Annotated in this window: 34 protein-coding genes, 2 tRNA genes and 1 riboswitch; of the genes, 3 read left to right on the top strand and 33 right to left on the bottom strand. The window is 30.2% G+C overall.

Annotated features, from left to right (window positions below; translation table 11 throughout):
* The 5 genes from L1S46_RS23790 to L1S46_RS23770 all read right to left on the bottom strand — a co-directional run bounded on the left by L1S46_RS23790 (position 1) and on the right by L1S46_RS23770 (position 2,657).
* Positions 1-71 (bottom strand) — tRNA-Gly (locus L1S46_RS23790).
* Between the two features lie 17 nt (positions 72-88).
* A tRNA-Pro gene (locus L1S46_RS23785) sits at positions 89-164 on the bottom strand.
* Between the two features lie 125 nt (positions 165-289).
* Complete coding sequence (locus L1S46_RS23780; RefSeq protein WP_077855961.1) at positions 290-769, bottom strand: metallophosphoesterase; 480 nt, start codon at positions 767-769, stop codon at positions 290-292.
* 85 nt (positions 770-854) lie between these two features.
* Positions 855-1,466: an XTP/dITP diphosphatase gene (locus tag L1S46_RS23775; RefSeq protein ID WP_238901163.1), complete on the bottom strand. Its 612-nt coding sequence runs from the start codon at positions 1,464-1,466 to the stop codon at positions 855-857.
* Between the two features lie 213 nt (positions 1,467-1,679).
* Complete coding sequence (locus L1S46_RS23770) at positions 1,680-2,657, bottom strand: AIR synthase family protein (RefSeq protein WP_238901162.1); 978 nt, start codon at positions 2,655-2,657, stop codon at positions 1,680-1,682.
* A gap of 96 nt (positions 2,658-2,753) precedes the next feature.
* Here L1S46_RS23770 and L1S46_RS23765 point away from each other — a divergent pair, with 96 nt between their 5' ends.
* Entirely contained in the window at positions 2,754-4,493 is a 1,740-nt protein-coding gene (locus L1S46_RS23765; RefSeq protein ID WP_238901161.1) for a hypothetical protein, read from the top strand.
* Positions 4,494-4,633: 140 nt separating this feature from the next.
* On the opposite strand, the gene L1S46_RS23760 is transcribed toward L1S46_RS23765, so the two are convergent.
* The 8 genes from L1S46_RS23760 to L1S46_RS23725 all read right to left on the bottom strand — a co-directional run bounded on the left by L1S46_RS23760 (position 4,634) and on the right by L1S46_RS23725 (position 14,134).
* Positions 4,634-6,130, bottom strand: a complete 1,497-nt coding sequence (locus tag L1S46_RS23760) for an ABC transporter substrate-binding protein (protein WP_077855957.1) — start codon at positions 6,128-6,130, stop codon at positions 4,634-4,636.
* 165 nt (positions 6,131-6,295) lie between these two features.
* Positions 6,296-6,568 carry a hypothetical protein gene (locus tag L1S46_RS23755; RefSeq protein WP_017209848.1) on the bottom strand — a complete coding sequence of 91 codons (273 nt, stop codon included), beginning with the start codon at positions 6,566-6,568 and terminating at the stop codon, positions 6,296-6,298.
* 3 nt (positions 6,569-6,571) lie between these two features.
* Positions 6,572-8,563 (bottom strand): NAD-dependent DNA ligase LigA, encoded by a 1,992-nt coding sequence (ligA, locus tag L1S46_RS23750; protein WP_238901160.1) that lies wholly within the window; start codon positions 8,561-8,563, stop codon positions 6,572-6,574.
* A 19-nt stretch (positions 8,564-8,582) separates the two neighbouring features.
* The gene (gene pcrA / locus L1S46_RS23745; protein WP_041893711.1) at positions 8,583-10,850 is read right to left on the bottom strand and encodes a DNA helicase PcrA; all 2,268 of its coding nucleotides are present in this window, start codon (positions 10,848-10,850) and stop codon (positions 8,583-8,585) included.
* Positions 10,851-11,110: 260 nt separating this feature from the next.
* Entirely contained in the window at positions 11,111-12,748 is a 1,638-nt protein-coding gene (locus tag L1S46_RS23740; protein ID WP_238901159.1) for a methyl-accepting chemotaxis protein, read from the bottom strand.
* A gap of 178 nt (positions 12,749-12,926) precedes the next feature.
* Positions 12,927-13,148 (bottom strand): NifU family protein, encoded by a 222-nt coding sequence (locus tag L1S46_RS23735; protein WP_011967698.1) that lies wholly within the window; start codon positions 13,146-13,148, stop codon positions 12,927-12,929.
* 64 nt (positions 13,149-13,212) lie between these two features.
* Positions 13,213-13,647, bottom strand: a complete 435-nt coding sequence (locus tag L1S46_RS23730; protein WP_238901158.1) for a MarR family transcriptional regulator — start codon at positions 13,645-13,647, stop codon at positions 13,213-13,215.
* Between the two features lie 142 nt (positions 13,648-13,789).
* On the bottom strand, positions 13,790-14,134 hold the full coding sequence (locus tag L1S46_RS23725) for a helix-turn-helix domain-containing protein (protein WP_011967696.1): 345 nt from the start codon (positions 14,132-14,134) through the stop codon (positions 13,790-13,792).
* 134 nt (positions 14,135-14,268) lie between these two features.
* Here L1S46_RS23725 and L1S46_RS23720 point away from each other — a divergent pair, with 134 nt between their 5' ends.
* Positions 14,269-14,934 (top strand): NAD(P)H-dependent oxidoreductase, encoded by a 666-nt coding sequence (locus L1S46_RS23720; RefSeq protein ID WP_238901157.1) that lies wholly within the window; start codon positions 14,269-14,271, stop codon positions 14,932-14,934.
* Between the two features lie 216 nt (positions 14,935-15,150).
* The gene (locus L1S46_RS23715) at positions 15,151-15,867 is read left to right on the top strand and encodes a pseudouridine synthase (protein ID WP_171787317.1); all 717 of its coding nucleotides are present in this window, start codon (positions 15,151-15,153) and stop codon (positions 15,865-15,867) included.
* 411 nt (positions 15,868-16,278) lie between these two features.
* Here the strand turns inward: L1S46_RS23715 and L1S46_RS23710 are convergent, their stop codons facing one another.
* The 20 genes from L1S46_RS23710 to L1S46_RS23615 all read right to left on the bottom strand — a co-directional run bounded on the left by L1S46_RS23710 (position 16,279) and on the right by L1S46_RS23615 (position 40,203).
* Positions 16,279-17,091, bottom strand: a complete 813-nt coding sequence (locus tag L1S46_RS23710) for a lytic transglycosylase domain-containing protein (RefSeq protein ID WP_238901156.1) — start codon at positions 17,089-17,091, stop codon at positions 16,279-16,281.
* 46 nt (positions 17,092-17,137) lie between these two features.
* The gene (locus L1S46_RS23705; protein ID WP_238901155.1) at positions 17,138-19,543 is read right to left on the bottom strand and encodes a triple tyrosine motif-containing protein; all 2,406 of its coding nucleotides are present in this window, start codon (positions 19,541-19,543) and stop codon (positions 17,138-17,140) included.
* A gap of 251 nt (positions 19,544-19,794) precedes the next feature.
* Positions 19,795-20,226, bottom strand: coding sequence for a YaiI/YqxD family protein (locus L1S46_RS23700; protein ID WP_238901154.1), 432 nt, complete (start codon positions 20,224-20,226; stop codon positions 19,795-19,797).
* A gap of 7 nt (positions 20,227-20,233) precedes the next feature.
* Positions 20,234-21,583: a glucose-6-phosphate isomerase gene (locus tag L1S46_RS23695; protein ID WP_238901153.1), complete on the bottom strand. Its 1,350-nt coding sequence runs from the start codon at positions 21,581-21,583 to the stop codon at positions 20,234-20,236.
* 413 nt (positions 21,584-21,996) lie between these two features.
* A complete protein-coding gene (locus L1S46_RS23690) occupies positions 21,997-22,812 on the bottom strand; it encodes an SDR family oxidoreductase (protein ID WP_238901152.1) in 816 nt (271 codons plus the stop codon).
* A gap of 82 nt (positions 22,813-22,894) precedes the next feature.
* A complete protein-coding gene (locus L1S46_RS23685; protein ID WP_077830909.1) occupies positions 22,895-23,263 on the bottom strand; it encodes a glucitol/sorbitol-specific PTS transporter subunit IIA in 369 nt (122 codons plus the stop codon).
* Positions 23,264-23,327: 64 nt separating this feature from the next.
* Positions 23,328-24,008: a fructose-6-phosphate aldolase gene (locus L1S46_RS23680; protein WP_238901151.1), complete on the bottom strand. Its 681-nt coding sequence runs from the start codon at positions 24,006-24,008 to the stop codon at positions 23,328-23,330.
* Between the two features lie 116 nt (positions 24,009-24,124).
* The gene (locus L1S46_RS23675) at positions 24,125-25,135 is read right to left on the bottom strand and encodes a PTS glucitol/sorbitol transporter subunit IIB (protein WP_238901150.1); all 1,011 of its coding nucleotides are present in this window, start codon (positions 25,133-25,135) and stop codon (positions 24,125-24,127) included.
* A 17-nt stretch (positions 25,136-25,152) separates the two neighbouring features.
* On the bottom strand, positions 25,153-25,701 hold the full coding sequence (srlA, locus tag L1S46_RS23670; RefSeq protein ID WP_011967685.1) for a glucitol/sorbitol-specific PTS transporter subunit IIC: 549 nt from the start codon (positions 25,699-25,701) through the stop codon (positions 25,153-25,155).
* 15 nt (positions 25,702-25,716) lie between these two features.
* On the bottom strand, positions 25,717-26,169 hold the full coding sequence (locus L1S46_RS23665) for a transcriptional regulator GutM (protein ID WP_077868522.1): 453 nt from the start codon (positions 26,167-26,169) through the stop codon (positions 25,717-25,719).
* A gap of 14 nt (positions 26,170-26,183) precedes the next feature.
* The gene (locus tag L1S46_RS23660) at positions 26,184-28,109 is read right to left on the bottom strand and encodes a PRD domain-containing protein (RefSeq protein ID WP_011967683.1); all 1,926 of its coding nucleotides are present in this window, start codon (positions 28,107-28,109) and stop codon (positions 26,184-26,186) included.
* 442 nt (positions 28,110-28,551) lie between these two features.
* Positions 28,552-28,875, bottom strand: a complete 324-nt coding sequence (locus L1S46_RS23655) for a hypothetical protein (protein WP_238901149.1) — start codon at positions 28,873-28,875, stop codon at positions 28,552-28,554.
* Between the two features lie 418 nt (positions 28,876-29,293).
* On the bottom strand, positions 29,294-30,826 hold the full coding sequence (guaA, locus tag L1S46_RS23650) for a glutamine-hydrolyzing GMP synthase (protein WP_238901148.1): 1,533 nt from the start codon (positions 30,824-30,826) through the stop codon (positions 29,294-29,296).
* Between the two features lie 187 nt (positions 30,827-31,013).
* Complete coding sequence (gene guaB, locus L1S46_RS23645) at positions 31,014-32,471, bottom strand: IMP dehydrogenase (RefSeq protein WP_011967680.1); 1,458 nt, start codon at positions 32,469-32,471, stop codon at positions 31,014-31,016.
* A gap of 146 nt (positions 32,472-32,617) precedes the next feature.
* Positions 32,618-32,715: riboswitch (purine riboswitch) on the bottom strand.
* A gap of 112 nt (positions 32,716-32,827) precedes the next feature.
* Complete coding sequence (locus L1S46_RS23640) at positions 32,828-33,304, bottom strand: type II secretion system protein (RefSeq protein ID WP_238901147.1); 477 nt, start codon at positions 33,302-33,304, stop codon at positions 32,828-32,830.
* Positions 33,305-33,627: 323 nt separating this feature from the next.
* Complete coding sequence (gene groL, locus L1S46_RS23635) at positions 33,628-35,253, bottom strand: chaperonin GroEL (RefSeq protein WP_238901146.1); 1,626 nt, start codon at positions 35,251-35,253, stop codon at positions 33,628-33,630.
* 91 nt (positions 35,254-35,344) lie between these two features.
* The gene (gene groES / locus L1S46_RS23630) at positions 35,345-35,629 is read right to left on the bottom strand and encodes a co-chaperone GroES (protein ID WP_008427174.1); all 285 of its coding nucleotides are present in this window, start codon (positions 35,627-35,629) and stop codon (positions 35,345-35,347) included.
* Between the two features lie 408 nt (positions 35,630-36,037).
* Positions 36,038-37,528, bottom strand: a complete 1,491-nt coding sequence (locus tag L1S46_RS23625; RefSeq protein ID WP_238901145.1) for a 4Fe-4S dicluster domain-containing protein — start codon at positions 37,526-37,528, stop codon at positions 36,038-36,040.
* A gap of 374 nt (positions 37,529-37,902) precedes the next feature.
* Positions 37,903-38,832 carry a DNA glycosylase gene (locus tag L1S46_RS23620; RefSeq protein ID WP_238901144.1) on the bottom strand — a complete coding sequence of 310 codons (930 nt, stop codon included), beginning with the start codon at positions 38,830-38,832 and terminating at the stop codon, positions 37,903-37,905.
* A gap of 522 nt (positions 38,833-39,354) precedes the next feature.
* Positions 39,355-40,203 carry a 3-hydroxybutyryl-CoA dehydrogenase gene (locus tag L1S46_RS23615; protein WP_011967675.1) on the bottom strand — a complete coding sequence of 283 codons (849 nt, stop codon included), beginning with the start codon at positions 40,201-40,203 and terminating at the stop codon, positions 39,355-39,357.
* Between the last annotated feature and the right edge of the window lie 263 nt (positions 40,204-40,466).

Here is a 40,466-nt window from a genome sequence, read left to right as displayed (position 1 = left end):
AGCGGGTAGTGGGAATCGAACCCACCTTTCCAGCTTGGAAGGCTGGAGTATTACCGATATACGATACCCGCAAATATTAATCTTTTAATGGTCGGGGTGACAGGGATTGAACCTGCGACCTCATGGTCCCAAACCACGCGCGCTCCCAGCTGCGCCACACCCCGAGAATCTCAACCAGTTTTTTAACTTGTCACTCATCTCTCAGCGACAATGATTATTCTACAATATCAAATCTGTTTCGTCAATACCTTTTCTATAATTTTTCATAATAAATTTAAATATTTAATCATTATGCCCTAATTTCTTTTAAATATGCGTCTACTTCCCCATTATTATCGATGTTTATAAACCCTATACATCTCCCTTTAAATTTAGGTAATGATATACTTCCTGGATTCATTAATATCATATCATCTTCTTTCTCTACTAATTGTTGATGTGTATGACCGAATAACACAATGTCAGCATTTAATTCTCTTCCCCTATAATAGATATTATTCATAGAACTCTTTACCCCATACAGATCACCATGTGTAAAAAATATCTTTTTTCCATTCACTTCTATAACAGATTCCTTTGGATACTTAGTTGAATAATCGCAATTACCTGCAACAGCATATACTTTTCCTTTAAAAGTATTTTCTAATAATTCCGCATCATCAATGTTATCTCCTAGATGTATCAAAATATCGGCATCCTTTATTAGTCCCTTAGCCAAATTAATATATTTAGTCATCCTATGTGTATCACTTACAACTGCAATTAACATAATTTAATTTCTCCTCCTGCATTATTATTCATTTAACTCTTATATAGTAAAGAACCTATCTATCTAGAATGACTTTCTAAATAAATTAAATTAGTTTAATAATTACCTTTTTTAATTCCTTTAATGCCTTTCCTCTATGACTTATTTCATTTTTCTCCTCTGAAGTTAACTCAGCAAAAGTTTTATCTAATGGTTCGTAGAAAAATAATGGATCATATCCAAATCCGCCATCTCCATGTAGTTCTTCTATAATATATCCTTCCACTTCACCTGTAACTTTAAAATACTCCCCCTTATCTGTAAACATAGCTAATTGGCAAATAAACTTAGCTCCTCTATTGCTTTTTAAAACTCCTTTTAACTTGTTTAAAAGCTTTTCATTGTTTTTCGAATCATTTCCATGTTCCCCTGCATATCTAGCAGAATAAATTCCAGGCTCCCCATTTAAGTAATTTACCTCTAACCCTGAATCATCTGCTAATACAATAAAATTATTATCTTTTCTTTCTAACAAATATTCATATATTTCCTTTGCTTTCTTTTTTGCATTCTCTTCAAATGTTTTTCCATCTTCAACTACATCTATGTTTATACACTCATCTTCCAATGATCTAACTTCTATATCTATATCTTTTAATATTTCTTTCATTTCTTTAATCTTTTTCTTATTATTACTAGCTAATATTAATTTTTTCATTATATATCTCCTTTTGCTCATTTACAATAAAAATTTCAAATTCCATAATTACCCTATAAGGTGCTTTAAAATCACTAGTTCTTTTGCCTTTCTATCACTAATAATAGTATCACTTTTTCATTTTTAAGTAACCTAACTAACGCTATATATTCCTAAATAACTTTTATATAACTACAACTAAATTACTTAAAACACATTAATCTTTTAGAATTCTTACTGTATGTTAAATAATTCATCTCTTTTAGGTGGTTCAACCTCTATTTCATTATCATTATCTATTAATAATGCTCCACTCTCACATATCTTTCCTATTATACTAGCCTCAATTCCACTTTCATTTAGAAGTTTTATAAACCCTCCACCATTTTTAGTAGTAATAAGCATACTCCCAGACGATATTAACCTAAGTGGATCTATTTTAAATTCCATGCAAACCTTTTTAGTTATATCCAACATTGGTATTTTCTCTTTAAATATTTTAAAGCCTTTATTTGATGCCATAGCAACCTCAAAAAGTCCTCCAAGTAGTCCTCCTTCTGTTATATCATGCATTGAATTAACGCCAAATTCTCCGCCTATTTTTCCTTCTCTAAGAACACTTAGCTTATTGATTAAATTACTTCCAAATTCTATCTCTTCTTTTGATAAAATTTTCTCAATTCTTGCTTTATGGTCATTTATTAAGATATATGTGCCCTCTAACCCTAATGTTTTAGTTACTATTATGTCATCTCCTAATTGCGCTCCTGCAGTTTTTACAGATTTACCTTTTAAATTTTTTCCTATCACTGTTACGGATATAACCATCTTATTTACTGCACTTGTTACTTCTGTATGTCCTCCTATAATCTCTACATTAATCTTAGCTGCTTCTTCATTAATTTCCTTCATGATTTCGTTTATCTCTTGTAATGTTGATGATGTTGGCGCTAATATTGTAACTAAAATACCTATAGGCTCTCCACCTGCTGATGCTATATCATTACAATTAATATGTACTGCTAGTTTCCCAACATTCTCACTTGCTCCTGTTATCGGATCTGTAGAAAATATTCCTTCATATTCTCCAAAATCAATAATAGAGCAATCTTCTCCAACATCATTTCTAATCTTTACCTCCTTTCTCTTAATTGTTTTATTATTTAATATGATATTTCTCAAATCCTCGAAATCTAATTTTCCTTCCTTCATTATAAAAAATCTCCTTTTATTTTTATTTTATGTACTTTTTGTTTACAAATTTCATATTAATGAATAAGATGAGAATTTTATGAGAGGTGTTATACATTGAGATATATAGGACCATTTTTTAGGATGAACAGTCTTTCCCAAAAAGAAATTAGTGGTCAACTTTTTTACTTATCCAAAGAATCAATAAAGACTTTGGTTCTAAACTCTAAATGCGGAATTTTAGCTCAAACTAGAGCTTCAAAAAAATCTCCTATAGAAGATATTAGCATATTAAATAATTTTTCTCCACTATTATGCTTATACAGAAAAGCTTCACCGTTATTTATTCATAGTAAAAGCAGCCCTAGTTTTGATGAGGCAAGTTTTAAAAAGGAAATAAGCCCTTCTACTAGTGCTCTTATGACTTTATGTTTACTTGAATTAAGCGAATATTATTCACATTATAGTGATGGAAAAAGAAATATAGTATCTCTTGAGAAACCATTTAAATTCCTTGCTAGAGAGCAGTTACAATTCTATTCTGAAAACTTACGAAATAATGAAGGCTTATTTGTAGATAAAAAAAATATATCTGATGGAAATTCTAAGGGATTTTCTTTAATAGATAAAGATGATAAATTTAAATTTTCAGATCAAGCTTTTATGATGGCTGCTTACTTACTATACTCACATTATAATGATAGCGATGAACTTAGCAAAGATTATGCTGCATTTTCAAACGAAATTCTAGATATGTTTAAAACTTATAATTCTGTATTATATGATTTATCGTTTAGTGAATGTATACAAATTTTTCTCGCTCTAAATATTCATTATAAATATTCGTGTTCACAAAATGCGAAAGAATTAATTTTAGACTTGGGTGACTTTTTGATTTCTAAATTTCAAGAAAAAGATTACTATATGGATTCTATAGATGATTGTGCATTATTTTCTATCTGTCTAATGGAAGCTTATAAACATACAGAAATAATTTCTTTTAAAGAATTTTCTAAAGAAATTACTGAAAAACTGATTGGTTTATATGATACAGATAAAAATATATTTATAAAATTGTCTGATAAGAAAGATAGTAAATACTCTTGCATTGAAATTAATCTATACCTTTTATGTTTACTTATGTATTCATTTCAAGAAGATAGGATTTCAGAACTACGACCTATTATTTCTGGTCTTTATAGAAAATTCTTCGTAAACGGCGGTCTTTTAACAAGTTGGCCTGAAGCACCAACCTTAGACGAGGTAGAACGATATAAGAGATTAAGCCTACGTTCTGATGATATGTTAGATGAGATATATTTTAGAATGCCAGTATTACCTACTCCTAAAAGCACAGGTTTAGCTCCTGTATTTGTTAAAAGCTTAAGTTATTCAAAGAAAAAAGATTCATTAACTACTAAAAGAACTTCTTTTGATAGTAGCAAAAATATATTCAACTTCTTTATGATTATCTACCTTCTTAAAGATATGGTTGAAGATTTTATGGAATTTATCCCACCATTAGGATTAGAAAGACTCTCTGATTTAGATAGCTCTATTGACTCAAATACTGGTTTTGCAACAACTGACGCAAATGAAAATAACTCTAATAATCCATTAGCTACATCTAGTCCAGAGAGTAATGTAAGTAACTTAAAGACACAATTAAACTTATCAAAATCAGAAGATCCTGTTGACTTTAAACAACCTGTACTCAATAGCTTTAATACTTTCAAAAAAAATACTAATATAGCTTCATTAAATAATGATAGTACGACTAAAATTAATCATTCTGTTAAAAATAAAAAACTAAAGAAAAATAAAGCACAACATCCACACAGTAAGAAAAAGTTTTAAGATTCATAGATATGGATATGACAAAAAACTATCCTTATATGTAAATCAAAATATAAGATTTACATATAAGGATAGTTATAATACGTTGTATTGAAAACATATGCTCTAGACAATCATTAATCTTAACCTTAAGACTATTGCTATTGTATTGTAGCAAAATTTATATTACCATTTCCATCTAATTTTAGATCAGATATCTTATCAGAAATTGCTATATTTTCATTATAAAACACCAACGGAAGAATATCGTAGTTATCAAATAGATTTTCTTCTAAGCTTGAATAATCTCCATTATTCTTAGTGATTAATAACTTTTCCAACAATTTATTCTGGTCTTCAGTTAGATATTTTTTAAAGTTATTATAAAAATCTGTTTTGTCAGATGAATTGGCATTATTATTAACCAAAATCATATCGTATCTTTTTTTCAATTCTTCATCTTCGAATTCTTCTTTTACTAAACTATATTTTATTGTTATATTTGTATTATTTTTAAACCAGTCTTCGATTGTTCTACATAAAATTCTATTCTCATCAGTATCTTCACATAGTAATGTTAATATCTTAGGTTTGTTCCATTCACCTTCTTTATTGCTAATAACTTTCCTTGCTTGCAATTTTGTTAGGTCCTGTTTATCCTCCCTAAAAAAACTTCCCTCTGCAAGTTCAAATTCTTTATTATTTGAATTTTGATACGATTCTGTAGCTTTACATACATCATTATAAATATCTCTTCTTCCTTGAAGAGGAATAGAGTTACTTTTACTGTTAATGACTAAATATGTTCCTTTTGTCTCTGGAAGTGTTATTAATTTTTTCTGCTCTGATAATTTATTAAGTTCACTTTCTGGTGGATTTATTACAATATCCCTTTCTTTGACTTCATATGATGCCATAGATGTTTCTACACTATCATCATTTAATATTTTAATAGTATCTATACCACTTTTATTATTATTCTCATTTCTTTTTAAGACAACCTGATCTTTGTTAAATGAATCAATCTTATAATCACCAGAGTAAATTAGTGTATTGTAACTATTTTTCATATTACGCCACATTATTAAATATTTTCTTAGTGTATACTGTGGTTTGGTCAATTCGCTTAAGAAATTATCATCCGCTTTATTCAATCTAATGATAACAGAATTCTCATTTCCTTTTATTGCAACTCCAGTTTCATATACAACTTTCCCATCTCTGAATTCTTTTGCTCCATAAACATTAAGCAATGCTTGTATATTTTCTTCATCTTCTTCTTTAAGTAGCTCTTTAAAAAAAGTAGCTATATCATTGGGAGTTATTTTACTTCCGTCACTCCAAAAAATATCATCTCTAATTTTAAACTCATATTGAATGCCATCCTTGCTTTTTGTAATTTCACTTGCCAAAGATGGTACTATTTTATTATCCACATCTTTAGAAACCAGCCCTTTGCTTACTGCACATATAATGTCCTCATGGCGTTTAGATAAATTAGTAACCTTTTCTAAATCTTCTGGGATCTCATTTATACCATAACTTATTGCTTCTTGCGAATCATCAGTAGATAAATTGTTACTTTCTTTGTTCACAAATCCTAAACAAAATAATATTATAAAACTTAACATAATTGCATAGAAAAAAATTCTTTTCATAATTACACCCTTTGCCTTAATTTATATTAAGAATTATTTCCACAATTTACTTTGTCTAATCAAAAAACTGACTCAAATGTTTTTAAATAACTTTGAGTCAGTTCCTTAATCAAAAACTTCTGTTGCAAATCAACAGCTGCTAAGTTGGTTTTAATCAATATTTTATTACTTAATTAAATTTATCATAAAGAAAATTAAAGAAATTGATATTAAAAAGCTTAAGATACAATATACTATTCTCTTTTTTCCTGTCTCGTTAATAAGAAACCTAATTGCTAAAATTGCCATAGTGATACAGACTCCAAGTTGTATCGGTAAGTATGAATTAAAAATCTGACCAACATAATAAAATTGATATGTTGTCAAAAAAGTACAAATTATTAAGATGCTTGTTATAAAAGCTGATATAAATTCAAGCAAATTTATTAATTTTTTCATACTCTACCTCCTTAGCATTTCTTCAAACTCATCTTCCGAAAGGATCTTGATTCCTAGTTCCTCTGCTTTAGTTAATTTTGATCCTGCAGCTTCTCCTGCTATTACATAATCCGTTTTTTTACTAACACTTCCTGCAACCTTTGCTCCTAAGCTTTCAAGTTTATCTTTTATCTCAGTTCTAGAATAATTTTTAAGTGAACCAGTTGCAACAACAGTCTTTCCTTCAAAAGCACTTGCTATCACTTCTTTTTCTTCATATTTAGGACTGACACCTAGAGATAATAATTCTTCAATTGTTTGTAAAACCTTTTCCTCTTTAAAGAATGCCAAAACCCCTTGAGCAACTATATCTCCGACATCCTGAACTCCAACGAGTTCTTCAAAGGTTGCATTTTTCAAGCCTTCTATAGATTCAAATCTGCTAACTAAATCTTTTGCAGTCTTTACTCCTACATTTGGAATTCCTAAGGCATATATAAATGCGTATAACTCACAATCTTTACTTTTTTCGATAGCTTCCAGAAGATTTTGCGCTTTCTTAGCTGCAAACTTTTCTAATCCTATTAAATCCTCTTCTTTCAGTTTATACAAATCAGAAATAGATTTAATATTAAGTTTTTCAAATAGTTGTTCCGCTGTTCTTTCTGAAAAACCAGCTATATTCATTGCTTCTCTTGAAGCATAATGAACTATAGTTTTAACTAATTGAGGCTTACAAGATAAAGTATTTTCACAAAAATAATGAGCTCCATTTAACACTAAATGACTGCCACAAGCAGGACAAACTTCTGGAACTGATATTTCCTCTGAACCTTCTAAAGATTCTGGTACTATCCCCATTATCTCTGGTATAACATCGTTACTTCTTCTTACAAATACTTCTGCACCAATTCTAACACCTTTTCTCGCAATATCATCCATATTATTTAAAGTCGCTCTTTTAACAGTAACGCCTGCAAGTTCCACTGGTTCTAATATTGCTGTTGGACCAACTCTACCACTTCTTCCAACATTCCATTCAACATCTAAAAGTTTAGTTGTTGCTTCTTGGGCTTCAAATTTAAATGCAATCGCCCATTTAGGGAACTTTACTGTATATCCTATCAATTCTCTTGTTCTAATATCATCTATTGCAATTACTAATCCATCTATATCATAATTTAAATCAAATCTAATATCTCTTACATAATCTATCTCTTTCTCAATTTCTTCTATAGACGTACATACCCTTATATAATCATCAACAGGGAGCCCTTGCCGTTTTATAAACTCCATCATTTCCATATAAGTCTTAAATGGAGTTCCTTCTTTATAGCCTACATCATAAAAGAAAGCCGAAAGATTCCTTCGTGCAGTTTCTTTTACATTTAAGTTTCTTAAAGCGCCTGCAGCCCCATTTCTTAAGTTCTTTAGTGGTGTATCAGAAGTCTCATTATATTTATTAAACGCTTCTTGCGTCATAATAGCTTCTCCATGAACTTCTAAAATATCATTGCTATTAATTTTAAGTGGAATTGATTTTATTGTTTTGACCTGTGCTGTAACTTCTTCACCAATACTTCCTGTTCCTCTTGTTGCAGCTATTTCAAGTATACCTTCAGTATTATATGTTAAGTTAATTGTTAATCCATCAAATTTCTTTGTAACAACATACTTTAGATCAGGCAGATTTTCTCCTCTGCCCCTAGCCTCTTCTACAAACTTAACATTTCTATTATGCCAATCTATAATTTCTTGCAAACTTTGCGCTTTATCTAGGCTCCAAAGCCTTGCTTTATGTGTATACTTCCTAAATCCTTCTAGCACTACATCCCCAACTCTTAATGTAGGCGAATAAGGAAGTACATATTCCATTTCTCTTTCTAGCTCTTGAAGTTCGTAGTATTTTTCATCATAGTCCTTGTCGCTTACAGATGGACTATCTAAAGAATAATATTCATATGAATATCTATTTAACTTTTCAACAAGTTCTTTTATTCTTTCAATCTTATCCATATTAGCCTCCAAATCTCCACTAAATCATTTTAAGTTTTGCAAAAGATAATAATAATGACTTAACACCTTGTTTATCGAACGCAACCGTTAATTTCTTATCGTTACCTGAATCCTGGACAGCCACAATTGTTCCTTTTCCAAACTTTTCATGAATTACCTTTCTTCCAAGGGTTGCTTCACTAACAGATATATATTCTTTAGCCATTTCATTCATAGTACTTCTATCAATTACATTATTAATCCCGCCATTATTAAGAGTATATGCTCTATTACCTGTAACACTATTTCTTAAACTGTGTGGGTTAGTGTAGGAATTGCTTTGCATAATCTTCTCCCTGCTTTTAGCACTTTCCTTTTTAACTCCAACATATTCTTTTAAGTCTGGCTTTATTTCATTAATAAAATCAGATTGAGGATATGCTACTGTTTTACCAAATACTCTTCTAACCTCTGCCGAAGTCATAAACAATGTCTGTTTTGCTCTAGTTATACCAACATAACATAATCTTCTTGACTCTTCCATCTCTGATTCTTTTTCAAATGACGCATTCCCTGGAAAAATACCATTTTCCATACCAACCATAAATACAACGGGGAACTCCAACCCCTTTGCACTATGGATTGTCATTAATACTACTGCATCATCTTCCTCTTCAATCTTATCTGTATCCTGAACTAGAGAAACTCTCTCTAAATAAGCAGATAACGATTTGTCTTCATTGTTCTTTTCAAAATCAGCTGCATCTGAAACAAGCTCTTTTAAATTTTCAATTCTACTCTTGTCTTCAATTTCATTTGATTCCTGTAATTGTTTTAGATATCCAGTATCTTTTAATATTGATTCAATAAGTACTGAAACAGGGACTGTCTCACTGAGTTCCATGAAATTTTCCATGAGCGCAACAAAGGGTTCAATTGTTGAAACATTTCTTGACGTTAATGTTGGAATGCTCCTTACTTCAGCTAATGCGTCCCATAAATCAAACTCAAAGCTGCTTGCAAATTCTTGAACCTTTGCAACAGTTGCATCACCAATGCTCCTCTTAGGTACATTTATTATTCTTCTAATGCTAATATCATCTTGAGGATTAACAATAACTTTTAAATATGCTAATACATCTTTTATCTCTTTTCTGTCATAGAATCTTGTGCCTCCTACTATTTTATAAGGGACTCCCTTCCTTCTAAAACTTTCTTCAAAAATTCTCGACTGAGCATTTGTTCTGTATAGTATAGCAAAGTCATTGTAATTTTTATCTTCTTTATTCTTTATATCTAAGATTTGTTTACTAACAAAGTCCCCTTCATCACTATCAGCATAGGCCCTATATATTTTGATTTTATTTCCTGGTTCTTGTTCAGTCCTTAATACTTTGCTTTTTCTATTTGCATTATTAACAATTACCACATTAGCTGCGCTTAGTATATTTCCTTTTGATCTATAATTTTGTTCTAGCTTAATTACTTTAGCTCCCGGATAATCTTTTTCAAAATCTAGTATATTTTGAATATCCGCACCTCTCCACTGGTAAATACACTGATCGTCATCTCCAACAACACATATGTTCTTATATTTTGAAGCAAGTAATTTAACCAACTCATATTGAGCGCCATTAGTATCCTGATACTCATCAACCATTATATATTTGAATTTATTTTGGTAAAACTCCAATACTTCAGGATTATTTTTGAAAAGCTCAACTGTTTTGAAAATTAAATCATCAAAATCCAACGCGTTGTTTTCTTTTAACCTCTTTTGGTACATTTCATAAACATCTGCAATTTTCTTTTCCCTAAAGTTAGCTTCATTTTCTAACATAAAGCTTCTAACACTTTGCATTCTATCTTTAGCTTTTCCTATCTTTCCCATTATCTCTTGTTCTGTTATATCTTTATCATTAATATTAAGTGTTTTCATACACTCTTTAACTAATGTCTTTTGATCTGAGCTATCGTATATAGTAAAACTACTTTTGTAGCCTATCTTATCTATCTCTCTTCTTAGTATCCTAACACAAGTTGAATGGAAAGTGGATATCCACATATTTTCTGCTCTTTCACCAATAAGTGCCTTAACTCTATCCTTCATTTCCTTTGCTGCCTTATTTGTAAAAGTAATAGCTAATATACTATAAGGTGCAATATCTAAATCTTCAATCATGTGTGCCATTCTATGTGTCAAAACTCTTGTTTTACCTGAACCAGCTCCAGCTAAAATAAGTACCTGCCCATCAATTGTAGTTGCCCCTTCATATTGTTCTTTATTAAGTAATGATTTTAAATCCATTTACTTATTCCTCCTTTCCCAATCCTTAAATATTATACCATATGTGCTTATGTTTAAATCATTAACCTAACTAAAATATTATTTTAATTACATATATTCTAGGTTAGTCTATATCTAATTAACGAAATTATAAATTTTTAGGAATAAAAAAACACTTGATATTTTTAATCAAGTGTTACTCACGCATTACTTAGTAATTTAATACTTTTACCCATCATATATTAATCACTCTAACTTTTATACTTCAACAATATAAGGAACTATATTCTAAAGTTTAAGATGTCTTTTTCTAATACCGATGAAATATTAACTAGTTTTTTTGCTGTTATAGAAAATTCATTTGTTATAGCTGCTTGCTCTTCTGTAGCTGCTGTAACCTCTTCTGAAAGGGCTGATATTTCTTGTGATTTTGAAGCTATATTTTCAACTGTATTCAAGATCTTATTTCTTCCTTTCATAGTTTCTTGAAGTACCACATGAACCATATTAATATCACTAGGAATATTATTAACCTTGCTAATAACTCCTTTAAATGAGGTTGTTACAGTATTAATATCATTTTTACTTTCTTCTACTATTTTAGTTACGACCTCTGTAGTATTAGAAACATCATGAGTCTCCTTCATGACTGTATTTATTAATTGAGTTATACTTTTTGATGAATTTAATACCTCTTCTGCAAGCTTTCGTATCTCTTCTGCCACTACTGAAAATCCTTTTCCAGCATCCCCTGCTCTTGCTGCCTCAATAGATGCATTTAATGCTAAAAGATTTGTTTGTTTGGCAACTCCATTTATAACATCAACTATAGAATTAATCTGCGATATAGTTTTATCTAAATTTTCAACCTTCGCTCTTGATACCGAAAATGAATTTAACATATCATCAATAGTGTTCGCTAGCTTATTTATAGTTTCTGCCCCCTTATTTGTATCCTCTTTTATGACTTTTCCACCATCAGATAATAATGTCAATTTATTATCCACATTATCTAAATCTACTGAAAAACTTTCTAATAAGCTAACAGCCTCTTCTAACGCTTCTGCTTGCTTTATACCTTCTTGAGATACATTAGTTACTGAAGTTGCGATTTCTTCACTAGAGGATGCTACAGTGCTGCCACCAATTTCAATATCCTTTGATAGTTTAGCCAAACTTTCTGATATTACTTTTGTTTTTCTAACAAGCTCCCTCATGCTCTTTCTAGTTTTACTACTTGCAGCTGCTAATTTTCCTATTTCGTCTTTACCTGTAATTTTATATTCTGCTGTAAAATCTCCATTCCCTGCTTTTTCAATAACATCCTTAATAATTTCTATAGGTTTCGCAATTCGCCTTCCTATATATACTCCTACAACAGCTGCTAATATCAATACTACTATGGCATAAATTATGCTTTTTATAATAGTGCTTCTAATAGACTTTTGCATGTTATCAACAGAAATTCCGATTGAAAGAGCATATCCTATATCATCTCCGTCTTTGACAGGAACTGTTACATTATATGCAGGAGTCCCCTTCCATTCGTACATATATGCTCCTGTATCACCTTTAAATACTGCATCTAATCCTGTTGAATCAATCTTCTCTCCAATTGATTCCTTCGATGTTCCTGCAACAAGAGTCTTATCACTTGATATTACACCTATGTAGCATAATTCTCCATCTGAATATTTATATGTTTGATCTATTATTCCCTGTATTTTATCTGTATTTGTAACTCCTACACTTTCTATATTTGCTTTTATATTATTAACTAAAATAATTCCATCTGCTTTCATTTGGTTTTGTATTCCATTTACCATTTGGTATGAAAAGAAAGTTATACAAATTAAAGTTATTATTGCTGCTATTAAAACAAAATTAAAGATTAATCTTTTTCTTATTGAATTAAACATATTACCCCTCCCTAATATTTTAGTATCTACCTTAATATCTTAATTATAATTTCTATATGTTTTTTATATTTCATTTAGTACCCGAACGAATCTTTTCAGCATATACTTCGTTCGCGTACGAAGTATATGCCAACTTTAAAAACATTTTATTTACATTAACTTATTAAACTCTTTAGTTTTACACTCCTATGACTTCTGTAACTCCAGGAACCTCTTCCTTTAATTTTTGCTCAATAATCATTTTTATTGTCATCATTGCTCCTGGACAATTTCCACAAGCCCCTTGCATTTTTACACTTACAACTCCATCGTTGCTCACATCCACTAATTCAACGTCCCCTCCGTCTCTTTGCAGCATTGGTCTAATTTTATCTAGTGATTTCATTATTAATTCTTTCATAATCTACACTCCTTCTCTTATATTCTTCGTACGCGTACGAATTATCTATTTAAAAAAAATGCCTTTAGAGCATTTTTATTATATTTTTAAGAGCTTTATCTATATTATCTTCAAAGACCTTTTTTTCATCTTCACCAAAATCTTTTAATATTATATCTAGAAATTCTCTTTCCATAACTTGAAGTTCTTGCTTTATAACTACAGCTTCAGGAGTCAAACTTATATATACACTTCTCTTATCTTCGCTACACATGCACTTGTTTATTAACCCCTGACTCTCATACTTATTTATGATGTCAGATAAAGATGATTTTGATATTTTCCATGTGCTTGCTATTTCATTAAAAAGCAACTTCGAACCATCTTCAGGTAATATATCAAATAGTGCTGCGTGATTTTGCAATATAGGTAGTCGCTCATCCTTTATTTTTTTTGTCAAAAATTTGTTGGACGCTTCAACAATTATACTCATTCTTCCAACGATACATTTGTTTTTCATTTTTACCACCTCGTTCGTTCGGGTACGAATTAATTATAGAATTTTAATATTTTTTTGTCAATGCTTTTTTTATTTTATTATTTTAATATAGTCTTAAATTTTTATTCTCATTAAAACGCTAATTAAATATTTTATTTCTTTTCTAAGACTTTAATTCTGATTGATAATTCAGCCCCCAATCATACATAGATTTAATTATCGGTGACATAGACTGGCCAAGAACCGTCAACTCATATTCAACTCTTGGAGGAACTTCCGCATAAACTGTACGTTTTAATATTTTATCTCTTTCAAGTTCACGCAATTGAAGTGTTAATGTTCTGTGTGTAACATTTGGAATCAATTTCTTTAATTCATTAAATCGTTTCTTGCCGCCTAATAAACGATATAAAATAATGCCCTTCCACTTACCACTAATTATATTTAGTGTTGTCTCTACTGGGCATGGATGATTGGGGCAATCTGGATATATAACTTGTTCATGCATACTTTTAGCTCCTTTAGTATAAAATAGATACTTAGGTAAGTTCATTTATATTATATATCAAATTTGTGCGTACTTCAATGAAGTATCCAAGTGTGTTAGACTCAACTTATACTTAGATAAGAGGTGGTTTTTAAATGAATAACAAAAACAAAGAAATTATAGATGCATTTCAATTTCGTCATGCTTGTAAGCAATTTGACCCTACAAAAACAGTATCTGAAGAAGATTTTAATACTATATTAGAAGCTGGGCGCCTTTCTCCAAGCTCATTCGGTTTTGAACCTTGGAAATTCCTTGTAGTTCAAAATAAATCTCTTAAAGAAAAATTATTTCCTGTATCTTGGGGAGCTCAGAATAGCTTTAATGGGGCTAGTCACTTTGTAATTCTTCTTGCTCGTAAAAAAGTTGATACAATTTATAATTCTGAATATATAACTAAAATTATGTCTGAAGTTCAAAATCTTCCTGAAGATGTAGCCAATCAAAGAAAATCAGCTTTCGAAAGCTTTGAGAAGAATGATTTCAATTTACTTGAAAGTGATCGTGCAATTTTTGACTGGGCAAGTAAACAAACTTACATTGCTCTAGCAAACATGCTAACTGCTTCAGCTTTCTTGCAAATTGATTCATGCCCAATTGAAGGATTTAATATTGAAAAAGTAGAAGAAATTCTTAAAAATGAAGGTATTTTAGATACTGAACACTTTGGTGTCTCAGTTATGGCTAGCTTTGGATACCGTGCCAAAGAACCACATGAAAAAACAAGACAGCCATTAAATTCTATTGTACAGTGGATATAAATCTATTGAAAGAAAACCATGCATATGAAATAATTTCATTTATGCATGGTTTTCTTTTATAAATATTATAATTTGTATAAATCCTACTAGTTTTATTAAAAATAAAAATGAAGTAGATAAATTACAAGTTATATATGCATGTGTTAAGATATTTATTATTATGGTACAATAAATCAATGTATAAATTAAAGTAAACAAACGATTGGAGTGAATAATTTGGAAAGATTAGATAAAGTAATTTCTAATTTAGGATACGGAAGCAGAAAAGATGTTAAATCTTTTGCCAAAAAGGGAATTATAGAAGTTGATGGTCTAATAGTAAAAGATAGCGCCATGCTTGTTGACCCTGAAAAATCTGTTATAAAAATTAATGGTGAAGAAGTACTATATCGTAAATACATATATCTAATGATGAATAAGCCAGATGGAGTTATATCAGCTACCCATGATAATAGAGATGAAACAGTTATTGATTTATTAAACCTAGAACATCAGGTTTTTGACCCATTTCCTATTGGTAGATTAGATAAAGATACTGTTGGATTATTGTTATTAACTAATGATGGTGAATTAAACCATAGATTGATTTCACCTAAATGGCATGTTGATAAAGTATATTATGCTGAAATAGATAAAAGCGTTGATGAAAAAGATATAAAAGCCTTTAAGGATGGAATTACTTTAGATGATGGGTATAAATGTTTAGAAGCTAATCTTGAGATATTATCGAGCAGTAACGATGGATCTGAAATAAGGCTTACAATTCAAGAAGGTAAATTCCACCAAGTAAAAAGAATGTTTGAAGCGGTTGGAAAAAAGGTAATTTATCTTAAACGAGAAGAGTTCGGTGGGTTATTATTAGATCCAGATTTAGAAGAAGGCGAATATAGAGAATTAACAGATGAAGAATTAAGCCTTTTAAAGAGCTATTAACGAATATTAAATAATTTTGCAATAAAATAATTCATTTCTTTCAAAAATATTCACATTTTTTATTAAATCACTTGCATTATTAATAATAATACCCTATAATATTCTTGCAAGGATAAATAAAAGGAATATATAGCCCCCTTTTTATTTATTGCTTATTGCTTATTGCTAAAGCGCAACCTAGCCCCAAGGGTTGCGTTTTTTATTATGGTCTTTTGAAAACATTTACCTAACATTTGAATACGATAACAAAATAAATTTAACTTGAAAATGTACATATTGTTAACAATATTAACAAACAGCAAAGAAACTGCATGAAAAAAGTCATCTAAATATTACTGATGGTTTTTTTGATGCAGTTTTTATATGATTATAATTATTTTATTCCTTAAAAAATCTAGAATGTAAAACATTCTAGATTCCATCTCTATAGTACCCCATTACCTTCGGAACATAGTTCTGAGTTTCTTGTGGCATTTTATATAAGTCAGAAGCTGATGATACACCTCTTCTTTGCATAGTTCCAGGTCCTCCATTGTATGCCATAAGAGCCAACTCTGAACTTCCATTGTATTTATCTAAATATTCTTTAAGCAACTTAGTTCCACCGTTAACATTTTGCTCAACATCATATCCATCAGTTATACCTAAATGTGAAAAATTTTCTGGCATTATCTGCATTAATCCAGCAGCTCCGACACCAGATGTTGAATTAGGATCAAAATCAGACTCCTGCTTAATTACAGCTAATATTAGATTAGGATCTACTCCATATTTTTTAGCCGCATCATCTACAGCCGAATATATTTTCTTAATATCAGCTCCACTTTTATTAGATAATGCAGATTCAGAATTTCTTGTAAAACCTATATAATTATTAGTTAAAACCATTGGTATTTCCTCTAAGTTTTGTCCTGTCACATATGTTTGTCCTACTCTAGCTGCATTATTTAAATTTATATTCTCCTTTGAATCTAATTTCTCACTGCTGGTTGTTTCACCTTTTACTTCCTTTGTATTCCCATTTGATTCAGCATTACCATTTTCTTTAGATTTTTTTGATGATTCCAAGAGATTTTTCATAACTAGTTGAAATGCTAAATCTTTTTCACCACTCGTGCTATTAGTAGAATCCGAATCAGAATCATTTGTTACTTGTCCATTGCTTAGCATATTCATTGCTAATAATTGATCATTTGACATTTTATCTAAACCATCTATCGCCATACTTAAACAACCTTTCTCCAAAATTTATCCTATGTTTATTTTCGAGTTATCCTTTTAAACCTTTAACATAAAATGTTACTTCAGCATAATCCTCATAACTAACTTTTTTATAATAACTTTTGGCTAAAGCTAAAATTTTATATTTCCCTTGAGTAAATGGCATAAAACTATAATAATGCTTTCTACTATATGCTTGCACCTTTCTCCACTCATTATTCTCCATTAAATAAAATTCATAGCAAACATTTTTCCCGCCTCTGCTTATAGCTTCAAATGTAAGTTCCTCATTTACATGGCCTTCTAGTGTATTTGCTATTATATTAGTTTCTATTACAGGGGACGCCTCACTTACATACAAGTTTATCTGCTTCTTAGAATCATACTCACTAGTACATTTAACATTCTTAGCATAAACTTCTATAGTGTATTTACCAGCAGTTTTAGGTATAAATCTCAACTTTTTATTTTTTGAGAACTCTGTTTTCTCAATAGAATGTCCATTAATTTTAGTTTCATATTTCAATAGAGTATTCTGTGTATTTTGAACAATGCATTCAAATTCCACGGGTTCTCCAATTAAATGTGTTTCCTTATAAGGTAATATTATATAATCTATTTCACCCGGTAGATATTCTAGCGCCTTCAAATATATAACTGTTTGGGCATCATAAGATTTATCTGAGTACTTATCCTTAAGTCTTATTTCTACTTCATACTCTCCTGCCTGGTTAGGAATAAAATTAATCCAGTTAGATTTATTATAATCTACTCCTTCTAACCTTCTTCCATCTTTTCTAATTGTGAATGCATATTGGAGCTTTATTCCACCTTCAGCGTTTACCGTTATATTAACGGGTTCTCCCGCAATAATCTTCTTTTCTTTATCAACTACAATATCTAAAATCTTTACTGGCTTTTCGCTCTTTTTCTCAATATTAAATGTAATTCTTTTTAAATCCTCATAGTCACCTTTGTAATTAATATCCTTAACATAAAGTATAATGTCATATTCTCCAGCTTCAGATGGTTTCCATACAAATTCACTCTTTTCTATAAAGCCCGTGTCCTCTTTAATGGGTCCATTAACCTGGTATCTATATATAACTTTGTTTCCACCTTCTATTTCTGAAGCAAACTTTATACTACTTCCACTTATCTTAGGAGAATTCGAATCAGCTACAAAATTATTAATCTTAATCGTTTTATATAGTTTAACACTATATACTAAAATAGCTCTATCATCATATTCTTTATTTGAAAATATGCTTTTTACTAGACATAAAATTCTGTAGCTACCCGCTTCTGTTTCCTTATAATACACATTATTTTTGGTTGAATAGTCTTGTATACAAATTGATTTTCCATCTTTATATATTTTATAAAATTTATACAGTAATACTATATCTTCATTACTAACAGATTCTTCAATATTTGTTTCTACTATAAAACCAAGCTTTTCTCCCGCTATTAATGAGTTATTTAAACATTTAAAATTGGTTATTTCTACTTTATCAATTTCTCTCACTTTTAGTGTGATAATTCTATGGTCTTCAAAAGTTTCAGTAGAATCCATTCTTTTGCACTGAATTAAAAATTCTTTATTTCCCGACTCGTTTGCTGTATATTTTAAAATATTACTTTTATCATAATCCTTAATTATATCCCATTCATTATTCTTTTTTATATAATATCTATATAAATATACATTCTCATCATCTGTCTTTACTTCAATACAACATTTTTCTCCAACTTTTATTTCCTCTTTATCTATACGGATATCTTTTATAAAACTCTGTTCTATTTGAGCATTGTTTTCAATTAATATTTTATTTAGAACTTCTTCATTATATTGAGTATTATCTACTATATCTTCAACTTCTTTGGTATCATTAGAAGATGATATTTCTTCATCAGCATAGCTATTTGATATTAATACTTCTTTTTCTGCTCTAGAAATTTCTTTAACTTCAAGAAACACCACATTGTCTTCTATACTATTCATTGCCTCTTTAAATTCAATATTGCATAAAATAGGATCTTCTTTTTCAGACGCTAGCAAATTACTTTCTTTATCATTGCAAGCGTTTTTAATTTCTTCATCATTAGTAACATCTTGAATACTAGTCTCTTTATCCACAGTATTACTCACTTCCTCTGTCACTATGGAATAGTCCTCTTTGGCTAAATAGTCTAAAGGTTTTTTTCCATCCCTCTCTCTGGCTTGTACCATAACCATATACTCCCCTTCTCTTCTAGGTTTCCATATGCAATAATTTTTTTCTGAAAATTCTTGTATAGTATTCCAAACCCCACCTTTGCCAACAATAAATTTATATTCTAAATTTTCTATTTCCCCATCTATTTTACCAGATATATTTATCTCCGTGCCAACTTTTTGCGGTGTTTGCTTATCAAAAGCTATCTCAACATACTTTAACTGAAGTTCCTCCATAAATTCATACTCCTCTCATACCAATTCTCAAAATGATCCTTATTATTATATTATACATTTATACCATTTTTTGTAAATAACTTCAGTTTATTTTTTATTTGATTATATCATAAATGCCTATATAAACTCATATGTTAGTAAGGTTGTTTTTTTATAAAACCTTCCAGTCATAATTAAAATAATATCCAAAATATAAATTTATAATTTTTATAGCATAAAAATAGAAGCTCTTATCTAAGCTTCTAAAATTATCAACTAGTTATAAGTTTTAATAAGTTTTTTTCCAGTCTAATATTATCTTCGTCAGTTCTTTTTTTGGGGTTAGAGGTCTTTCCTCCACTCCTTCTTATTTTCTGTGATATATGTCTTTCTTCCAATAATCTATCTATGTTTTTCTCATCATATATATATCCCTTAGGGTTTATTACTTTCGCTTTCTTAGATAGACATATTGCAGCCACACCATAGTCTTGAGACACAATTATGTCACCTTCTTTAGTTCCATTCATTACATACATATCCACACTTTGAAATCCACTATCAACAACTTTAACTACAGAATAATTGCTCTGTATAAAATGATGAATATCGCAATAAATTATCACTGAAATATTGTGTTCTTTTGCCGCTTTTTCAATAATGGAGATGCCTGGACAGGCATCTCCATCAATAATAATCTTCATAATTAAACTAAAGTCTCTTTTCTAGTTCAGCCTTCATATCTTCATATCCTGGCTTTCCTAGTAAAGCAAACATATTCTTTTTATAAGCTTCAACACCTGGTTGATTAAATGGATTTATTGCTAAAAGATATCCACTTATTCCACAAGCCTTTTCAAAGAAATAAACCATGTATCCGAAATAATATGCTGAAATTTCTGGTACACTTAATACCATATTAGGAACTCCACCGTCATTGTGAGCTAATAGTGTTCCTTCAAATGCTTTCTTATTAACGAAATCCATAGTCTTTCCAGCTAAGAAATTTAATCCATCTAAGTCATTATCAGCTTCTTCTATATTTATTTCATATTTTGGTTTTTCAATATTTACAACTGTTTCAAACATTATTCTTCTTCCGTCTTGGATATATTGGCCCATTGAGTGAAGATCTGTTGAAAAATCTACTGCCGCTGGGAATAATCCTTTATGGTCTTTACCTTCTGATTCTCCGTATAATTGTTTCCACCATTCGTTAAAATAATGAAGTGATGGTTCGTAATTTACTAATACTTCAATTGATGCTCCTTTATTATACAAAGCGTTTCTAGCTGCTGCATATTTATAAGCATCATTTTCTTTAATTGATGGTACTGAATAAGCTGTTCTTGCATCTGCAGCACCTTTCATCATTTCATCAATATCGATTCCAGCCGCAGCTATTGGCAATAATCCAACCGCTGTTAATACTGTAAATCTTCCTCCAACATCATCTGGAACTACAAAAGTTTCATATCCTTCTGAATCAGCTAATGTCTTTAAAGCACCTCTATCTTTGTCAGTTGTTGCATATATTCTCTTTCTTGCTTCCTCTACACCATATTTCTTTTCTAAATATGATTTTAAAATTCTAAATGCAATTGCTGGTTCTGTAGTTGTACCTGATTTTGAAATTACATTTAAACTTACATCTTTTCCTTCAATTACTTGTAGAAGTTCTGCCATATATGTTGAACTTATATTATTTCCAGCAAAAAATATTTGTGGAACTTTTCTCTTATCACTTCCTAATACGTTATGGAAATTATTTGTCAACATTTCAATAGCTGCTCTAGCTCCAAGATATGATCCACCTATTCCAATAACTATTAAAACATCAGAGTCTGATTTAATCTTTTCTGCTGCCTTTTTAATTCTTGCAAATTCTTCTTTATCATAATTTACAGGAAGGTCTACCCAACCTAAAAAATCATTACCTGCGCCTGTTTTATTGTGTAGATCTTCATGAACAGCTTTAACCATGCTTTCCATATTTTCAAGTTCTGCTTCTTCTAAATAAGGAGAAACTTTTGATAAGTCTAGTGATATACCTTTATTCATTCTTCTATCCTACCTCCATATATAACTAAAAATAATTTTATTATTCAATTATATCATAAATTCTCAATATCTCATCTTTGCTTTTAACTTTTTTACAAATAATATATCAAATAATAACCTTAAATTAATCTTATTTAATCTTTACTCGATTCTATTTTTTCTAATTGCATGAATTAATATTCATCTTATCCTTATTGATATTAACTTATTTTTAATACTAACCATAATATATTGTTTATTAAATATCAATCAATTCTAAAATTTTAAAAGAGAAAACTAAGTTTTCTCTTTATAAAATGTAAATTATATATTTTTCAATTATTAAAATCTAGATAACTTTGTTAATTTTTTAACTTTATTCTGTGCTAATTGGCCAGATAATTAAACTTATTCTGTACTAATATCGTTTTTATTTAGCCTCTTGTTTTCCCCCCAGCAATATTGTAAGTAACTCCATGAATATAACTTGCTCTATCACTAGCTAAATAGCAAACTAAATCTGCAACTTCTGAAAGCTTTCCTGATCTTCCTAATGGAGTTGTTGAAGTTTTACTATATCCTGCTCTTAATTCTTCTACAGTAATTCCTCTAGTATAAGCTAACGCTGTCTCATATTCTAAAGTTCTGAGTCCTGTAGCTTCTAAAATCCCTGGCGCAACTCCGATAACTCTTATACCTAATTTTCCTAGTTCCTTTGCCCATGAGCGAGTTAAAGAATTTACTGCATTCTTACTTGCTGCATAAACACTTTGCCCCTCAGATCCTTCCAATCCGCTTTCAGAAGACATATTTATAATAACCCCTTTTCCTTGACTTGCCATCTCTCTGGCAGCTACTTGAGCACATAGAAATACGCCTTTTACATTTACATTCATAACTTTATCCCAAACATTTTCATCTAGCTCAAATTTTCCTTTTGGTTCCCTTTTATCAACTAGTAATCTAGGAATATTAATACCTGCATTATTTATAATTATATCAATAGTTCCAGTAATCTCTTTAGCCTTCTCAATCATTTTTTCTACGCTATCTCTATCTGCAACATTAGTAACTATATATTCCATATGTCCATTATGATCATCAAATTCAGGTTTGTTTGGATTCATATCACAAACAACTACATTTGCGCCATTATTTAAAAACTCTTGTGCAACTGCCTTACCAATGCCAGATGCTCCCCCTGTTACAATTGCTGTTTTTCCTTCTAAATTAAGCCATGTATTTTTCATAAAAATTCCTCCTGATTATTTAACTTCATTATTTAATGTCATTTTATTATTCATTTTGATTTCATATAAATTTTAGATATAACTATGCTAATATAGATATTTCACTTCCTATTTTAAGTTTAGGAATTTCTTTTTTCTCCACACAAATTGTTCCTGATAAAGTAGGTACTTTAGAACCATTAAACGCAACAGTTATATGTCCTAAACTCACTAGATTCTTCTCAGCCACATCTCCAACAGCTGTTATTTCAAAAGCTATTCCATCAATCATAAATACTTGTCCAGATTTAATTGTTTCTTTAACTTCCTTTATATTAATAGAGTAACAGTAATCTGCTAGTGTATCTGGTGCATTATCTCCAAAAAATATTATCATTCCCTCTTCTAAGAATGTTTCTGCTAAATCTCCTAAGGCTTTTACTTTATTTTCATAGATTATCTTACTACTCATAGATACTTTCGTCCCTTCAAATATATTTCTTTCTAAAATTATTATTTATTCTAAGCTACTTAGATTATCGGCAATTTAACATGGTATTGCCTTGACCACACAATATCTCAAAATCTTTTCTAAAGTTCTCTACAGCTACATTCACGCAATCGTTTTTAATTAAACCTTCAATTACATCAGGTGAAATTGTAGCCGCTCCAATTCCATACTTGCATAACTCTAATACTTGTTGTGAATTCTTAAAACTAGCTGCTAATACTTCCGTTTTAAAATTGTTTTTCTCAAAAATATCGTGAATGTCTTTTGCCACTTGAACACCATTTGCTCCCAAATTATCAATTCGGTTTACATATGGAGCAGCATATTGAGCACCTGCTTTTCCAGCTAGATATGCTTGCATTTGAGTATATATAGCAGTAGCAGTAACATTAATTTCTTCTTTTCTAAGAATTTTTATAACCTTTAAACCCTCTCTAGTTACAGGTATCTTTACATAAGTATTTTTACCTAGTTCTTTAATAATTTTATATGCTTCTTTAATCATACCTTCTGAACTTTCAGAAATCACCTGTACATGTAATTCCGAGTTTTCCCCAATAAATTCACGTATTTTTATTAATATTTCATACGGCTGTTTTCCATACTTATACAAAATACTCGGATTACTAGTTACCCCATCAATTGGGAATATGCTGAAAACATCTTTTATTTTTTCAATATTTACATCATCAATAATTAGTTTCACTATGGATAAACCTCCTTTTATTCCACTCCTTGCATCTAAATCAACAATATATTTTCCTTGGTGCAATTGAGCGATTCATAAGAACCACTCAATCGCAATTAAATAAATTTTATAGTTTATTGATACAATCCTATACTTGCAACCCATGCAACTGCTACTCTAGGTACACCAATCATGAAACGTGAATACAATACAGATGGAACACCAACCTCTACTGTTTCTGGTTCTGCTTCAGCTAGACCTAAACCTACTGGAATAAAGTCACATGCACATTGTGTATTAATAGCGAATAATGCCGGTAATGCTAAGCTTGGAGGAATAGTCCCTTTGCCTATTTCAACACCAATTAAAGTACCTACGATTTGTGCTATAACAGCACCTGGTCCAAGTAATGCTGATAATAGAGGAATAGAGCATATGAATCCAAGAATCATAAGTCCAATTCCGTTTCCTGCTAATGGTACTAATATTTTAGCGAACCAATTACCAAATCCCGAACCTTGTATAATTCCTATTAACATCGCAACAAATGCCATGAATGGTAATATTGTTGTAATCATTGATTGAACTGCATCACGGCCTGCTTGGTATAGTGTATTTACAACTTTACCTGCTCCCATACCAATTTTTTGAACAATGCTTGATTTACTGTTTTCAGCCAAACTTTGTGATACTTTCTTATCCGCACTATATTTAAATTCTCTTTTTCCTTCTTCAGGCGCTTTTGTGCTCTTTATAGGTTCTGCACTTGAATCAGCTAAAGAAATTTGATTTAAACCAACTGCAGATACATAGATGTCTTCTGTAATGAATTTTGCTAAAGGCCCACTTTTACCTACTGGCATAACATTTATTGTCGGAATTCTCTTTTGTGGGTATATTCCACAGCGAAGTGTTCCACCACAATCAATAATAACTAAGAAAATTTGTTCCTCTGGTACAGATGTTTTAAATCCATTTACCGCTTTACATCCTGTTAAGTTAACAATCTTTTCTACAATTTCAGGTTCAGCTCCACCACCTGTAATATATAATAATGTATCTTTTCCTTCTTCAGGTTTTACTGTAAGTGGACCGCCAAAGCCTCCACTACCTTTTACAATTTTAATTGTATTATATTTTTCCATATGAATACCCTCCTAAACTAATTTGCCTTAAGTTGATTACTTAATTCAATACCTTGTTGTCTCATAACAATCTTTGTAGTAAAATCAGTTACCCATCCTGCAAAGAAATTCATTACTAAACCTACTAATAAATAACGAAGTCCTAAAGCTGTTGGATCAAGGCCAAGAGTTGTAATACCATTTGCAATACCTAGGTAAATGAATATTTCACCTACATTAATGTGAGGAAAAATACCGCTGTTTGTATGACAATGATACGATGCTGATGCATAGTAGCTTGGTTTCATTCTTTCAGGAAGAAATTTTCCCATTGATAATGCCATTGGATTACCTAACATAAAGGCTGATAGGAATGGTAAAACTCCATAAGCTAATATAACATTTCTAGATGCAAACTTTGCAAATCTATCAACTTTATCTTGTCCAATAAAAGCAATTATTGAATTCATAAAAACTAAAAGTAATAATACCTTTGGGATAATTCCTGTTACCCAACTAACAAATGTATTTCCACCAACTTCAAATAAATACATAAATCCTTTTGCAAAATAAACAATTGCGTCCATATTAATATCTCCTTTCTAATTGTGAGCTTTTAATTTTTTAGCTGTAAAAATATTACCTAATCTTTGTAATGGACTTTGAGGTTCTACAACTTCGCCACCACCCATAATAACGTTATAATTGGAAGAGGCTTCTAGTACTGCTTTGGTTAATGGTTTAGCTAAGTTCTTACAATCTGCTTGAGTTAATCTACCAACATCTTTTCCTTCAAATCCGTTTAGTTTCTTAACCCTTGCAAGTACTGTTATTCCTTGCATATAACCGCCTTCAAGTATAATTCCATTTTGATCGATAGCAAACATTGCAATACATCCAGCACGGAAACCACCTTTTACTTTACCAATGGCAACTCTTCCTCTTCTTCGCAATTTACTATAGTAAGCCGTGAAACTTTTCATTTGAGCAAATGTTAGTATATATTGGAGTATAAATGCAATTCCAAAGCATATAATCAAAAACCAAAAATTCATCATAAACCTCCTACTTATAAATCAAATATATCGTTTTCTTTTGTAAAATGTAGAATTAATTCTTTATAACTTTTCACCTTTGAAAGAGCTTCAATGGTATTCTTATCATTGGCAATAGCTATAATTTCGTCATAAATTTTAACTAAGAGTGTATCATCTTTAGTTTGTTCTGGAAGTCCTACCAAGAATACTAGTTTTCTTTGATTGTTTTCTCCAGCCTTTTCTGGAATTATTCCTAGACTGACTACTATTTCATCATTTTCATAATTGATAGTATGAGGAAATGCTATAGATTCATTAAAAACCATCGTAGATTTTTCTTCTCTTTTTCTTATTCTTTCCTTAAATCCATCGTCTACATAACCTTTTGAGTATAGATTATCAATCATATGATCAACATTTTCTAAATAACTCAATTGATTATCCAAAATAAAGAAGGTATCTTCATCTAAAATACTTAGTAATATAGAATCCATTCCCTGCATGGATGGCATGTCTAATTTATCTATATACTTAATACTTTTTATTCTTTTCTTTAGCGCTTCTTCATCAAATATTTTCTCTAAATATATTACAGTGGCTGTTGTCTTAAAGTTAGCTTGGACAGTAGATAGAACCAAATTGTACTTATCTAGTATTTCGCTAGTAACTGTGCTATCTGAATACAAATCTATAACTGTGTTCGCATCAAAAATACCTTTTAATTGACTAGCAACCAACCTAGCTGTAACTCTTCCAGTTCCGCATATAACTGCAACTTTGTATATTTTACTTTTTTCTATTTGCTGTTCTGAAATAAAAACTCCAAAGTATGCTGCTATAAATCCAACTTCATCTTGCGTCATTTTTACATCAAGACTTTTTTCAATAACATCTCGCGCTAACTCTGCCATTTTATAAGCTACTTTATATTTTTTCCTGATCTCATCTACTATAGGATTATGAATATGGACCCCATACTTTAAACGATTTACCAAGAAGGCCATATGGTATACAAAATCTTTCAAGATATCATCTAGCGTAATATTTAAACCCATGTCATATTTAATGCGCTCTAATATATGATTTACTAAATTTGATACTTCTTCTGTAATTTCAACATGCGGTGAAATCCCTTCTATGTTAGTCGGAGTATTCATTCCTATAATAGGCAATGCTAGGAAAATTCTTTCTTTAATTGGAATACTTATAGTAAGCCTTTTTTCAACTGCATCTGATATAGTATTTACCAATGTAAATTCCCAACTTCTTAATAATTCACCATATTTCTCGCTTAATGTATTGATTGTATGTCCATTTAAAAGGCGATCTAAAGTTACAACTAGGGAATGTATGAAAGATTCAAATGTCGTTGTATCGAACTGATATTGATCTGTTATCTCTTTTACTAAATCAATAACATCTTCATCTAATTCGTATTCTCCATAAATCATTTCATAAAGGTTCTCAAGTACAAGAAACCTTATATTTAATTCTGTGCCTTTTAAGGCTAGTCCATTATTTGTTTTGCCTATAATCTTTAAATCGTAGTTATTAAGTATCTCCCTCATTTTCTTTAAATCACTTATTACTGTCGTTCTTCCGACATTCATCTCACACGCCAGATCATCAGTTAAATATGGCTCTTCACTATTCATAAGCTTATACAAAATAAATGCCATTCTTCTTTGAGGTGAATTAAGAAATTCTTTTTGGTTATATATATTAGTCTTAATTTCCTCAAATTTGCTATTATCAATAATATAAATTTTATATATTCCTTGCTTATTATCAATTAGCGCAGATCCTTTTAATAAACTATTCAACTCTTTCACATCATTTTTAACGGTTTTTGAACTAACCTCAAATTTTTCAGCAATGGCGTCAACAGAAATGGAATGTCTTCGTTCAATTAATTTTAGAATTCTTGTCGAACGGTTTTCAGTATAAAAATACTTCATTTTTGCCTCCTTGAAAAGAATCAATACTTATTAATTCATTTAAATTAAAATAAAATTATTGCTATTAATCTTACTTTAACTTGTTATTCTCTGATTTTAGAAGTCTTTAAAAATTATACTCATAGTATAATCTTATGACTATCTTATATTCAAAGGTTGATTTTTTCAAGCGTTTTCGATGCCCCCTTTCTTTAATGTAATTATACTTTATAAAATGATAACGATTAATGCCGTCTTTTTCCTCTACAGAGAAAATGTTTGCACAATTATATTCAATTAGTATTAAAAGTAACTTTTTAATTAACTCTTATCTAATATGAACTATTTAAATTATCACTATAACCATATTTATATTAAATAAAAAGGGTGTTTAACAATGATTTTTCAATCACTTATAAACACCTTTTTTTATATAACTACTTATTATATAATTTAGTTCTGCTTAACAGCATCTACAACATCTATTTCTTCTAATATAATCTAAGACCTCTTGTTTTGCTTTTTCATACCCAGCGCAATATCCTTGCTTGTATCCAGCTGTCTCTCCCGCTGTTTCTCCTGCAGTATTTCCATCCTCATACCCATCACGATATCCATCTTTATAGCCATCATTATATGCATCTTCCAACGCATCAGCTAAACAGTCATTATTTGCGTTAGCTCCAAGAGTTCCATTGCCACAAGGATTACAATCTCTACTATCCATCTCTCCACGTTCTTCTTCACAATTACAACGTCTGCAATTTCTATTATTTCTGTTTTCCATTATTTCCTCTCCTTCGTAATCAGCATTAATTTTCGTTTAATCATTGCTAAAGCGCTTAGTTAAAGTATTACTAACATCAAATCATTATTGATTTGCCTATAAAACTTAATAACTATCTAATAATATATTATGCTGTTGTACTTTATTTGCTATTAGTTAGAGAAAATATGTATTTACTGCTTTAAAAAGATTACTCAGACAATCTAACATTAATAATATATTTATAAGGATTTATTCTATGAAATAATAACTATTATTAATCATCTCTATTCATATTAATAAATAATTAATACTTTATATTATCAAATTTTCCACTTAACATACGAAAAAGGCTTAGATACTAAAAATTCAGTAGTATCTAAGCTTTATCATCAAATTTAATCTAAATTCTTATCGATGTTTTGTTTAACTTATCGGTTTATTCCCATTCTATAGTAGCTGGTGGTTTTGAAGTTATGTCATAAACAATTCTGTTTACTCCCTTAACTTCATTTACAATTCTTCTGCTTACTAAATCTAAAATTTCGTATGGAATTCTTGCCCATTCAGAAGTCATTGCATCACTTGATGTAACTGCTCTTAAAGCTATTGTATGAGAATATGTTCTTTCATCTCCCATAACTCCAACAGAACGGATATTAGGTAAACATGCAAAGTATTGCCAAATAGATTCATCAAGATTTGCATTTGCAATTTCTTCTCTGAAAATAGCATCTGCTTCTCTAACTATTTCAAGTTTTTCTTCTGTAATCTCACCTAAAACTCTAATGGCAAGACCTGGACCTGGGAAAGGCTGTCTCCAAACCAATTTATGAGGAATGCCAAGTTCCTCTCCAACTGCCCTAACTTCATCTTTAAATAATTCTCTTAATGGTTCTATAAGTTCAAATTGCATATCTTCTGGAAGTCCACCAACATTATGATGGGATTTTATAGTTGCCGATGTCTTAGTTCCACTTTCTACGATATCTGGATAAATTGTTCCTTGAACAAGATAATCAATTTGACCAACCTTTTTAGCTTCTTCTTCAAAAACTCTTATAAATTCTTCACCGATTATTTTCCTCTTAGTTTCAGGATCAGATACTCCTGCAAGTTTTCCAAGGAATCTATCTGCAACATTAACTCTCTTAATGTTCATATCAAATTCTTCCTTAAACACTCTTTCAACAGTATCGCCTTCATCTTTTCTTAGTAAACCATGGTCAACAAATATACAAGTTAAGTTGTGACCAATAGCCTTATGTACAATCATTGCTGCTACTGAAGAGTCAACTCCACCAGATAAAGCACATAACACTTTCTTATCTCCAACTAATTCTTTTATTTCTTTTATTTTTTCTTCTGCAAAAGATCCCATAGACCAGCTGTTTTCTAACCCACAAATATTGTGTATAAAGTTTTCTAGCATTTTTTGCCCAAATTGAGTGTGTTCAACTTCTGCATGGAATTGAACTCCATAAAGCCTTTTTTCTTCATTTTCCATAGCTGCAACAGGACAAACTTCTGTAGTTGCTATTACCTTAAATCCTTTTGGAGCTTCTTCAATATAATCAGTATGACTCATCCAAGCTATACCATCAGTTTCAATTCCTTCAAATAATTTAGATGATTTATCTACTTTTACATTTGTTTTTCCATATTCTCTTACTGGTGCTGTCGCAACTTTTCCACCTAGCAAATGTGCCATTAGTTGATCACCATAGCATATTCCAAGTACTGGCACGCCTAATTCAAATACTTCTTTTTCTACAGTTGGAGTATCTTCCCCATAAACACTGTTAGGACCGCCTGTAAATATTATACCTTTCGGATTTTTAGCTTTTATCTTTTCTATAGTATAGTCATATGGAATAATCTCGCAATAAACGCCACATTCTCTTACTCTTCTTGCTATTAGTTGGTTATATTGTCCACCAAAATCAACAACTAAAACTAAATCTCTTTTCATGTTCTCCTCCTAAACTCTTCTTATAAATTCTATTATCAACTAAATAAATCTTTTTATCAATAAATTGAGACAATTTTCACCGAAAATTATAAATACTAATTTAAATAATCTCTATAATTATAAATTAATCAAATAATGCACAGTTCACATAAGTGGTATATTTTATGATTGTGAACTGTGCATTTTACTATTGTCCTACACTATAATTAGGTGCTTCCTTAGTAATGTTAATATCATGTGGATGGCTTTCTCTTTGACCTGAAGCTGTCTGAACCACAAAATTAGCTGTTTCATATAAAATTTCAAAATTCTTTGCTCCTAAATATCCCATTCCTGATTTAATTCCACCCAATAATTGGAATATAGTATCTGAGACAAAGCCTTTATAAGCTACTCTACCTTCAACACCTTCTGGTACTAATTTCTTATTTCCTTCTTGGAAATATCTATCTTTAGATCCACATTCCATAGCAGCTAAAGATCCCATTCCTCTATAAACTTTATAACTTCTTCCTTGATATATTTCCATTTCCCCTGGTGCTTCTTCACATCCTGCAAATAATGATCCCATCATTGCTGCAGAAGCTCCTGCCGCTAGTGCTTTCACTATATCCCCTGAATACTTAAGTCCACCATCAGCAATTATAGGAACTCCATACTTCTTACCTACTTCTGCACAATCCATAACTGCAGTTAATTGAGGGACTCCAACCCCAGCTACTACTCTCGTAGTACAGATTGATCCCGGTCCAATACCAACCTTAACACAATCTGCTCCAGCCTTTATTAGATCTTCTGTTGCTTCCGCTGTAGCAACATTCCCAGCTATAACTTGAAGATCAGGATATACTTTCTTTATTTGTGAAACAGCATCTAAAACTCCTTTTGAATGTCCATGTGCTGTATCAAGAGTTATAACATCAACTTGTGCTTTAACTAATGCATCAACTCTTTCCATCATGTTTCCAGTTACACCTACTGCTGCTCCACATAATAATCTACCCTTCTTATCCTTTGCAGCATTTGGAAACTTTCTAACTTTTTCAATATCTTTCATTGTAATTAATCCCTTTAGACGGCCTTCACTATCAACTAAAGGTAACTTTTCTACTTTATGCTTTTTTAATATTTCTTTTGCTTCCTCTACAGTAGTATTTTCTGAAGCAGTTATTAAATTATCTTTTGTCATCACTTCTGAAATTTTTCTTTGGTAATTTGTTTCAAATATTATGTCTCTGTTTGTAATTATTCCAATTAATTTTCCATCTTGAGTTGTTATTGGAACTCCTGATATTCTGTATTGTGCCATTAAGTTCTCTGCATCCTGAATAAGATGATCTTGAGATAAAAATATAGGATCTGTAATTACTCCATTTTCTTGTCTCTTAACTCTATCTACTTCTTTTGCTTGCTCTTCAATAGTCATATTTTTATGTATTATTCCGATTCCGCCTTCTCTTGCAACAGCAATTGCCATCTTCGACTCAGTTACAGTATCCATTCCTGCACTCATTAAAGGAATATTTAATTCTATAGTCTTTGTTATTTTTGTTTTTGTGCTCACTTCTCTTGGTAATATATCCGATTTATTAGGTACCAATAATACATCATCAAAAGTATATGCAGTCTTAATTATTTTTCCCATTATAGTTCCTCCTATTTTTTGAATTATTTATTTCATTTTCAGTATTTTATGATTTTTTGCTTGCATTGCTTGTACTATTTTTTTGTACAAAAAAAGCACATTAACCTCAAAAGTGATGTTAATATGCTAATAAATCTATAGATTTAGCCTATACTAATATCACTTATAGTCGGAAATTTACGGCTCCCGGTAGATACTCCTTGCCATATTCAAGGTATATATAAGTTTTCAAATGTGCTATATTTTAAATTAAAATTATTATAATGTATGTACAATCTAAAGTCAATAAATTTGAAGCTAAAATTGCAAATTTACTTCAATAATGTAAGTTAAATTTTTTGTTATCGATATCTTTTCTATTTTTTTACATCATCTTTGGTAGATCCATTATCAATCGTCGTCGGATTTAAAATATCTGTATTTTCTGTGAAATCAAATTCTGCACCATTTACTACATCATAACAATTTTTTAAACTTGTGCTACTAGTATTTAAATTACCAAATTCAACTCCATCTAAATACTTACTAATCCCTTTGTTGCTTATAGCCGAACTTACACTAGTGCTTTCACTTAGAGGCGAATCATTTTTCAAATTATATGATTCAACGGCCATTATTACTTTTCTGCACTGATCTACAACTTTAACTTTTTTTGCTTCATTTATATAGCCATTTACTTTAGGTAAAATAGCAACAGCTAAAATACCAATAATTGCAATTACTGCAATCATTTCAATTAAAGTAAAAGCTTCTCTCTTTCTCTTCTTACAGAATCTTTTCTTTGGCATACTATCTTTGAATCTAAATCTACATTTAATGTATAAAGAAATCATTATTCATTATCCATCTCCTATTAATGTTTTTATTTAAATTATGTCTAATAGGAAATCTTTTATACAATAAATGGAAAATATTCTCTAATAATTTATAATATTGACTTCTAGTATATAAATTTTGTATAAAGTTGCATTGCTATGATTTTCATAAGCTTAAACGTTAAACATATAATATAAAATACTTTTTAAAATTGCATAGATATGTTAATGGCTATTAAGCACTTTATTTTTTAATACTAAAAAGCAAAATAGAGAAAGTACTTATAAGCACTTTCTCTATTTATTAAATTAAATATTTATAACTCTTTAATTTATATATTTTAATACATTCCGTCCATTCCCATTCCTGGAGCACCTGGCATTGGTGTTTCCTTTGCTGGAATATCAGCAACTGCTGCTTCTGTTGTTAAGAATGTTGAAGCAACTGAAGCTGCATTTTGAAGTGCTGATCTAGTAACCTTAGTTGGGTCCACTATTCCACCTTTTATCATGTTGATATATTCTCCATGTAATGCATCATATCCTATTCCTGGTTCACTATTCTTAACTTTTTCAATTATTACTGAACCTTCTACACCTGCATTAGTAGCTATTTGTCTTACTGGCTCTTCTAATGATTTAACTATTATATTAATACCAATTTGTGTATCGGCAACATCTGAAGTTAATTTTGCAACTTCGTTTATTACATTAACATAAGCAGTTCCACCACCAGCTACTATTCCTTCTTCAACAGCAGCCTTTGTTGCAGCTAATGCATCTTCTATTCTAAGTTTCTTTTCTTTTAATTCTGTTTCAGTTGCTGCACCAACTTTAATTACTGCAACACCTCCAGCTAATTTAGCTAATCTTTCTTGTAGTTTTTCTTTATCAAATTCTGAAGAAGTTTCTTCTATTTGAGCTTTAATTTGGTTAATTCTTTCTTTTATTGCATTAGAATCGCCTTTACCATTAACTATAACAGTGTTTTCTTTACTTACTTTAACACTATCAGCTGTACCTAGCATATCAATAGTAACATCTTTTAATTCTCTGCCTAATTCTTCAGCGATTACTGTTCCACCAGTTAATGTTGCAATATCTTGTAACATTTCTTTTCTTCTATCTCCAAATCCTGGTGCCTTAACAGCTACACAAGTAAATGTTCCTCTTAATTTATTAACTACTAATGTAGCCATTGCTTCTCCTTCAATATCTTCAGCAATGATTAATAACTTTTTACCTGATTGAACTATTTGTTCAAGTACTGGTAATATTTCTTGTATGTTAGAAATTTTCTTATCAGTTATTAATATATATGGATTTTCCAAAACAGCTTCCATTTTTTCAGTATCTGTAGCCATATAAGGTGATACGTATCCTCTATCGAATTGCATACCTTCTACAACATCTAACTCTGTTCCCATTGATTTAGATTCTTCTATAGTAATAACTCCTTCATTACCAACCTTCTCCATAGCATCTGCTATTAACTTACCAACTTCTTCATCAGAAGCTGAGATTGCAGCAACTCTAGCTATATCTTCTTTTCCATCTACCTGCTTAGAAATCTTTTGGATTTCTTCAACAGCTTTATCTACAGCCATTTTAATACCTGTTCTAATTAGTATTGGGTTAGCCCCAGCTGTAACATTCTTTAGACCTTCTCTAATTATTGCTTGAGCAAGTAATGTTGCAGTTGTAGTTCCATCTCCTGCTACATCATTAGTCTTTGTTGCAACTTCTTTAACTAATTGAGCACCCATGTTTTCATATGGATCTTCTAATTCTATTTCTCTTGCAATTGAAACACCGTCATTTGTAATTAATGGTGCACCAAATTTTTTATCTAAAACAACATTTCTTCCCTTAGGTCCTAAAGTCACTTTAACTGTATCTGCTAATTTATCTACACCTATTTGCATAGATCTTCTTGCATCTTCCCCGAATTTTAACATCTTAGCCATTTATATCACACGCTCCTTATATATGTTATTTATTATCGTTTCTAATTGAATTTCTTTTTTATATTTAAATATCTAGTTATGAACACTTTAACTATTCAACTATTGCTAGAATATCATCTTGCTTTAATATAGTATATTCTTCGCCATCAACCTTTACTTCTGTTCCAGCATATTTTGAATATAATACTTTATCTCCAACTTTTACTTCCATAGCTACTCTATTTCCATCTACAACAGCTCCAGGTCCTACTGCAACCACTTCTGCTTCTTGTGGTCTTTCCTTTGCAGTACCAGTTAAGACTATTCCACTCTTAGTCTTTTCTTCTGCCTCTAATTTTTTAATTACTACTCTTTCACCAAGTGGTTTAATGTTCATGAAAAAACCCTCCTTAAAATATATATTATCATATCAGTTTAATTTCTGTTAGCACTCATCATTGTCGAGTGCTAACATAATTATAATATCCTTTATATCCATATAATTCAAACATTACTTCTAATATTATATCCCATTTTTCAGCGAATATTACTCCTTATCTCAAAATATATCGCATTTACTTAAATTTTCTCCATATTATTATTAATATTATGAATTTTTAAAATAATAAAAAAACTCTAACCAAATAAACATATTACTGATTAGAGTTTTTATGACATTATATTAAAGAATAAAGCTCTTAAATTTCATAAATAATTTTAAATCCTAAATACCTCATTGCCTAGAGCACCTATATAATAATAGAATTTTTAATTACTTAATTATATTTCAAAATCAAGATTTATATTATCTTTCTAAGTTTATTTCAGTGTATTCGCCTAATGTCGTATTAGCTAATACACTCTTAGTACTTGTTTGCTGATTTAATTTTGTAAATGGCGCTTTAGCTTTCATTGCTGATACAATTTTAGCTGCCCCATTTATACAGCCACCTTCGCACATCATTCCTTCAATAAAGTTTCCTTGTAACTTTCCAACCTTAGCCATTGTCATAGTCTTTTTAATTTCTGCTCCGCCTGAGATCTTTACTGGCTTAAAGTCAATATTAACACCTTTTTCTTGTACATAGTTCTCTATAGCAGCAGTCAATCCACCACCTACAGCAAAATTTCTACCAAATATTGAAGCTCCATCAACTACTATATCTTCACAAGTTGTAGGATCAACTCCAAATGCATCAAATAAGGCTACTAATTCTTCAAAAGTTAATGCATAATCTATAGCATCTTTTATTGATTCTATTAGAACCTCGCTTTTTTTAGCTGTGCAAGGACCTATAAATATCACTTTTGCATCTTTATCTTTAGATTTTATATATCTACCCGTTGCTACCATCGGTGAAACTGTCCCTGAAATCTTATTAGCTTGATCTGGCATCATTTTTTCAATATAGCTTAGGAATCCTGGACAACATGAATTTGTCATGTAGCTATCCCCATTTTCCATTCTCTCTACAAACTCATTACTTTCATGCACAGTAACTGCATCTGCTCCACATGCAGCTTCTACCATATCTTTAAAGCCTAATGCCTTAATTGCATTCTTAACTTGTCCATAAGTTGTTTTAGGCCCAAATTGCCCTGTTATTGCTGGTGCAACTACAGCATAAATTTTTTCTTCTTTATCCATCAATCTATTAATAACTTTAACTAATGAGCTTTTGTCTTCTATAGCTCCAAATGGACATGCTGACATACATGCACCACAGTTTACACATTTACTTTCTGTAATTTCAGCACTCAAATCTTCTGCATTATAGCTTAATGCACCTGTTGGACATGATTTTTTACATGGTCTCATATCTTCTGCAACAGCATCATACGGACATGCTTTTTTACACATTCCACATTCCTTACATTTATCTGGATCTATATAAGCTCTTCCATCAACATATGTAATTGCTCCAAAATTACACGCACTTTGACACTTATGAGCTATACAATTTCTACATGCATCAGTAACTTGAAACTTCTTTGTTGGGCATCTATCACATGCTTCTTTTATAACATATAATATTTGTTTTTCTTCTTCTATATTAACTAAATCTTGTCCATGTTTGCCTGTTGGTTTAAATCCTGCTGCAAGTTTTGCTCTCTCTAATACTACATTTCTTTCTCGTTCAACTGAATCTCTATACTTAGGTTCTTCTCCTACAATCATAGCATAAGGAATTTTTTCTATTTCCTCTTTACTAATATTATTTTCTTTTGCTAATACAGCAACTCTAGTAAGAACCTCGTGTTTTAAAGCTAGAAGTTGATTCTCAAACTGAAACATTACACACACTCTCCCATGAATAATTTTTATCTTACATTTATAATACAAAATAATTATAGCACACTCTTGTTAAAATTATAACAAATATTATATAATTTAAATTTTCTAAATTTTCTTAATATACGTTCTATTTTCATATGTATATAGCGATATTTCTCAACTACTTTAGTTAAAGTTTTTTCTTGCATTTCCACTTCTTTTCGGATCTGTTCATTTACCTTATATTAGTTATATCAAGGGATTTATATGATATTTATATTATTACATCAATGATAAATTATTAACATTATTGAACATATTATTCTGATATTTCTTGACGAAATAAAAAGTCTAGGAAATAAAATCCTAGACTTTTTATTTTACGCCAACCTTTTTTAATCGACATTTATTTTATTTTCTCTTGCATAATAAAATAAATATTGCTGTGCAAAGCCTGCTAATTTACCAAACTTGTTCCTTCCAAAAATTCTAATCTTACTTAGAGATGCATCCTCTGCCCCATAAAAATGAATCATCGCACGTTTAACCCATACATCTACTGGAAATGCTGAAGTCTTTTCCATTGAAAATAACATTATGCAATCAGCTACCTTTGAACCAACACCTTTAAATTCTTGAAGTGCATTATGACATTCATCATCATCTAAATTTTTAATGTAATCCAGATCATACTTTATATATTCATTTGTATCATTTGTTTTTAAGTTACCTTTTCCACTCTTAGAATTAAATACATTTTTTATTGTATCAAATATGTATTTACTTCTGAAAGATGCTCCTGTCTCCTGTATTTCTTCTAATGTAGCACCTTTTATTTCTTCTATATTAGGAAACGCATAGTAAGTTTTATCCTTATAAATAATTTCTTTTCCCCATTTATTAGATATTTTATTTACAGTCTTCTTTATTGATGGTATATTATTTCTCGCTGAAATAATAAAGCTAAGCAACATTTCAAATGGATCTTGATTCAAGACTCTAACACCATATCCAAATTCAATACTTTGTTTAAGTAAAACATCTTTTGAAAGTTCATCTTTTATAACTGAGTAATCTCTATCTAAATCAAAATACTTAAGCCAAATATTTTGAAAATCTTCCTTTGTAGAATTATAAATTATTACGTCATTTCCATCTTCTTTAACTTCAATTAATCTTCCAAACGCAATTACAATAAAATCATTTTCTGCTACCTCTTCAAACCTAAAAATTTGTCCGCACTCAAATATATGTTTTAATTTAAAATTTCTTAATTCTTTTATTATTAAATAATTATCATAAAATTCTACAGATTTATAATCCATTTTATTATCCGTCTCCCTTACAGTATAAAATTATTTAGTTTGCATCATCTCATAATCTAATATGCATATTGATGAACCCTACCCTTTGATTATGAATATTCAAAATATATTTTTATCTTTTTAGTAAAATCATTGATAAACATAATATCATATCAACCTTAGTTTTAACTTATTTCATTCATATATTCTTCTTTAAATAATATATTCTACACTAAAGTTTTTTTCTAAAGATTATATCACAGTTTATATTGCCCATTTTCTGATGTGTACCACCTATATCATATTTTTTAACTATTTATTTTTTTAATATCCAATATTCAATTAAATTATACAATTAATCTTAAGAAAATAGTTATTATTTAATATATTATATCACTTACTTAACAGTAATAAAATGTTTTGTTGAATTTTACAATATTCTTTAGTTTAAACTTATCTATGTAATCTAGTAGTTATTTATATATTTCCCTAAAAATAAAAAAACCCAAGCATAAACTTGAGTTTTTCCATATATTCATGATATTATTTAGAATAATCATAGAATCCTTTTCCTGATTTTCTTCCAAGCCATCCAGCTCTAACATATTTTCTTAATATGCTACTAGCTCTGTACTTGTTATCACCTGTTTCAGTGAATAAAACATCCATGATAGCTAAGCAAACGTCTAATCCAATAAGATCTCCTAAAGCTAAAGGTCCCATTGGATGGTTAGCACCATATTTCATAGCTGTATCAATATCTTCAACTGAAGCTATTCCTTCTTGTAGGATAAATGAAGCTTCGTTAATCATTGGGATTAATATTCTGTTTACAACGAATCCTGGAGCTTCTGCAACTTCTACTGGTTCTTTTCCAATAGCAACTGATAATTCCTTAACAGCATCAAAAGTTTCTTGAGAAGTAGCTATTCCTTTAATAATTTCAACAAGCTTCATTACTGGAGCTGGATTAAAGAAATGCATTCCGATAACTTTATCAGGTCTCTTTGTAGCCGAAGCAACTTCAGTAATTGATAAAGATGAAGTGTTTGAAGCTAAAATCGCTTCTGGCTTACAAATTCCATCTAATTCAGCGAAGATTTCCTTCTTAATTTTCATGTTTTCGATTGCAGCTTCAACTACTAAATCACAGTCAGCAGCTAATTTCATATCAGTTGTTCCTGAAATTCTTGAAAGTATAGCTTCTTTATCTTCTTCAGACATTTTTCCTTTAGCAACTTGCTTTTCTAATCCTTTAGTGATTCCAGCTATTCCTCTGTCAACAAATTCTTCCTTTATGTCTCTTACAATTACTTCACAACCTTTTTGAGCGAATGCTTGAACGATACCAGCACCCATTGTTCCTGCTCCAAGTACAAAAATCTTTTTCATAAATTATTCCTCCTCTAAATCTTTTCATTATAGATATCCTTAGCTAAAATATATATTTTAACTAAGGATTAACTTCATAATTATCTAATTGTCACTTATTGAATAATATTGTTAATTAATTATCTTTAATGTTACATTATTAACTTTCAATAGTACAATCTAACAAAAACATATCTAAATTAACCGAATAATTATTCAGCGCTCTTTATTTCTTTAACTTGAGCTATTAATTCTGGTACTACCTTAGTAAGATCACCAACTAT

Source organism: Clostridium sp. YIM B02500 (assembly GCF_022324665.1).
In the GTDB taxonomy this organism is placed as follows: domain Bacteria; phylum Bacillota; class Clostridia; order Clostridiales; family Clostridiaceae; genus Clostridium; species Clostridium beijerinckii.
The sequence above is the reverse complement of the archived record's forward strand: the minus strand, read 5'-3'. Positions and strand labels throughout refer to the sequence as shown.

Bases quoted from the DNA above. Each gene is read 5' to 3' on its own strand.
- L1S46_RS23720 (WP_238901157.1), top strand. From the start codon at position 14,269: ATGAATAACAAAAACAAAGAAATTATAGATGCATTTCAATTTCGTCAT.
- L1S46_RS23655 (WP_238901149.1), bottom strand. From the start codon at position 28,875: ATGGAAAACAGAAATAATAGAAATTGCAGACGTTGTAATTGTGAAGAA.
- guaB (WP_011967680.1), bottom strand. From the start codon at position 32,471: ATGGGAAAAATAATTAAGACTGCATATACTTTTGATGATGTATTATTG.
- L1S46_RS23685 (WP_077830909.1), bottom strand. From the start codon at position 23,263: ATGAGTAGTAAGATAATCTATGAAAATAAAGTAAAAGCCTTAGGAGAT.
- L1S46_RS23725 (WP_011967696.1), bottom strand. From the start codon at position 14,134: ATGCATGAACAAGTTATATATCCAGATTGCCCCAATCATCCATGCCCA.
- L1S46_RS23705 (WP_238901155.1), bottom strand. From the start codon at position 19,543: ATGGAGGAACTTCAGTTAAAGTATGTTGAGATAGCTTTTGATAAGCAA.
- L1S46_RS23625 (WP_238901145.1), bottom strand. From the start codon at position 37,528: ATGTTTCAGTTTGAGAATCAACTTCTAGCTTTAAAACACGAGGTTCTT.
- groL (WP_238901146.1), bottom strand. From the start codon at position 35,253: ATGGCTAAGATGTTAAAATTCGGGGAAGATGCAAGAAGATCTATGCAA.
- guaA (WP_238901148.1), bottom strand. From the start codon at position 30,826: ATGAAAAGAGATTTAGTTTTAGTTGTTGATTTTGGTGGACAATATAAC.
- L1S46_RS23675 (WP_238901150.1), bottom strand. From the start codon at position 25,135: ATGGAAAAATATAATACAATTAAAATTGTAAAAGGTAGTGGAGGCTTT.
- L1S46_RS23775 (WP_238901163.1), bottom strand. From the start codon at position 1,466: ATGAAAAAATTAATATTAGCTAGTAATAATAAGAAAAAGATTAAAGAA.
- L1S46_RS23665 (WP_077868522.1), bottom strand. From the start codon at position 26,169: ATGAATTTTTGGTTTTTGATTATATGCTTTGGAATTGCATTTATACTC.
- ligA (WP_238901160.1), bottom strand. From the start codon at position 8,563: ATGGATAAGATTGAAAGAATAAAAGAACTTGTTGAAAAGTTAAATAGA.
- L1S46_RS23700 (WP_238901154.1), bottom strand. From the start codon at position 20,226: ATGAAGATTATTATTGATGGAGATGCCTGTCCAGGCATCTCCATTATT.
- L1S46_RS23710 (WP_238901156.1), bottom strand. From the start codon at position 17,091: ATGGCGATAGATGGTTTAGATAAAATGTCAAATGATCAATTATTAGCA.
- L1S46_RS23730 (WP_238901158.1), bottom strand. From the start codon at position 13,647: ATGAAAAACAAATGTATCGTTGGAAGAATGAGTATAATTGTTGAAGCG.
- groES (WP_008427174.1), bottom strand. From the start codon at position 35,629: ATGAACATTAAACCACTTGGTGAAAGAGTAGTAATTAAAAAATTAGAG.
- pcrA (WP_041893711.1), bottom strand. From the start codon at position 10,850: ATGGATTTAAAATCATTACTTAATAAAGAACAATATGAAGGGGCAACT.
- L1S46_RS23690 (WP_238901152.1), bottom strand. From the start codon at position 22,812: ATGAAAAATACATGGCTTAATTTAGAAGGAAAAACAGCAATTGTAACA.
- L1S46_RS23740 (WP_238901159.1), bottom strand. From the start codon at position 12,748: ATGTTTAATTCAATAAGAAAAAGATTAATCTTTAATTTTGTTTTAATA.
- L1S46_RS23660 (WP_011967683.1), bottom strand. From the start codon at position 28,109: ATGAAGTATTTTTATACTGAAAACCGTTCGACAAGAATTCTAAAATTA.
- L1S46_RS23755 (WP_017209848.1), bottom strand. From the start codon at position 6,568: ATGAAAAAATTAATAAATTTGCTTGAATTTATATCAGCTTTTATAACA.
- L1S46_RS23780 (WP_077855961.1), bottom strand. From the start codon at position 769: ATGTTAATTGCAGTTGTAAGTGATACACATAGGATGACTAAATATATT.
- srlA (WP_011967685.1), bottom strand. From the start codon at position 25,701: ATGGACGCAATTGTTTATTTTGCAAAAGGATTTATGTATTTATTTGAA.
- L1S46_RS23735 (WP_011967698.1), bottom strand. From the start codon at position 13,148: ATGAAAGAATTAATAATGAAATCACTAGATAAAATTAGACCAATGCTG.
- L1S46_RS23695 (WP_238901153.1), bottom strand. From the start codon at position 21,583: ATGAATAAAGGTATATCACTAGACTTATCAAAAGTTTCTCCTTATTTA.
- L1S46_RS23760 (WP_077855957.1), bottom strand. From the start codon at position 6,130: ATGAAAAGAATTTTTTTCTATGCAATTATGTTAAGTTTTATAATATTA.
- L1S46_RS23615 (WP_011967675.1), bottom strand. From the start codon at position 40,203: ATGAAAAAGATTTTTGTACTTGGAGCAGGAACAATGGGTGCTGGTATC.
- L1S46_RS23770 (WP_238901162.1), bottom strand. From the start codon at position 2,657: ATGAAGGAAGGAAAATTAGATTTCGAGGATTTGAGAAATATCATATTA.
- L1S46_RS23640 (WP_238901147.1), bottom strand. From the start codon at position 33,304: ATGATTTCTTTATACATTAAATGTAGATTTAGATTCAAAGATAGTATG.
- L1S46_RS23620 (WP_238901144.1), bottom strand. From the start codon at position 38,832: ATGGATTATAAATCTGTAGAATTTTATGATAATTATTTAATAATAAAA.